51 protein-coding genes, 1 tRNA gene and 3 pseudogenes (2 of these 55 running past the window's edge) are annotated in these 57,671 nt (G+C 52.6%); 33 read left to right on the plus strand and 22 right to left on the minus strand.

Annotation, left to right across the window (positions count from 1 at the left end; all coding sequences use genetic code 11):
* The 17 genes from K355_RS0103850 to K355_RS0103935 form a co-directional block, all read left to right on the plus strand.
* A protein-coding gene (locus K355_RS0103850; RefSeq protein WP_022730791.1) for an N-acetylmuramic acid 6-phosphate etherase crosses the window boundary here: on the plus strand, nt 1–749 show its 3' portion. Its footprint begins 139 nt before the window's first position; only the last 749 of its 888 coding nucleotides appear in the window; its start codon lies beyond the left edge, outside the window; the stop codon is at nt 747–749.
* 46 nt (nt 750–795) lie between these two features.
* Nucleotides 796–2,058: an ABC transporter substrate-binding protein gene (locus tag K355_RS0103855; RefSeq protein WP_022730792.1), complete on the plus strand. Its 1,263-nt coding sequence runs from the start codon at nt 796–798 to the stop codon at nt 2,056–2,058.
* Nucleotides 2,059–2,235: 177 nt separating this feature from the next.
* On the plus strand, nt 2,236–3,174 hold the full coding sequence (locus tag K355_RS0103860; RefSeq protein ID WP_022730793.1) for a carbohydrate ABC transporter permease: 939 nt from the start codon (nt 2,236–2,238) through the stop codon (nt 3,172–3,174).
* A 12-nt stretch (nt 3,175–3,186) separates the two neighbouring features.
* Nucleotides 3,187–4,035, plus strand: a complete 849-nt coding sequence (locus tag K355_RS0103865) for a carbohydrate ABC transporter permease (RefSeq protein WP_022730794.1) — start codon at nt 3,187–3,189, stop codon at nt 4,033–4,035.
* A 27-nt stretch (nt 4,036–4,062) separates the two neighbouring features.
* A complete protein-coding gene (locus tag K355_RS0103870) occupies nt 4,063–5,181 on the plus strand; it encodes an ABC transporter ATP-binding protein (protein ID WP_022730795.1) in 1,119 nt (372 codons plus the stop codon).
* Nucleotides 5,182–5,491: 310 nt separating this feature from the next.
* On the plus strand, nt 5,492–6,583 hold the full coding sequence (locus K355_RS0103880; protein ID WP_022730796.1) for an extracellular solute-binding protein: 1,092 nt from the start codon (nt 5,492–5,494) through the stop codon (nt 6,581–6,583).
* Between the two features lie 124 nt (nt 6,584–6,707).
* Nucleotides 6,708–7,817 carry an ABC transporter ATP-binding protein gene (locus K355_RS23055; protein ID WP_033368386.1) on the plus strand — a complete coding sequence of 370 codons (1,110 nt, stop codon included), beginning with the start codon at nt 6,708–6,710 and terminating at the stop codon, nt 7,815–7,817.
* Nucleotides 7,814–8,695, plus strand: coding sequence for an ABC transporter permease (locus K355_RS0103890; protein WP_022730798.1), 882 nt, complete (start codon nt 7,814–7,816; stop codon nt 8,693–8,695). The genes K355_RS23055 and K355_RS0103890 overlap by 4 nt, the downstream gene beginning before the upstream one ends.
* Nucleotides 8,696–8,704: 9 nt before the next feature.
* Entirely contained in the window at nt 8,705–9,562 is an 858-nt protein-coding gene (locus K355_RS0103895; RefSeq protein ID WP_022730799.1) for an ABC transporter permease, read from the plus strand.
* A 437-nt stretch (nt 9,563–9,999) separates the two neighbouring features.
* Nucleotides 10,000–11,298 carry an extracellular solute-binding protein gene (locus K355_RS0103900; RefSeq protein WP_022730800.1) on the plus strand — a complete coding sequence of 433 codons (1,299 nt, stop codon included), beginning with the start codon at nt 10,000–10,002 and terminating at the stop codon, nt 11,296–11,298.
* Between the two features lie 82 nt (nt 11,299–11,380).
* A complete protein-coding gene (locus tag K355_RS0103905) occupies nt 11,381–12,259 on the plus strand; it encodes an ABC transporter permease subunit (RefSeq protein WP_022730801.1) in 879 nt (292 codons plus the stop codon).
* 9 nt (nt 12,260–12,268) lie between these two features.
* Nucleotides 12,269–13,123, plus strand: coding sequence for a sn-glycerol-3-phosphate ABC transporter permease UgpE (ugpE, locus tag K355_RS0103910; protein ID WP_022730802.1), 855 nt, complete (start codon nt 12,269–12,271; stop codon nt 13,121–13,123).
* Nucleotides 13,124–13,182: 59 nt separating this feature from the next.
* On the plus strand, nt 13,183–14,253 hold the full coding sequence (locus tag K355_RS0103915; RefSeq protein WP_022730803.1) for a sn-glycerol-3-phosphate import ATP-binding protein UgpC: 1,071 nt from the start codon (nt 13,183–13,185) through the stop codon (nt 14,251–14,253).
* 142 nt (nt 14,254–14,395) lie between these two features.
* The gene (locus tag K355_RS0103920) at nt 14,396–14,869 is read left to right on the plus strand and encodes a GAF domain-containing protein (RefSeq protein ID WP_022730804.1); all 474 of its coding nucleotides are present in this window, start codon (nt 14,396–14,398) and stop codon (nt 14,867–14,869) included.
* Between the two features lie 60 nt (nt 14,870–14,929).
* Nucleotides 14,930–15,466 carry a single-stranded DNA-binding protein gene (gene ssb, locus K355_RS0103925; protein WP_022730805.1) on the plus strand — a complete coding sequence of 179 codons (537 nt, stop codon included), beginning with the start codon at nt 14,930–14,932 and terminating at the stop codon, nt 15,464–15,466.
* 122 nt (nt 15,467–15,588) lie between these two features.
* Nucleotides 15,589–16,461: a hypothetical protein gene (locus K355_RS23060; protein ID WP_022730806.1), complete on the plus strand. Its 873-nt coding sequence runs from the start codon at nt 15,589–15,591 to the stop codon at nt 16,459–16,461.
* A gap of 93 nt (nt 16,462–16,554) precedes the next feature.
* A complete protein-coding gene (locus tag K355_RS0103935) occupies nt 16,555–16,959 on the plus strand; it encodes an NUDIX domain-containing protein (protein ID WP_033368387.1) in 405 nt (134 codons plus the stop codon).
* Between the two features lie 30 nt (nt 16,960–16,989).
* On the opposite strand, the gene K355_RS0103940 is transcribed toward K355_RS0103935, so the two are convergent.
* Entirely contained in the window at nt 16,990–17,547 is a 558-nt protein-coding gene (locus K355_RS0103940) for a YchJ family metal-binding protein (RefSeq protein WP_022730808.1), read from the minus strand.
* A gap of 577 nt (nt 17,548–18,124) precedes the next feature.
* Between K355_RS0103940 and rpoH the strand changes: the two genes are divergently transcribed.
* Entirely contained in the window at nt 18,125–18,994 is an 870-nt protein-coding gene (rpoH, locus tag K355_RS0103950; protein ID WP_022730809.1) for an RNA polymerase sigma factor RpoH, read from the plus strand.
* A gap of 131 nt (nt 18,995–19,125) precedes the next feature.
* Here the strand turns inward: rpoH and K355_RS0103955 are convergent, their stop codons facing one another.
* Nucleotides 19,126–19,581: an NUDIX hydrolase gene (locus tag K355_RS0103955; protein WP_028791300.1), complete on the minus strand. Its 456-nt coding sequence runs from the start codon at nt 19,579–19,581 to the stop codon at nt 19,126–19,128.
* The gene (locus K355_RS0103960; protein WP_022730811.1) at nt 19,574–19,843 is read right to left on the minus strand and encodes a hypothetical protein; all 270 of its coding nucleotides are present in this window, start codon (nt 19,841–19,843) and stop codon (nt 19,574–19,576) included. Before K355_RS0103960 ends, K355_RS0103955 begins: the two co-directional genes overlap by 8 nt.
* Nucleotides 19,844–20,046: 203 nt before the next feature.
* Between K355_RS0103960 and K355_RS0103965 the strand changes: the two genes are divergently transcribed.
* The gene (locus K355_RS0103965; protein ID WP_022730812.1) at nt 20,047–20,925 is read left to right on the plus strand and encodes a DUF502 domain-containing protein; all 879 of its coding nucleotides are present in this window, start codon (nt 20,047–20,049) and stop codon (nt 20,923–20,925) included.
* A 105-nt stretch (nt 20,926–21,030) separates the two neighbouring features.
* Here K355_RS0103965 and recG read toward each other — a convergent pair whose 3' ends face one another.
* Nucleotides 21,031–23,118, minus strand: coding sequence for an ATP-dependent DNA helicase RecG (gene recG, locus K355_RS0103970; RefSeq protein WP_022730813.1), 2,088 nt, complete (start codon nt 23,116–23,118; stop codon nt 21,031–21,033).
* 228 nt (nt 23,119–23,346) lie between these two features.
* Here recG and K355_RS0103975 point away from each other — a divergent pair, with 228 nt between their 5' ends.
* Nucleotides 23,347–23,619: an FAD assembly factor SdhE gene (locus K355_RS0103975; protein ID WP_022730814.1), complete on the plus strand. Its 273-nt coding sequence runs from the start codon at nt 23,347–23,349 to the stop codon at nt 23,617–23,619.
* A 7-nt stretch (nt 23,620–23,626) separates the two neighbouring features.
* Nucleotides 23,627–27,124 (plus strand): transcription-repair coupling factor, encoded by a 3,498-nt coding sequence (gene mfd, locus K355_RS0103980; RefSeq protein WP_022730815.1) that lies wholly within the window; start codon nt 23,627–23,629, stop codon nt 27,122–27,124.
* A gap of 54 nt (nt 27,125–27,178) precedes the next feature.
* On the opposite strand, the gene K355_RS0103985 is transcribed toward mfd, so the two are convergent.
* From K355_RS0103985 to K355_RS0104020, 8 genes are all read right to left on the minus strand, one after another.
* Nucleotides 27,179–27,868 carry a DsbA family oxidoreductase gene (locus K355_RS0103985; RefSeq protein ID WP_022730816.1) on the minus strand — a complete coding sequence of 230 codons (690 nt, stop codon included), beginning with the start codon at nt 27,866–27,868 and terminating at the stop codon, nt 27,179–27,181.
* A 4-nt stretch (nt 27,869–27,872) separates the two neighbouring features.
* Nucleotides 27,873–29,096: a phosphopentomutase gene (locus K355_RS0103990; protein ID WP_022730817.1), complete on the minus strand. Its 1,224-nt coding sequence runs from the start codon at nt 29,094–29,096 to the stop codon at nt 27,873–27,875.
* Nucleotides 29,097–29,156: 60 nt separating this feature from the next.
* A complete protein-coding gene (gene deoC, locus K355_RS23065) occupies nt 29,157–29,990 on the minus strand; it encodes a deoxyribose-phosphate aldolase (protein ID WP_022730818.1) in 834 nt (277 codons plus the stop codon).
* Nucleotides 29,991–30,191: 201 nt separating this feature from the next.
* Complete coding sequence (locus K355_RS0104000; protein ID WP_022730819.1) at nt 30,192–31,331, minus strand: succinylglutamate desuccinylase/aspartoacylase family protein; 1,140 nt, start codon at nt 31,329–31,331, stop codon at nt 30,192–30,194.
* 103 nt (nt 31,332–31,434) lie between these two features.
* Nucleotides 31,435–32,178 carry an ABC transporter permease gene (locus tag K355_RS0104005; protein WP_022730820.1) on the minus strand — a complete coding sequence of 248 codons (744 nt, stop codon included), beginning with the start codon at nt 32,176–32,178 and terminating at the stop codon, nt 31,435–31,437.
* 3 nt (nt 32,179–32,181) lie between these two features.
* Nucleotides 32,182–32,874, minus strand: a complete 693-nt coding sequence (locus K355_RS0104010) for an ABC transporter permease (RefSeq protein WP_022730821.1) — start codon at nt 32,872–32,874, stop codon at nt 32,182–32,184.
* A gap of 110 nt (nt 32,875–32,984) precedes the next feature.
* Nucleotides 32,985–33,782 carry a lysine/arginine/ornithine ABC transporter substrate-binding protein gene (locus tag K355_RS0104015; protein ID WP_022730822.1) on the minus strand — a complete coding sequence of 266 codons (798 nt, stop codon included), beginning with the start codon at nt 33,780–33,782 and terminating at the stop codon, nt 32,985–32,987.
* A gap of 87 nt (nt 33,783–33,869) precedes the next feature.
* Complete coding sequence (locus K355_RS0104020; protein WP_022730823.1) at nt 33,870–34,643, minus strand: ABC transporter ATP-binding protein; 774 nt, start codon at nt 34,641–34,643, stop codon at nt 33,870–33,872.
* A 964-nt stretch (nt 34,644–35,607) separates the two neighbouring features.
* Here K355_RS0104020 and K355_RS0104030 point away from each other — a divergent pair.
* Together K355_RS0104030 and K355_RS0104035 are read left to right on the plus strand one after the other, a co-directional pair.
* Entirely contained in the window at nt 35,608–36,582 is a 975-nt protein-coding gene (locus K355_RS0104030; RefSeq protein WP_022730825.1) for a TAXI family TRAP transporter solute-binding subunit, read from the plus strand.
* Between the two features lie 113 nt (nt 36,583–36,695).
* A complete protein-coding gene (locus K355_RS0104035; protein WP_022730826.1) occupies nt 36,696–38,936 on the plus strand; it encodes a TRAP transporter permease in 2,241 nt (746 codons plus the stop codon).
* An 89-nt stretch (nt 38,937–39,025) separates the two neighbouring features.
* Here the strand turns inward: K355_RS0104035 and K355_RS0104040 are convergent, their stop codons facing one another.
* Entirely contained in the window at nt 39,026–39,364 is a 339-nt protein-coding gene (locus tag K355_RS0104040; protein ID WP_028791302.1) for a zinc ribbon domain-containing protein YjdM, read from the minus strand.
* A gap of 108 nt (nt 39,365–39,472) precedes the next feature.
* A tRNA-Ser gene (locus K355_RS0104045) sits at nt 39,473–39,562 on the minus strand.
* A gap of 160 nt (nt 39,563–39,722) precedes the next feature.
* On the opposite strand from K355_RS0104045, the gene K355_RS0104050 reads away from it, so the two are divergent.
* From K355_RS0104050 to K355_RS0104090, 9 genes are all read left to right on the plus strand, one after another.
* Nucleotides 39,723–40,547, plus strand: a complete 825-nt coding sequence (locus K355_RS0104050) for a YdcF family protein (RefSeq protein ID WP_022730828.1) — start codon at nt 39,723–39,725, stop codon at nt 40,545–40,547.
* Nucleotides 40,548–40,567: 20 nt separating this feature from the next.
* A complete protein-coding gene (locus K355_RS0104055) occupies nt 40,568–41,572 on the plus strand; it encodes a lytic murein transglycosylase (protein WP_022730829.1) in 1,005 nt (334 codons plus the stop codon).
* Nucleotides 41,573–41,647: 75 nt separating this feature from the next.
* On the plus strand, nt 41,648–42,715 hold the full coding sequence (locus K355_RS0104060) for a septal ring lytic transglycosylase RlpA family protein (RefSeq protein WP_028791303.1): 1,068 nt from the start codon (nt 41,648–41,650) through the stop codon (nt 42,713–42,715).
* Nucleotides 42,716–42,995: 280 nt separating this feature from the next.
* Nucleotides 42,996–44,078 (plus strand): D-alanyl-D-alanine carboxypeptidase family protein, encoded by a 1,083-nt coding sequence (locus K355_RS0104065; RefSeq protein ID WP_244271089.1) that lies wholly within the window; start codon nt 42,996–42,998, stop codon nt 44,076–44,078.
* Nucleotides 44,075–44,731 carry a dTMP kinase gene (gene tmk / locus K355_RS0104070; RefSeq protein WP_022730833.1) on the plus strand — a complete coding sequence of 219 codons (657 nt, stop codon included), beginning with the start codon at nt 44,075–44,077 and terminating at the stop codon, nt 44,729–44,731. Before K355_RS0104065 ends, tmk begins: the two co-directional genes overlap by 4 nt.
* Nucleotides 44,732–44,735: 4 nt before the next feature.
* On the plus strand, nt 44,736–45,845 hold the full coding sequence (locus K355_RS0104075) for a DNA polymerase III subunit delta' (RefSeq protein WP_028791305.1): 1,110 nt from the start codon (nt 44,736–44,738) through the stop codon (nt 45,843–45,845).
* 85 nt (nt 45,846–45,930) lie between these two features.
* On the plus strand, nt 45,931–47,496 hold the full coding sequence (gene metG / locus K355_RS0104080; protein ID WP_022730834.1) for a methionine--tRNA ligase: 1,566 nt from the start codon (nt 45,931–45,933) through the stop codon (nt 47,494–47,496).
* Entirely contained in the window at nt 47,493–48,311 is an 819-nt protein-coding gene (locus tag K355_RS0104085) for a TatD family hydrolase (RefSeq protein WP_022730835.1), read from the plus strand. Before metG ends, K355_RS0104085 begins: the two co-directional genes overlap by 4 nt.
* Nucleotides 48,312–48,409: 98 nt before the next feature.
* Complete coding sequence (locus K355_RS0104090) at nt 48,410–49,081, plus strand: MBL fold metallo-hydrolase (protein ID WP_245562901.1); 672 nt, start codon at nt 48,410–48,412, stop codon at nt 49,079–49,081.
* Between the two features lie 707 nt (nt 49,082–49,788).
* On the opposite strand, the pseudogene K355_RS26025 reads toward K355_RS0104090, so the two are convergent.
* From K355_RS26025 to K355_RS0104120, 7 genes and pseudogenes are all read right to left on the minus strand, one after another.
* Nucleotides 49,789–50,073: pseudogene (locus K355_RS26025) on the minus strand (DDE-type integrase/transposase/recombinase); the annotation flags it as partial.
* Nucleotides 50,074–50,136: 63 nt separating this feature from the next.
* Nucleotides 50,137–50,385 (minus strand): annotated as a pseudogene (locus tag K355_RS26030) (helix-turn-helix domain-containing protein); the annotation flags it as partial.
* Nucleotides 50,386–50,518: 133 nt separating this feature from the next.
* Nucleotides 50,519–51,556, minus strand: a complete 1,038-nt coding sequence (locus tag K355_RS0104100) for an Ldh family oxidoreductase (RefSeq protein ID WP_022730838.1) — start codon at nt 51,554–51,556, stop codon at nt 50,519–50,521.
* 16 nt (nt 51,557–51,572) lie between these two features.
* The gene (locus K355_RS0104105) at nt 51,573–52,451 is read right to left on the minus strand and encodes an alpha/beta hydrolase (RefSeq protein ID WP_022730839.1); all 879 of its coding nucleotides are present in this window, start codon (nt 52,449–52,451) and stop codon (nt 51,573–51,575) included.
* Between the two features lie 27 nt (nt 52,452–52,478).
* Nucleotides 52,479–53,906, minus strand: a complete 1,428-nt coding sequence (locus K355_RS0104110) for an aldehyde dehydrogenase family protein (RefSeq protein WP_022730840.1) — start codon at nt 53,904–53,906, stop codon at nt 52,479–52,481.
* A 16-nt stretch (nt 53,907–53,922) separates the two neighbouring features.
* Nucleotides 53,923–54,828 (minus strand): VOC family protein, encoded by a 906-nt coding sequence (locus K355_RS0104115; RefSeq protein WP_022730841.1) that lies wholly within the window; start codon nt 54,826–54,828, stop codon nt 53,923–53,925.
* Nucleotides 54,829–54,920: 92 nt separating this feature from the next.
* Entirely contained in the window at nt 54,921–55,775 is an 855-nt protein-coding gene (locus tag K355_RS0104120; protein ID WP_022730842.1) for a fumarylacetoacetate hydrolase family protein, read from the minus strand.
* Between the two features lie 255 nt (nt 55,776–56,030).
* Between K355_RS0104120 and K355_RS0104125 the strand changes: the two genes are divergently transcribed.
* The gene (locus K355_RS0104125; RefSeq protein WP_022730843.1) at nt 56,031–56,726 is read left to right on the plus strand and encodes a GntR family transcriptional regulator; all 696 of its coding nucleotides are present in this window, start codon (nt 56,031–56,033) and stop codon (nt 56,724–56,726) included.
* Nucleotides 56,727–57,199: 473 nt separating this feature from the next.
* Here the strand turns inward: K355_RS0104125 and K355_RS26275 are convergent.
* A pseudogene (locus K355_RS26275) lies at nt 57,200–57,671 on the minus strand (IS5 family transposase); its annotated part runs 238 nt beyond the window's last position; the annotation flags it as partial.

Genomic DNA, 57,671 nt, shown 5'->3' on the forward strand with positions numbered 1-57,671 from the left:
CAGCCGCAAACGGGATAGCGCGTCGCCTGGGGGGCGGCGGGCGTCTCGTTTATGTCGGGGCAGGCACATCTGGTACTGTTGCATGGCAGGACGCCAAGGAGCTTGGCGGAACATTTGGCTGGCCCGAAGAGCATACCATTGTGATGCTGGCAGGTGGGTTGCAAAGCGCGCCGAATGAATTTAACGGTGCGGAAGACGACGTCGATCTTGCCGCGCGCGAAATCCATCAACATGAAATCGGCGAAAACGATGCCGTGATCGCCATCGCAGCCAGTGGATCGACGCCCTATACCGTGCGTGCGATTGAACTGGCGCGCCAACGCGGCGCCTTCACCGTTGCCATTTGCAATAATCCGGATGGCAAATTGATCGACATCGCCGACAGTGGCATTTTCCTTGATAGCGCGCCTGAAGTTGTTGCCGGTTCAACCCGCATGGGGGCAGGGACAGCACAAAAGGCCGCGCTTAATATCCTTTCGACCCTTGTGATGAACAAGCTTGGTCGATTGTTTGATAACCTGATGGTTGGCATGCGCGCAGAAAACATCAAACTGCACGAACGCGCCATCCGCATTGTTGCGCACATCGCATCTTGTGATGGTGCGCGCGCCAAAGACGCGCTGACACAATCAGATTTTGATATTCGCACCGCCGTTCTGGTGGCCAAGGGCCATAGTATCGTGCGGGCAAAAGAAATTCTTGGACTGTCTAATGGAAATCTCCGGGCAGCACTTGAGTATCGGGACTAACATCTTTTGGGTGCTGGTCCGCCGACATTGATCAGAGGAGGCATAAATGTCGAATAAAGTCTTAGCAAAAGGCCTGGCCGGGGCCCTGGCGGCAAGTGTCGCCCTGGTTCCGATGATGGCATCGGCTGGCGAGCTTGTTATTGAAAGCTGGCGTAACGATGATATTGATATCTGGAACGACAAGATCATTCCGGCATTCAATGAGCAACACCCGGACATTAAAGTGTCCTTCACACCGACCCCGCCGACTGAATACAACGCTTCGGTCAATGCCAAATTGGCCGGTGGTACTGCGGGTGATCTGATTACCTGCCGTCCGTTTGATGCGTCGCTTGAGCTATACAAGCAGGGTAACCTTACTGCTCTTGACGATCTTAAGGGCATGGACAACTTCTCTGACGTTGCCAAATCGGCATGGCAGACGGATGACGGATCCGCGACCTTCTGCTTGCCGATGGCATCGGTTATTCATGGCTTTATCTATAACAAAGAAGCCTTTGAAGAAGTTGGCGTTGAAGTTCCGCAAACCAGCGAAGAATTCTATGCGGCCCTTGATAAAATCAAGGAAGAGGGCAGCTACATTCCAATGGCAATGGGAACGGCCGACCAGTGGGAATCTGCAACCATGGGCTTCCAAAACATTGGTCCGAACCACTGGAAAGGTGAAGCGGGTCGTAAAGCCCTGATCGACGGCAGCGCGAAATTCACCGACAAGCCATATGTCGATACCTTTACCGAGCTTGCGACCTGGAAGAACTATCTGCCGGATGGCTATGAAGCCATTTCATATCCGGATGCGCAGAACCTCTTCACGCTGGGTCGTGCGGCTGTTTATCCGGCAGGTTCGTGGGATATCTCGCTGTTTAACAATCAGGCTGATTTCGCATTCGGCGCATTCCCGCCGCCTGCACCGGCTGGTTCTGATACCTGCTACATCAGTGACCATACCGATATTGCGCTTGGCCTGAATGCCAAGTCCGACAATGCGGCTGAGGCTAAAATCTTCCTCGAGTGGATGACTGGTTCGGAATTTGCCGAACTCTATTCCAACGCGCTTCCGGGCTTCTTCTCGTTGTCGAAGCACAACGTTGAAATCACCGACCCGGTTGCAAACGAGTTTGTGAGCTGGCGTCAGGAATGCGAGTCAACCATTCGTAACTCGTATCAGATCCTGTCGCGTGGCGCGCCGAACCTTGAAAACGAACTGTGGAACCTGTCTGCTCAGGTTATCAACGGTACGATTTCTCCGACCGATGCCGGTGCCGGTGCCGAAGCTGGTCTGGCGAAGTGGTACGCTCCGCACCAGTAAGACTGTGATGGGATGGCGGAAACGTCTGGTTTCTGCCATCCTTCTTTGATTGCCCGTCAGACGCATCGGTCTTGTGATCTGCGTCATTCCGACCGCCGGGCATAAATGAGCGGTCACTAAGTTCCGAAGGCAACAGTCAGCCTTCAACCTTTTAATCTTGGAAATACAGGACAGGGTATGGCGCATTCCGGCCCCATGACCGATTGGCGCAAGGCAAGATTGCCTGTGATTGCCTTTCTGGCTCCGGCAACGATCATCTACACATTGTTCATGATCTATCCGCTGGTCGATTCCATCCGCCTTAGCTTCTATGCGACGCCAAGTGGCGGCGAGGCGGCTTTTGTTGGCCTGGACAATTATCGCACCGTTTTGGCTGACCCGGACTGGGCGGCGACCTTTTGGAACAGTTTCTGGAACAATATGAAGTTCTTTGCTGTTCACATGTTGATCCAAAACCCGATCGGGATTGCGCTTGCGGGTATTTTAAGTTTGCCGCGCCTGCGTTTTCGCAACAGCTATCGGACGATGATGATCATGCCAACAATGTTGTCCGTGGTGATTGTCGGTTTTATCTGGCAGTTGATCCTAAGCCCCGTTTGGGGTGTGGGTGCGGACCTGCTTGATATCATCGGGTTGAAATCGCTGTTTGGCCCATGGCTTGGCAAAGAAGGAAGTGCGCTGATTACCCTGTCATTCATTTCAGTCTGGCAGTGGGTCGGTATTCCCTTGATGCTGATTTATGCCGCCTTGCTTGCCATTCCCGATGATTTGGTTGATGCCGCCGTTGTCGATGGCGCGACCCATTTTGAAGTGTTCTGGCACATCAAGTTGCCGCTTGTTTTCCCAACGGTTGCCATGGTTTCGATCCTGACATTTGTTGGTAATTTCAATGCTTTCGACCTGATTTATGCCGTAAAAGGTGCGTTGGCGGGGCCAAACTTTGCAACCGATATCATGGGGACGTTGTTCTATCGCACGTTCTTTGGTTATCAGTTGCAGCTGGGTAATCCGCATCTTGGGGCAACAGTTGCATCACTGATGTTCCTGATCATTCTGGCGGGTGTTTTGTTCTATTTGTTCGCCGTACAGCGCCGTCTTTCGCGCTATCAGTTGTAATCGGGGGCGATCATGAGTTTCAAAAACATACGCAGAGAAGACGCAAGCCGCGCTGTCATCGTGCATGGTATTCTACTGACCTATACGCTGGTCGCGCTGTATCCGATTTTCCTGGTGGTGATTAACGCTTTCAAAACGCGAAAAGCCATTTTCCGCGACCCGATGGGATTTCCGAATGCGGAAACCTTCAGCCTTGAGGGCTTTACCAAGGTGTTGGCAAAGTCGAATTTCGAGGTGTTTTTCTACAACAGCTTCACCGTCACGGTTATCACCATCGCGATTGTCCTGTTGCTTGCTGCGATGGCAGCCTGGGCGTTGTCGGAATACAAATTCCCCGGCAATACGGTGCTTGCACTGTACCTTGCCATCGGGATCATGGTGCCCATCCGCCTTGGCTCGGTATCGATCCTTAATCTGATCGTTGATTTGGGTTTGATAAATACGCTGACAGCGCTTGTGCTGGTGTATGTCGCCCAAGGATTACCCTTGGCGATCTTTATCCTGACCGAGTTCATGCATCAAATTCCAAAGGATTTGAAAGAAGCCGCGCGCTGTGACGGGGTCGGGGAATTTAAGATCTTCTTCGCAGTTATCCTGCCGCTGATCCGTCCGGCTGTGGCGACGGTGGCTGTGTTTACGATGATCCCGATCTGGAATGATCTTTGGTTCCCGCTGATCTTAGCACCGGGTGATGGCAAACAGACCATTACGCTGGGTGTGCAGCAATTCATCGGGCAGTACGTGACGGACTGGAACGCAGTTCTGGCGTCATTGAGCCTCGCGATCATCCCGATCCTGATCCTTTATCTGATTTTCTCCCGACAACTCATTCGCGGCCTTACGTCTGGCGCGGTGAAATAAGTGTTGGCTGACAGGAGCTTTGAATAAATGGCTGACTTGAAACTTGACCAGATCCACAAAAGCTATGGCGCTGTTGATGTGCTTCACGGCATTGATCTGGATGTAAAAGATGGTGAGTTCGTTGTCTTTGTCGGGCCGTCAGGCTGCGGTAAATCAACCTTGCTGCGCATTATTGCCGGGCTTGAGGATATCACCAGTGGCGATCTTATGATCGACGGTGATCTGGTAAATACCAAAAGCCCGCGGGATCGTGGCATTGCCATGGTATTCCAGTCCTATGCGCTGTATCCGCATATGACGGTCTATAAAAACATGGCCTTTGGCCTGAAACTCGACAAACAGGACAAGGCGGCAATTGATGCGCGGGTGCGTGAAGCCGCCCGTATCCTGCAACTTGATCAGTTGCTTGACCGTCGTCCGTCGGAACTCTCGGGCGGGCAGCGTCAGCGCGTTGCCATTGGCCGCGCCATTGTGCGCCAGCCAAAGGTGTTCCTGTTTGATGAGCCGCTTTCAAACCTTGATGCAGCCCTGCGTGTTCAGACACGACTTGAAATCGCCAAGCTGCACCAGGAACTGAAATCAACCATTGTTTATGTCACCCACGATCAGGTCGAAGCCATGACCCTGGCTGACAAGATCGTTGTGATGAATGGTGGTAACGTCGAGCAAGTTGGCTCCCCGATGCAGCTTTATCATCATCCTCAGACCCGCTTTGTGGCGGGCTTTATCGGGTCACCCGCGATGAACTTTACCAAGGTTTCCATCGATAAGGTTGAGCCCGGCAAGGTAACAGTTTCAATCCCGGGCGGCACCCCATCCGTTCTGCCGTTTGATGTTGACCAGAATGAGCTTGGTAATCAGGTCGAGCTTGGCATTCGTCCCGAACATCTTTCTCTTGGCGATGGAGGTGAACTGACAGTCCATGGCGAGGTTGATGTTGTCGAAAAGCTGGGCGATTCGACCTATCTTTATCTGAAACTTGCCAATGGCGATCGTGTCACGGTGCGCGCACCGGGCCACAGCCGCGTCAAGATCGGTGAAACCGTCACAGCATCCGTATCCGCAGGGGCCGCACATCTGTTTAGTGGTGGCGGCAAGGCCTTTGCCAAGGTCGATTGCCCGGCGGAGTATAGCGCGGACGAATAACCGACCGCGTTCGGATGGTAAGAGCAAGAAGGGGTGTCGCATGCGGCACCCCTTTGCTTTTGGAAGGGCCTTAGAGTGCTCGAAATGTTGCGTTGCGGCGGAAAAACTGTTGCAGAACTTTAACTTGCCCTTGATGGACGCATGGCGCAAAAATGAATTCGAGGTGTTCAAAGGAAAGAAAAAAGTTCATTTTTCCTTTCGTATCAACAAATGAGTTTGCGATAATGCCCCCGCCTGGATGTCGCCAAGCCTAAAAAGGGTGTGCTCCGGGTTCAGGGAAATGCCATCACGTTCATTTAGAGGGTTCAAAATGTCTAAAAAACACGGCGCATTGCGTGGTTCCTTGCTCGGCCTTACGGCAATTGCAGGAATGGTTTCTCTTGTTTCGGCTGCACAGGCTGATGAACTTCGTCTTCTGACCTGGGGTGGCTATGCCCCCGATGAGGTCATCGAGGCATTTGAAAAAGAAACTGGCATCGATGTTGAAGTGACGTTGTCAAACAACGAAGACATGATTTCCAAACTTCGCGCCACGGGTGGCGGGGGCTTTGACCTTGCGCAGCCATCGCAGGACCGTATTACTGGCGCGCAGCTTGAATACGGCATCTATAAGCCAATGGACCTGTCGAAAGTCGACAGTGCAAAATTCATCCCGTCCATGCTTGCTGCGACCAAGGCCAACACAACGGTTGATGGGGAAGTCTACGGCGTGCCACACGTTTGGGGCACCAGCGGTTTGATTGTCGATAAAACCAAGGCTGCAAACGTTGCCGATTACACCGATCTTTGTGCGGATGATCTTGCGGGCAAAGTTTCCTATCGCCTGAAGCGTCCAACCTTAATCGGGTTCGCCTACGCGATGGGTCTTGATCCGTTTGCGGCCTATGGCGACGAAGCAAAGTATCAGGAAATCCTCGATGCGGTTGAAGCCAAACTGATCGATTGCAAATCAAACGTCAAAACCTATTGGGAAGGTGGCGATGCGCTGCTGAACCTTGTGCGTTCTGGTGAAGTTGTTGCCGCCATGGCCTGGGATACCGGCGGGTGGAAATTGAACAACGACAATGCCGATATCACCTTTGTTGCCCCGAAATCGGGTGCCCTTGGCTGGATCGATACCTTTGTTCTGCCGAGCAAAACCAAGAACGAAGATGCCGCTTATAAGTGGATCAACTTTGTGATGCAGCCTGAAATTGCCGCGATGATTACGGCGAATGCCGGTAACTTCACCGCGTCCAAGGGTGCAGACGAGTTTGCTGACGACAAGCTCAAAGCTCAGTTCCAGGGCAGCTTCCCGGCAAAAGACCTTGATAACATCAAGTGGTACCCGACCGTTCCGGCGGGTCTGGAAGTGCTTGAAGGCAAGACGCTTGATCGTGTGAAAGCCGCACAGTCGAACTAAAACCCGACACGACGCCAATGTTCTGGTCCCCGGCATGGGTTTATGCCGGGGACATTCTGCTTTTTACGATGGCAATTGCCGTCATGGTTATTTCATTAAAAAATATAACGAGAACAGGGCTCCCATGGCTGATCAGTTTGACCTTGAATGCCGCAATGTGGTCAAAAAATTTGACGACTTTACTGCTGTGGATGACATCTCGCTTGCCATTCCCAAGGGGTCGTTCTTTTCCATTCTTGGACCAAGTGGCTGTGGGAAAACCACGTTGCTTCGAATGCTTGCCGGTTTTCAGGCACCGACATCGGGCGATATTCTGATTAAGGGATCATCGGTTTTGGGCGTTCCGCCAAATCGTCGCCCGGTAAATATGGTTTTCCAGCATCTGGCTCTGTTTCCTATGATGAATGTCGCGGAGAACGTGGCATACGGTTTAAAGCGTCGCGGCGTAAACAAGGCCACCATCGCCCAAAAGGTCAATGAAACACTGGCACGCGTGGGGTTGCCCGATTCCGGTCCAAAACAGATCAGCCAGCTTTCAGGTGGACAGAAACAGCGCATTGCGATTGCGCGTTGTCTTGTGCTTGATCCTGCGGTGCTGTTGCTTGATGAGCCGCTTGGCGCGCTTGACTTAAAGCTGCGTGAACATATGAAGGTTGAACTCAAGCAGCTACAGCACGAAATCGGTACCACCTTTGTCTACATCACCCATGATCAGTCCGAAGCACTTGTGATGTCTGATCAGGTTGCCGTGATGAATGCTGGCCGGTTTGAGCAGGTCGGTGCGCCACAAGACCTTTATTACAAACCGCAAACGGCGTTCGTTGCCGGATTTGTCGGCGAAAGCAACCGATGGCACGGTGTTGTCGGTGGCGGGAATGACCATCAAGTCGAAATCAATCTGGCGGCTGGAGGCAAGGTTGTCGCCAAGCGCGATGCGAATGCGGCCCTGAAAGACGGGCAGGCGGTTGAGGTGTTTGTCCGCCCCGAGGCCATCGCCATTGACGGCGAAGGGGCGGTTGATAATACCCTGTCGGCCAAGGTTGAAAATGTGCTGTTTAATGGTGCGGCCAGCAGTCTTCAGGTACGCGAAGCCACCACAGGTCACGAGATGACCGTCGCATTGCCGCAAACCGGGACGTTCGCGTCTGTCAAGGCTGGCGATAACATCAATCTGTCATGGAGCTTTGAGCAGACCAGATGCTTTGCCGCGTCAGATGTCGGAGCAACGGCATGAGCAATGGCACTTCTGTAAAAGGAGGCGGCACATTTCGCTTTGGGTTGCTATTATTGGCATTCCCGTTGATGTTATGGCTGTTCCTGCTGGTGGTTCTGCCGCACATCGACTTGTTTCTGGTGTCGATGCGCGAACGCATTTCGTATGGAAAATACGAGTTCAGCCTGATCAATTATATTGAGTTCTTCTCAGAGCCGCTGTATTGGAATACCTACGTTCGCACCGCCGTCATGTCGATCTTTGCGACCTTTTTGACGTTGGTAATCGGCTTTCCAGTATCCTACTACATTGCAAAATTCATGCGCGGAAAGGGCAAGAACGTCTTGTTCCTGATGTGTTTGATCCCGTTCTGGGTGTCAGAACTTGTCCGGACATTCGGTTGGATGATCCTGCTGCGTGAAAGCGGTGTGGTCAGCAACTTCTTGCAGTGGTCCGGAATTGCCGATGGGCCGGTTGAAATGCTGTATAATGATGCGACGATTATGGTCGGTCTGGTTTACACATCCATGCTGTTTATGATCGTGCCGCTGGTATCGGTCCTCGACAGTCTCGATGATAGCCTGATCGAGGCGGGGTACGATCTTGGCGGCAATGGCTTTACGGTCACCCGCGACATCGTCATCCCGCATGCAATGCCTGGTATTGCATCGGGGTGTATCGTTGTCTTTATGTTGACGTTGGGCAATTACCTGACACCGAACCTTTTGGGCGGGAAAGACAGCCTTTGGTTTACCGAGCAGATTTACACCCAGTTCATCACGCGCTTTAACTGGGAATCGGGTTCTGCCTTTGGCTTCTTGTTGTTGGTGCTTTCATCGTTGATTGTCTGGGTCGGGTTGAAGCTCAGCAAACAGACACTTTCAGAAACCGTGGGCTAGGGGCGCATAATGATTCCAAGTATTCCGCAGCCCAAATTCTATAAGGGTCTTTATTCGGGCTATATCACCCTATTTTTCATCTATCTCAGTGCCCCGCTGATTGTTGTTGGCGTCTTTGCGTTCAACGACAGCCTGTTCCCATCGATGCCATGGGAAGGAGCCACACTGGCGTGGTTCTTTGGAACCGAAGGGCCGTATATCGGGATTTTCAACGACAGTAAGTTGCTTGAAAGCATTGGTGTCTCTGCTTTTGTGGCCTTTTGGGTGACGGTTCTGTCGGTCACGGTTGGTACATGTAATGCGTTTCTGTTTGAACGCAGCCAGTTTCCGGGCAAGAACCTGCTGTATATCGTGTCGCTGTCACCGCTGGTCATTCCCGGGGTTATTCTCGGCATCTCGATACTCGTCTTTTCCAATGCAATTGCCAATGGCGTAGAGGAGGCTATTGGATGGGATATTGAATTCCTTCGTCCGGGGCTGTTCCTTGTGATTATTGGCCAGTTTGCCTTTATCACAACGATCACGACCTTGGTGATCTCAGCCCGCTTACGTAAATTTGACATCAGCCTCGAAGAGGCGGCCTTAAATCTTGGCGCGTCCCGGCGTGCAGCCCTTTGGACAGTGACTATTCCGTTCCTGAAGCCCGCCTTGGTGGGGGCAGGTATCGTTGCGTTCTTAATGTCGTTTGAGAATTTCAACACGACCTTGATGCTGGTGGGGTCGGATGCCCCTCTGACAATCGCGATGTTTGACCGGTTAAAGCAAGGGTCGACGCCGGTGTTGAATGCATTGTCGCTATTGCTGATGGTGGTGTCTGGCGGGCTTGCGTTGCTGTCGGTGTTTGTGCAGCGCGACAAGACGTCATGATCGTTTAATGCACTTAATGTTCACAAATGAAATTATTGGAAGGGCGGCAGATTTGCCGCCCTTCTTTACGTTCAAGTTGTTATTTGCCGTCACTACGCGTGTTTCTGTAATATGGCAGAGTCATATTTTTTTAACATAAGTGTCAAATATCAAACGATAAAATAACTTCACCCATATTGGTTTCAAGGCAAAGTATTCGTGATCAAGGACACCTAAATGGCTCTGATGTCTGTTCACTTGAACATTTTAGTTTATGGATATCGTGCAAAATACCCCTGTTAAATAGTCATTATTGCGTATTTATAAGTTCAAAAAGTAAATTTCCGAAAACTGTCACTTGAGGAAATGCGGTTCTCGACAGAAAAAAGACGTGTTGCGCTCAACCGAACAACAGGCGGTTTGACGCAGACGTATTTTTACTTGGGAGCTAACAAATCATGTTTCGCAAAACTCTAATGGCAGCTGCCGCAGTGTTTGCCCTTGGCAACACCGCACAGGCCGCAACCGAGATCACCTGGTGGCACGCAATGGATGGGGCACTTGGTGGCGTGGTTGACCAGATCACCGCTGACTTCAACGCAAGCCAGGATGAATACCATCTAGTGGCTGTCAACAAGGGCGGTTACGAAGACACCATGACGGCTGGCATCGCAGCGTTCCGCGCGAAAAATCAGCCAAACATCATCCAGATATTTGATGCCGGTGCCGCTACCATCATCAATGCAAAGGGCGCGGTTAAGCCAGTTCAGGATCTGCTTGAAGCCAACAATGTCAAATTTGACATTAACGACTACATCCCGGGTGTGCGTTACTTCTTTGCCGATTCAGACGGCAAAATGATCGGCATGCCGTTCAACAGCTCGACCCCGCTTCTGTATTACAACAAAGATGCGTTGGCCAAAGCGGGCGTAGATGTTCCGAAAACCTGGCAGGAATTCGAAGCGGCTGCACCGAAGCTTAAAGAAGCTGGGTACACCGCCCTTGCGCAGTCGCACAGCCCATGGATTTTCTTTGAGAACTTCATGTCGCGTCATAACCTGCAGATGGCAACTGCCAACAACGGTTACGACAGCACCGATGCCAAAGTCCTTTACAACAATGACGCGCTCAAAGATCACTGGCAGCACGTCAAAGATTGGAAAGATGCAGGTTACTACGGCTACTACGGTCGTGCATGGGGTGCGAACCAGGATGCGTTCGTTCAGCAGCAGGTTGCAATGTGGATTGGTTCTTCCGGCTCATTTGGTGGTTTGCGCAAATCCGCACAGTTTGATTTTGGTACTTCGACCCTTCCATACTGGAAAGGTGTCGGCGACGCGCCGAAATCCACCTTTATCGGTGGTGCAGCACTGTTTGCCTTTGCCGGTCATAGTGCCGAACAGGATGCCGGCGTTGCTGAGTTCTTTAAATTCCTGACCAAACCGGAAACCCAGTACTACTGGCACAAAGAAACCGGTTACGTTCCGATCACCAACGCTGCTTATGAGTTGGCGAAAAAAGACGGCTACTACACGGAAAGCCCGGATGCAGAAGTTGGCATTCAGCAGCTTTCGGAAGAAGGTGGCGACTGGACCAAAGGCTATCGCCTTGGTTTCTATGTTCAGATCCGTGAAGTTATTTACCGCGAAGTCGACAAGATGATGAACGGTGAAGAAACCATCGATGCAGCCTTTGCAACGATTGAAGAAGAAGCAAACGGTCTTCTGAAGCGTTTCAACGACACCTATTCGAACTAATCTACTTTTCGCAAATGCGGGGCGGCCCTTGTTGGTCGCCCTGTTTTGCATTTTCCGGACTTGCTTGAAGGTGGCGTAGGCGATGAAGCGCGTACAATTTGAACATAGCGCGGTGCCCTATCTTTTTGTTGCACCCCAAATTCTGATTATTTCCATATTCTTCCTGTGGCCTGCGGCCCAGGCTGTGTATCAGTCATTCCTGCTTGAAGACGCGTTTGGCATGTCTTCGCAGTTTGTCTGGTTCAGAAATTTTGAAGACGTCCTGTCGAGCAGCTCATGGACGCGGTCGGCCATTTTTACGGTCGTCTTTTCCGTTCTTGTCTCGGTCTTATCAATCGCAATTTCCTTGTTTTTGGCGGTACGCGCCGACGAAGTTGTGCGCGGTGCCAAATCATACAAAACCCTTTTGATGTGGGGCTATGCGATTGCACCACCGGTGGCCGGCTTGCTGGGTAACATGCTGTTTAATCCCCTGATGGGGGACCTTTATATGGCGTTCAACAGCTTTGGCTTTGAGTTCAATCATATCGAGAATGCCAATGACGCAGCATTTGTCGTCATTCTGATTGCCGTCTGGAAACAGGTCAGCGTGAACTTCATCTTTTTCCTGTCCGGGCTTCAGGGCATTCCCAAATCTGTGCAGGAAGCAGCCACACTTGATTGCAAAAGCCCGGAACGCCGGTTCTGGACAATTACGTTCCCGTTACTGGCGCCAACCACTTTCTTCTTACTGGTGATCAATCTGACGTACGCCTTCTTTGAAACGTTCGGCATCATTGACGTATCGACCAAAGGATCGCCCGGCGGGTCGACCGCAACGCTTGTCTACAAGGTCTATGTCGACGGGTTCCTTGGTGCGGATTTGGGCGGCAGTTCGGCCCAGTCGGTCTTGCTGATGATCATGGTCAGTGTTTTGACCGTGTTCCAGTTCCGCTTCATCGAACGCAAAGTTCATTACTAGGGGGCCGTCATGTATCAGTCGAAATGGCGTATATTTACCAACCACGCAATTTTGATCCTCGGCGCGCTCTTTATGATCATGCCTGTCTGGATCGCGTTTGCGTCTTCCACCCACACCCGCGAATTTGTTTTTCAAAACGGATTACAGTTTTGGCCGGGGGAGCATTTTTTTGAAAACTATGGTGCGATCCTGTTTGATGCCTCGGCAACAAAGGGCAGGGTGACCGCCCTTGAGATGCTGTTTAACAGCATGGTGCTTGGCCTTGGCTTTGCCATTGGCAAGGTCATCATCTCGATGATGGCGGCTTATGCCATTGTTTACTTCCGCTTTAAGCTGGCTGTGCCGCTGTTTTGGGTGGTTTTCTCAACCCTTTTATTGCCGCTCGAAGTGCGTATCGTGCCGTCATATGAAGTCGTCGCAAGCCTTGGTTTGCTGAACACCTATACGGGATTGATATTGCCGTTGATTGCGTCAGCAACCGGGACATTTTTCTTCCGGCAGTTTTATCGTTCGGTGCCAGATGAGTTACTTGAAGCGGCCCGTTTGGATGGAGCAGGGCCCATTCGATTTTTCATCGATATTCTTGTGCCGTTATCGGTCACGATGATTGCGGCGATCTTTATCATCATGTTTGTCGTAGGCTGGAACCAGTACCTCTGGCCGCTTTTGATGACCACCGATGATCAGCTCTATACGATCGTGATCGGGATCAAGCAGGTCTATAACTCGCTTTATGAAGGCGGGCAGATACCGCAATTCCCCAAAGCATTCGCACTGACAATCATGGCAACCATTCCGCCGGTTTTGGTGGTGGTGGTCTTTCAACGCATGTTCGTCAAAGGTCTGGTCGAGACAGAAAAATAAGCTCTGTCTCCCTTGATCCGCAGAATTGAAAATAACTTGTCCGCATACAGGATACTACGATGGCAACTGTTACACTTAATCAGGCCGAAAAAACTTACGCGAATGGCTACAAGGCGATCCACGGGATTAATCTTGAGATTCAGCACGGTGAATTTACCGTACTTGTCGGGCCGTCAGGATGTGGCAAGTCCACCTTGCTGCGCATGATTGCCGGTCTTGAAAGCATTTCAGACGGCGAGATCAGCATTGATGACAAGGTCGTCAACAAGGTTGCGCCAGCGGATCGCGACATTGCGATGGTTTTCCAGAACTATGCGCTCTATCCGCACATGAGTAATTACAACAACATGGCCTATGGTCTTCGCAACCACGGCCACAGCAAATCAGAAATCGACAGCAAAGTGCGTGAAGCTGCGCGCATCTTGCAACTTGAAGACCATCTTGAGCGCAAACCAAGCCAGCTTTCGGGGGGGCAGCGCCAGCGTGTGGCCATGGGACGTGCCATTGTTCGGCAACCAAAGGTTTTCCTGTTTGACGAACCATTGTCCAACCTTGATGCCAAACTGCGCGTTGATATGCGCCTTGAAATCAAAAATCTTCAGCAACGCCTTGGGATTACATCGGTTTACGTCACCCACGATCAGGTCGAGGCCATGACACTGGCCGACCGTCTGATCGTCATGAATGGGGGTGTTGCCGAACAGATCGGAAGCCCGATCGATATTTACGAAAAGCCCGAAACCCTGTTTGTTGCGGGCTTCATCGGGTCACCGGCGATGAATTTCCTGCCCGGCAAAGTATCAGATGATCGCACGCATGTTGTTGTCGGGGATAAGGTCAAACTTGACCTTGATCACGATGTCGAGGCCGGACGCAATGTGACGGTTGGCATTCGTCCCGAGCATTTCCGCCTGTGTGGCGATGATGCCGGGCCGGTAAGCGCCTCTGTGCGGATGGTCGAATCGCTTGGTGCGGAAACGCTTGTGTATCTTGATTTTGGCATCGGGAATGAAAACGTGACATTGCGTGTTCAGGGAACCCATCAGTTCGCCAAGGGCACGGTGCTTAAGTTGTCCATTACCCCAGACATGATCCATCTGTTTGACACCGAAACTGGCAAGCGTATTTGAACATATCTAATTTGTGCCTAGCGAACCCCCGGCGATGATCTGTCGTCGGGGGTGCTTTTGTTTTGGGATATGGATCAATTTAACCTTGTCTCAAGCCTGACGAGCGGGTAGTTCGTAGTCTCTCAGAATTCAGGAGACCATCATGCAGGCAGATCAGAAAAAGGCGCTTTATGAAGAAGCGACAAAAGAACTGGTTAGCATCACCGAAGGCGAAACAAACGTCACTGCGTTGATGGCAACAGTGTCTTGCATCTTGTCCGAAAAGTTCGACTATTACTTTTGGACGGGATTTTATGTTGTTGATCCCAATAAACAAAATGAACTGGTTGTTGGGCCGTATCAAGGCACACTTGGCTGTTTGCGCATCCCGATTGGGCGCGGTGTCTGCGGGACGGCCGCGTCAACGCGCGAAACGCAATTGGTTGCCGATGTGCATGCCTTTCCGGGACACATCGCGTGCGACAGCCGGTCCAATTCGGAAATCGTCGTGCCGGTTGTTAATGCTGATGGGCAGTTGATTGCTGTGCTCGACGTCGATAGTGTCGAACTCAATTCATTTGATGAAATAGACCGCGTCGAACTTGAAACTTTAATGCAGCGCATTTTTGCGCAATGATAACTCACAAGTCCTGTGCATACAGGGCCACGGACAAACACAAACTTTGGAAGATAACCCATGGCTGGCAGTGTCAATAAAGTCATTCTCGTCGGAAACCTCGGCCGCGACCCTGAAATCCGGTTCACCCAGGCTGGCAAGAAAATCGCCAATTTCAGTATTGCGACCTCCGAACAGTGGCGGGACCGTCAGTCTGGTGAGCGCCGCGAGCGTACCGAATGGCACCGTATTGTTGTGTTCAACGAAGGTCTTGCAGATGTCGTGGAGCGCTTTGTTAAAAAAGGCAGCAAGCTTTACATCGAAGGCGTGCTTCGGACCCGCAAATGGCAGGGGCAGGACGGCAAAGACAATTACACCACTGAAATTGTCCTGGAAGGCTTCAACTCCAACCTGACCATGCTTGATAGTCGTGGCGGAGAAGGCGGCGGAATGGGTGGTGGATCGTCGTCTGGCGGCGGCTACGGCGGCGGTCAGGACAATGGCGGCAACTTCGGTGGCGGCGGTTCTGACGCAGGCTGGGGCAACGGTGGTTCGTCCTCTGGTGGTGGTTCCGCTCCGTCAGGCGCCCCGGACCTTGATGACGAAATTCCGTTCTAAGTCAGACTCCAAAGTTATTTTTCAGGCACCCCAAAACGCGATCTGTGTTTTGGGGTGTTTTCTTTATACCTATCCAATGCCATTTTAATGCGATCCAACGTTGGAACTAAGCAGATCATATAATGACGACACCTCAAAAGTTTACGCTTGAAGACATCACAGCACGGGCAGAAGACGAACAGATCGCCCCCGTCAATTTCAAGCAGGTCAAATTAACCAAGAAATACCTTCTGCCGCGGATCAAGGAATTGCATAACGATATGCTTTTGCTGCGCCAGCAGTATGACCAAAGTTTTGATGTGTCGCTCAACAAGGGGGGCAAATCCTACCCGGAAGGGTTTTGTCAGGAAATCACGCTTGGGGTTAAAAGCCTTCTTGAGCAAAAGGTTGGTTCTGCAACAAGTCCCGGACTAGTTGCACTCCGTGATTTTGTACGCAACGGTGGCTTGGCAAAACGTGTCTGGGGTAATCTGCGAAATCAGTATTTTCAGAACGCTTTTCAGTTTGGCAGTCTATATGTCGATGTCTCAAATGACACGGTCGACATCCGCAAGGATAAAGTGGAAATATTGCCGCTTTCCAAAGCCAGAATGTTTCCGATTAACAATTATGATGGTTACGCAGATTTGGCTGAAAAGTATTGGAAAGGGCAGGTTTACCCCAATCGCGTATTGCTGGATCTTGCCGTGATGTTTCCGTTGTTTCTGATTACGCCGGACGGGAATATCGGCCTGCATGCGAACTACCAGACAATTTTGTACCGCAACATGCAGCATGATTTTGCATTATCCGAGAAATTCCTGTTCAGGAACAAACGCAAGACGCTTGATCTGCCGACGCCATACCATGAAAAACTTGTTGCTGAATGTGGGGCAAGCGTGACCCCGGCAAGCGACGCGGAATTACATTCGTATTTCGACAATGCACGAGAAACGTCGTTGCGATTTGACGTCACACGTTGCCAAGGAATGCTTGATCGCGCTATTGCGGTATAAAACAATCATACGATCCTGCGCAGCAGGGGTTGCACTCACAGGTCGAAGGCAAGGTTGCCCATTTTGGTCGCTCCGATATTTGGAACCCCGCGCATGGGGCAAAGTTACACAGTCCAGGATTGTTCCTATGCGGTCATCAAGGATGATCAGGGCAGGGTTGCCGTGGCCAAAACGCCAAAGGGTGTGGTCCTGATTGGCGGCGGGGTTGAGACGGGTGAAAGCGAACGTGATGCCCTTCACCGTGAAGCCTATGAAGAATCGGGCTATCGGGTTCGGATCCTGTCCCGGATCGGATTTGCATCCCAGTATATTAATAATCCGGGCAAGGGCCGTTACCGATTAAAGCGCGCGACGTTCTTTCAATGTGAAATGGTCGAACGTATTGGGCCGCCACTTGAAGATGATCATGAACTGATTTGGCTGTCCTATGACGACGCGCACAACCAGCTTATAAGGCTGTTTCACCAATGGGCACTCGAAGTCGTCGGGAAAGGCTGACGAACCCTCAGTTTCTCAGCAAGTTTATATTTATTCACAGCATTTTTTAAATTTCTTGCCAGATCCACACGGGCAGGGATCATTACGTCCGACCCGATGGGGCGCTGCGCCCGGTTTGATACCATTCGCATTTGGGAAATCACCATCGACATACACCCATTTACCGGCACGGCGTTCAAAGTTTGACCGTTCATGGAGGTGATGGTGCTGCCCGTTTTCATTAAATCGGGCAATGAATTCGACCTGTCCCGTCTGATCGAATAATCCACCTGCTTTGCGGTCAATGATCTCAAGCCCGATCCAGTCGGTTTGATCGTGTTCAATGCCTTTTGCGTCGAACGCACCGCGCTTTTCAGCGGCGATGGTATCGGACAGATAGGCGCCATTGCGCAGAACAAAGGCGCAATAGCGTGATCGCATCAATTCTTCCGCTGTGCTCGTATAATCTGCGCCGGATAGAAACCGACCGCAGCAGTGATCAAATCTGCGTGAGCTGCCGCACGGGCAAAGGTCTGTTTCTGAGGAATCGGGCATGGTTTGGCTTCCGGTCTTGATCGTTTGCGGGCGAACATAATGGTATCGCGCCATCGTAGTGATTTCCAGCTCGGGGGGAACATTTTCTGTGTCAGGATCGTTGGAAACCCTAGTACGTGACTGATGGTCAACTCTGCTGCGCAATTTGGGTCGTTTGCCTTTGTTTCGCCTTATATCGTTTATACCGTGAACTATTGGCGCTTTTAATTCCCGACAGGAAAAGTCGGGTATAGAAATTAAAACGCTGATATCGAGTGATTAATATAACTGAAACGCTGGTCAGAAGTTCTTGACGGATTTGGTCGGGTTTAGATATATTAATTGTGCGGGTGGGGGCCCAAAGGCACCGCCGGATCGAAGTCCGGCCTATTGGCGGACAATGAAATTGTCGATTTGCTTCAAGTAAGGATGAGACACCATGAATACAGACTCTTTTCGCATAAGCTGTCCTCTCCCATAGACCTTTCAATGGGATGAAAATGCGACCGGACGACTTTGACCTTCTTGGTCTTAATCCGGTCATCCACGTGAATGAGTTCACAAACGACAGTGTTCGCGCGTCATCTAAATTCTGACTGGCCCCGTATGCATATACAGGTGTCGACGCGTTAACCTCTCAGGAGGACAGAAAATGAGCGCCATTAAATTACCAGCTGTTTCCCAGGAAGATGGTTTCTCGGGATATCTCCGCGAAGTTTGGAAGTTTCCAATGCTGACCGTGGACGAAGAATACATGCTTGCGCACCGTTATCAGGATCATGACGATACTGCTGCTGCGCACAAGCTTGTCACCAGTCACTTACGCCTTGTTGCCAAAATCGCATTCGGGTATCGCGGCTATGGCCTGCCGATGGCTGATCTTGTGGCAGAGGGCAATACCGGCCTGATGCGTGCGGTTCAGAAATTTGACCCGGAACGTGGTTTCCGCCTGTCGACTTATGCGATGTGGTGGATTCGTGCTGCCGTAACTGAATACGTCCTGCAAAGCTGGTCGATGGTTAAGCTCGGCACGATGGCTGCACAGAAAAAGCTGTTCTTCAGCCTGCGCAAAGCCAAACGTCAGCTTAACATCTATGACAATGGTGAATTGTCGCCAGAACAGGCATCGCAGGTTGCCGAAAGACTTGGCGTTACGGATCGTGAAGCGCTTGATATGAACCGCCGTCTTGCGGCGCGTGATTTCTCGCTCAATACGCCGATGCCCAAAGACGAAGGCATGGAGTATCTCGATACCCTGTCATCGGATGCGCCAAGTCCAGAGGCACTGGTCGGGAACGAAGAAGAACGCGTGCTTAATAATGGTATGCTGAAAAACGCGATGGGTGAACTCCCGGAACGTGAACAGGAAATCATCAAGGCCCGTTTCCTCAGCGACGACCCGATCACGCTTGAGAAACTCGGCGAACGTTTCGGTGTGAGCCGTGAACGTGTCCGTCAGCTTGAGGCCCGTGCCTTTAAGAAAATTCAGGAAAGCGTTCTGAGCCAACACGCAGCAGCGTAATCAGTTCAATCATCCGACGAAATCAGGCGACATCCAATGGGTGTCGCCTTTTTGTATGAGGAATAGGGGCGTTGCTGGTATCAGCGCAGGTCGCTTTGGTCGGGCGCATTGTGGTCTCATGACGTGAGCCTTTAGCGCGACGGCACATCGCCACGCACACGTCTTGCCTTTTCGATCATTTCAATCGTCTTGTTCCAAAGCTTATAGGGGGCAAGTTTGGTTGCATCGACCCATTGCGCATCGGCGACATCTCCGCCGGCACATAAACCCTCACCAATTGCCTCGGCAGTAAAATCAATCAGGGTATAATGATACTGGATGATGCCATTCGGTGCAGGTGAAATCAGGTCCACCGTATCGACAAGGATCGGGGGGGATATTTCGATGCCAGTTTCTTCAAGAATTTCGCGTCTGACCGCTTGTTCAAGCGTTTCGCCAAGTTCCTGAGCCCCGCCAGGAAGGCTCCAGCTACCAATGTTGGGTTCTTTACCTCGTTTGATCAGCAAGACCTGATCGTCATGCCAAACCACAGCCCCGACGCCGATGATGGGGCGCGGTAGGAATGTACGGACATCGGCGTCAGACATCGTCTTCGTCGTCTTCAAGGTCATCATCGGGGTCAGGGACCTCGTGAACGATTTTCCCGGTCATTTCGCGGGCGCGAATGGTCGGGGTTCCCAAAAACTGTTCTTCTGATTCAGGACGCAACGACATGACAAAATCAATCGCCGGGGCATCTCCAACCGCAAATTGACGCGCCGTGTCATAGTCAGGTGCGCGTACCTTGGATGTTTTGATGCCGACTGACCCGTTGTCGTCGTATATATATTCGACAATCCAGACCTTCAAAATAACTCCATCGGGCTGCTATTTGATGATTTGCTGTTTGTTTGGTTGCACCGCAATCTTGAATACTGGTATCACTTGAAAATAGGGAGTTATCCCTGATCCAATGTCGCAGTAGTACCATATTCATACTGATAAATGGTGAATGCCAAAAGCTATTCTTACGGTTTGGGTATTCTAATGCGGCTTATCAGTACAGGTGACCAATGAACGCCAAGCGCGACGATAAACATGACGCGGACAAGCACGGCTCCGCACTGCCGAGCCCGGGTTTCTTTGCGCGTGTGCGCGCCTACTTCCTGACCGGTGTTCTGATCAGTACACCGCTTGCGATTACCTTTGGACTAGCTTGGTGGTTTATCGAGTTTGTCGACAGCAAGGTGATGCCGCTGATCCCGGCACATTACAATCCCGAAGCATATCTTCCTGACGGCTACCAGGAATACGGCATTCCGGGATTTGGTCTTCTGGTTATGCTGGTGTTCATCACCATGGTTGGCTGGTTCACTACCAACTTTGCCGGTCGTGCTTTGATTAAGCTGTATGAGCGCATTCTGGGCCGTATTCCGGCAGTGCGCAGCATCTATGGTGCGATCAAACAAATTCTCGAAACGGTTCTGGCCAATCAGTCCAATGCATTCCGCCAGGCAGTGTTGCTTGAGTATCCACGCCGCGGCATGTGGGCGATTGGGTTCATTACTGGTGAAACCAAGGGTGAGGTTCAACACCTTACCGAAGATACGGTCATCAACATCTTTTTGCCGACAACACCAAACCCGACATCGGGTTTCCTGTTGTTTGTGCCGCGTCAGGATGTCGTCATTCTTGATATGTCCGTCGAAGAGGCCATCAAGATGGTGATGTCTGGCGGTATTGTAACCCCACCGGATCGCCGTTCTCCCGAAGAACAGAATCAGCCGCGGGTTTCGTCGAAAACCTACGAAGACCTTGATGTGTTGCGCGAAAAAGAAAACAGCCCCATTTTGGTTTCGCGTGACATTGCCCCCCGTCAAAAGCCCGGTAGTACCGAAGATACCGGGAAGGCCGGGCAGGGCGAAGATGACAAACATCGCGAAGACGCGTGATCACTTGGCCGTTGCCGGTGACTAACAGTTAAAACAAGGGCGCATGCCAAGTCGGCTGCGCCCTTTGTTGTGTCTGTTTATGCGGTTTTTTATCGCGGCGTCTTTTTATCCGGATCGGAAGTATCGCACGGCCTCATCGCGTTCGAACAGGTACAGCAACAAACGCAACGCTTCACTACGCGTTTTTTGTAAATCTGGATCACGATCCACAATCAAACGGGCATCATCGCGGGCAATGGCCAATAAATCGCCGTGTAGCTCCAGATTGGCCAAACGATATTCCTGAATCCCGCTTTGACGCGTACCAAGAACTTCACCCGCACCGCGAAGTTTCAAGTCTTCTTCGGCGATGATAAAGCCGTCCTCTGTTTCGCGCATGATCTTAAGGCGCGCCTTGGAAACCTGTCCCAACGGGCTGCCATAAAGCAGCAGGCAGGTGGACGCCGCATCCCCACGACCAATACGCCCGCGCAACTGATGAAGCTGGGCCAGGCCAAGTCGTTCGGAGTGCTCAATCACCATGATGGTGGCATCAGGTACATTGACGCCGACTTCAATAACGGTGGTCGCAACAAGGATCGATGTATCGCCATGGGCAAAGCGCTCCATGACTTCATCTTTTTCCTTAGCCTTCATTTTGCCATGCACAAGCCCAACGCGGGCGTCACCGAACAACTCAACCAAGATGCGATAGCGTTCCTCGGCAGCCTGAAGGTCGAGAATTTCTGAATCTTCGACCAACGGGCAGACCCAATAGATTTTGGTGCCTGTGCGCATTGCGCGCCCAATGCCCGAAATGACGTCATCGACCTTATCAATCGGCAAAACGCGGGTATCGACCGGTTTTCGTCCCGGCGGCTTTTCATCAAGCCGTGATACTTCCATATCGCCAAATGCGGTCAAGGTCAGGGTGCGCGGGATCGGGGTCGCGGTCATAACCAGAACATCGACAGCTTGACCTTTGCCAGCCAACATCAAACGTTGATGAACGCCAAATCGGTGCTGTTCATCTACAACGGCAAATGCAAGGTCAGAAAAAACAACATCATCCTGAAATAGCGCGTGGGTACCGACGGCAATCTGCACATCACCATTGGCAAACCCTTCAAGAGTTGCCTTGCGGGCTTTACCCTTGTCGCGCCCGGTTAGGATCGCACATTTAATCCCGATTTGTTCGAGTAATGGACCTATCGTTTCAAAGTGCTGACGGGCCAGAATTTCGGTCGGTGCCATTATGGCTGCTTGGCGGCCGCATTCCACAGCATTGAGCATGGCCATCAGCGCAACAACGGTCTTGCCCGAACCAACATCGCCTTGCAAAAGGCGCAACATCCGGCCTTCACTGGCCATATCGTCATAGATATCGGCCAGTGCACGTTGTTGTGCGCCTGTCATGGCAAAGGGCAGGTTCGCGGCAAGCTTTTGTCGCAAATCACCCGCACCATTGGTCACGCGCCCACCAAGCTTGCGCATTTTTGCCCGGATCAGCGACAAGGCCAGTTGATTGGCGAGCAATTCGTCATAGGCAAGCCGTTGGCGGGCCGGATGATCAGGCGATAGATCAGCGGCGTCTTCGGGGTTATGAATTGTGCGAAGCGCACTGGCGAGATCAGGCCATTTATGACGCGCAACCAATGCCGGGTCGTGCCATTCCGGAAGTTCTGGAACCAATTGAAGGGCGGCACGCATTGCCTTGGTCAGGGTTTTGCCCGTCACACCGGCAGACATCGGATAGACCGGCTCGACGGTTTGAATTTCCGCGCGCTCGGCTTCTGTGCCAATCCGATCGGGGTGGGTGATCTGATATTCGTTACGATAATGATCGACCTTGCCCGACACGATGCGCTTTTCCCCGACGGGAAGCACATCATTGAGGTATTTGGCCCGCGCATTAAAAAATGACAGGACCAGAGTGCCGCTGAGTGTTTTGCAGATCACGCGATAGGGGCGGCGCCGGTTTGGGGATGGCTCGTGGCGTTCTACCCAAACATCCATTGTCACAACCGAACCATCGATTGTTTCATCAAGTGGTGGCGAAAAACGACGGTCAATGATCCCCGATGGCAGATGCCAGAGTAAATCGGCAACATGTTCGCCACCGATCAAGCGCACGACCAGTGGCTTTAACCGCGGCCCAATCCCGGGCAGGGTTTCGATTTCGGCAAAAAGCGGGAATAAAATTTCCGGGCGCATGTCGGTTTTCGTTGCAACTTTCGACGAGAACGTTAATAGAACAAATAGGTTTACCGGACGGGTATACAACAAAATTATCGCGCAACAACCATCAAGTCACCCTTTGATGCAAAATCACCTGATCACGGCATGGACCAAAAGCGTATTTTACCGTACAAACCATGCCACAGAATATCATATAGCGCCGTGCAAAAGGCTGCTGTGCAGAAGTAAGTCAGGAGATCAATTATGACAGATAACATTTCGGAACTTGAAATGCGGCGCAAGAAGCTGCTGTTCCGTGGTGGTCATCGTGGTACCAAGGAAAACGATATCCTGATCGGTCGCTTTATGGACGAACATCTTGCGACGTTGACCGCAGAACAGCTTGATACGTTTGAAGCCCTGATTGTGGACGTTCCCGATGCAGATTTCTTCAAATGGGCGACGCGTAAGGAAGCAGCACCGGCGGAGTATGATACCGATGTGCTGCATATGATTCAGGATTTGAGCAACGCCTGATAAAACATTGAAAAAAATCAAAGAAATCTTATCATCCAAAGGCCGAAAACGCGTCGGCGGTGTCCCCGAAGGTGCGGACGCACTGGTTTTGCGTGAACTGCTTGATGCCAAGGCGTCGAACAGCACGATCTTGCATGTTGTCAGCGATGACAAACGCATGGCGCAGCTGGCAGAAGCATTACGCTTTTTCGCTGGTGAAGTTGAAGTCCTGACACTGCCGGCGTGGGATTGCCTGCCGTATGACCGTGTCTCGCCGATTTCGGAAGTCACCGCACGTCGCGTGGAAACGCTAACCATTTTGGCCGAAGGGGACGCACCCAAAGCCGGACACGGGCGCATTGTCCTGACAACAGCGGCTGCGATCCTGCAGCGCGTACCGCGCGTTGATGTGATGCGTGCCGGAAAACTGGCCTTTAAGGCGGGGGCGGAATATGATCGCGCGGAACTGACGGCTTATTTCGAACGGATGGGCTACAACCGTTCAGAACAGGTGATGGAGCCGGGCGACTATGCCGTGCGTGGCGATATCGTCGATATTTTCGCACCGGGCATGAATGAACCAGTGCGTCTTGATTTCTTTGGCGATGAGATCGAAAGCATCCGGCGTTTTGATGTTGAAAGTCAGCGCACGATTGGCAAGGTCAAGGAAATCGCACTTATGCCGGTTGGTGAAGTGTTTCTCGACCCCGAAAGCATTTCACGGTTTCGCAGCAATTATCGCGAATTGTTTGGCGCGGTTTCGCAAACCGATCCGCTGTATGAATCGATCAGTAACGGCCTGAAATATGGCGGCATGGAACATTGGTTGCCGCTGTTTCATGATGGGCTTGATACGATTTTCGCCTATCTGCCCGGTACTGTCATTAGCCTTGATTACCAATACGGCGAAGTCCTTGAAAACCGTCTTGAAATGATCGATGACTACTATCAGGCGCGCTTGAACATCAAGGGTGGTGGGCTTTCGGGCGACAACGTCTATAAACCGGTGCCAACCGAACGGCTGTATCTGGATCAGGCCGAATTTGATCGGATGCTGTCGGACCGGGTCGTCCTTGAATTTTCCCCATATTACGAGGCCGAAGATCCCGAACGCGGGATTTACGACATTGGCGCGCGTGCCGGGCGTGATTTTGGCGATGTGCGCGCACGGGCCGATACCAACCTTTATGAAGCGTTGCGGGACTTCATCACCGAACAACGTGGCAAGGAAAACCAGATCGCCATTGCGGCCTATTCTGATGGATCACGCGATCGTATGGTTTCGCTTTTGCGTGAACACGGCGTTGGCAAGGTCGTTACCGCAGAATGCTGGGAAGACATTACCGATGATCTGACATTTGAGCAGGTTGTGGTTGTTATCCTTGATATGGAACGCGGTTTTCGCCGCGAAGGTTTTTGGTTCGTCACCGAGCAGGATATTCTTGGCGACCGGATGAGCCGCCCGGGTGGGCGCCGTCGCAAGGCTGATAATTTCCTGCGCGAGGCCTCCGAGATTTCCGAAGGCGATCTTGTGGTTCATCTTGAACATGGGATCGGGCGGTATCTGGGCCTAAAGACCGTTACGGCTGGTGGTGCACCGCATGACTGTCTGGAGCTGGAATATGACGGCGGTGACAAGCTGTTCGTTCCGGTGGAAAATATCGAAGTCCTGTCGCGCTATGGCTCGGACGAGGGACTTTCAATCCTTGATAAGCTGGGCGGCGTTGCCTGGCAGGCGCGTAAGGCCAAGCTGCGCGAACGTATTCGCGATATGGCGGCCAAACTGATTAAAGTCGCGGCTGAACGTCATTTGCGCAAAAGTGCCGTACTCAGCGCGCCTGAAGGCAGCTATGACGAATTCTGTGCTGGGTTCCCGTTTGCCGAAACCGAAGATCAGGCACGTGCAATTGTCGATACGCTCGACGACCTTGCGGCAGGAAAGCCGATGGATCGTCTTGTCTGTGGCGATGTTGGCTTTGGCAAGACCGAGGTCGCCATGCGCGCCGCCTTTACGGCCGTGATGTCAGGCAAACAAGTTGCCATCGTCGCCCCGACAACACTGTTGTGTCGTCAACATTACCTGAACTTCAAGGAACGCTTTGACGGGCTCCCTGTGCGTGTTGAGCAACTGTCGCGTCTTGTGACCGGTAAAAACGCCAAGCTGGTCAAGGACAACCTTGAAAGCGGGCATGTTGATATCGTCTGCGGCACGCATGCTTTGCTTGGCAATGGTGTTCATTTCAAAGACCTTGGTCTTTTGATCGTCGATGAAGAACAGCACTTTGGCGTTAAACATAAAGAGCGTCTGAAAGAGCTTAAATCTGACGTCCACGTTCTGACCTTGACGGCTACACCTATCCCGCGCACCCTGCAACTCGCTCTGACCGGGGTTAAGGAACTGTCGATCATTGCGACACCCCCGGTAGACCGTCTTGCCGTGCGGACATACATCACACCTTACGATCCGGTGGTTGTCCGAGAGGCAATTTTGCGCGAGCGCCATCGTGGCGGGCAGGTGTTTTATGTTTGCCCACGGGTCAATGAGCTTTCGCGTGTTGCCAAGGAACTCGAAGCGCTTGTTCCGGAAATCAAGTTTGACGTTGCCCATGGTCAAATGGGGGCACGTGACCTTGAACAGGTGATGACCGACTTTACCGATCGCAAGTTTGATTTGTTGCTGGCGACCAACATTATTGAATCGGGCATTGATGTGCCCAACGCCAACACCATGATCATCCACCGTGCGGATATGTTCGGTCTGGCTCAGCTTTATCAGCTGCGCGGTCGTATTGGGCGGTCAAAACAACGTGCGTATGCCTACCTAACACTGCCAAATGGCAAGAAACTGACCGCAACCGCGCTTAAGCGGCTTGAGGTCATGCAGACCCTTGATAGCTTGGGTGCCGGATTTAACCTTGCCAGCCATGATCTTGATATTCGCGGGGCAGGGAACCTGTTGGGCGAAGAACAATCAGGCCATATCAAAGAAGTCGGGATCGAACTTTATCAGCAAATGATCGAAGAAGCTGTGGCCGAAGCCAAGGGCGAGATCGAGGCATCTGACGAGGCAAGCTTCATCCCACAGATCAATATCGGCATGCCGGTTCTGATCCCGGATCGCTATGTGCCCGATTTGGGCGTGCGTCTGGGGCTGTATCGGCGGATTTCTGAATTGCGATCACGCGAAGAAGTCGATCAGTTTGCAGCAGAAATGATTGACCGGTTTGGCAAACTCCCCAAAGAGGTCGAGAATCTTCTGGATGTTGTGACCATTAAACAATGGTGTCGCGTTGCCAATATTGAAAAGCTTGATGCCGGGCCAAAAGGGGCATTGATTACCCTGCGTAACAATGAATTCCCAAATCCGGGCGGATTGGTCGGCTTTATTCAGCAACAGGTCGGTGTTGCCCGATTGCGTCCCGACCATAAGATCGTCTATGCCGCGGGCTGGGATGGTCCGACAGATCGCTTGGAAGGTCTGAAACGCTTAATGAAACGACTTTCGGATATCGCAGAAAAAACATAAAGAAAAGGCGGGTAACAAATTGTTATCCCGCCTTTTTTCTTTATCGATCCACCTTTATGATGCGGGTGTTTCTTCTTGTCGGGCAAGCCGCACCATGCGCTGAAGAATTTCAGGTTCCTGTGCGCCCGACAGTGCATGACGACCGTTAAAGACAAAGCACGGAACACCGGTCACACCCATCTGATGTGCAACCCGGTTTTCCTGTCCAACGAAATCACGGTCCATATCGCAGGCAAGGTAATCTAGGATTTCATTTCGGTCTTCGCCGTGTGTTACGGCAATTTCAGCCAGAATATCAAGGTCGCCGATATTTTGACCTTCAAGGAAATAGGCCACAAACAGGTCCTCGACCAAGGCATTGCCAACGGCAGGGCGTTCTGAGCACACCTTGAAAATCAGGCGATGTGAGTCTGTGGAATCTGGCGTGATTTTGATGTCGTCGAACTTAAATTCAATACCAACAGCCGCCCCGGCCGTTTCGATGGCCTTGTAAACGCGTGTGGCACTTTCAGTCCCGCCAAACTTGGCCGACAGATAAAGTTTCCGGTCAATACCACCATTTGGCATGTCAGGATTAAGCAGGAAGGGCCGCCAGTTGATAATCAGGTTATCAAGCTGTTCACGCGACAATGCCTTTTCAAGGCGCTTTTTACCGATGTAGCACCATGGACAAATCGTATCGACGATTGCCTCAATACGGATCGGCATCAGTGATGTTTCGTTTTGTCCAGCATGCCAATTCATTGCGTTATCCGTTTAAAAAAGACGTGCCTGTTGCAAGCGGCGCAATGCCTAAATGATCGGCGACCGTTTGGCCAATATCCGCAAAGGTTTCGCGCATTCCAAACGGGCCGGGCGCAATCGCAGGGCCAAAGGCCAGTACCGGCACAAATTCACGCGTGTGATCATTCCCACGCCAAGTCGGGTCACAGCCATGATCGGCGGTTACAATCACCAGGTCACCCGGTTTCAGGGCGTTGCGCAATTCCGGAATACGGACATCGAACTCTTCAAGTGCATTGGCATAGCCCGGCACATCGCGACGATGGCCGAATTCCATGTCAAAGTCGACAAGGTTGGTAAACACAATGCTGTTATCAGGCGCTTCGGCGATTTCTGTCATCATGGCGTCAAACAGGGCCATATTGCCCGATGCCTTGACCTTTTTTGCAATCCCGCGATGGGCATAGATGTCGGCGATCTTGCCAACCGAAATGACCTTGCCGCCCGCATCGCTGAACAGATCAAGCAAAGTGGGTTTGTGCGGCGGGATGGCCAAATCACGACGGTTTGCAGTACGTTTGAAATCCGCGGGGCTTTCGCCAACGAACGGGCGGGCAATCACGCGGCCAATATTATACGGTTCGACCAGTTTGAATGCGATTTCGCAGATATCATAAAGCCGATCAAGACCGAAATGTTCTTCGTGTGCGGCAATTTGGAACACGCTGTCGGCCGATGTATAGCAAATCGGCATGCCGGTTTTGATATGTTCCTGACCAAGGTCGGCGATAATGTTTGTGCCAGATGCATGGCAATTACCAAGAATCCCGGGCAGCTTTGCCTGTTTGATAAAGGCATCGGTCAATTCCGCTGGAAACGTCGGAACCGTTTGCGGGAAATAGCCCCAATCGAAATCGACGGGCACACCGGCAATTTCCCAATGACCACTTGGGGTGTCTTTGCCGCGTGACAGTTCCTTGGCATGGCCAAACGCACCAAGGATCGCACCGCCATGATCCAATCCCGGTGGAACGCGACCAGTGGCGTCCTTTGCGGCTTCGCCCAGACCAAGTGCGACCATGTTTGGAATATGCAATGGCCCGCTGCGTTGATCGTTATTAGCAAGGCCCTGAGCACAATGTTCTGCAATATGACCCAGAGTGTCAGAACCCTGATCACCGAATTTGGCCGCATCCGGTGCGCTGCCAATGCCAAAGCTGTCTGCCACGATGATGATGGCACGTGCCATTAATGTCTTCCTTCAACCATGTTCTGCCGTCTTATGCTGTCTGGCAGATAGTAATTTTTTCTAGTAGTTACCAGTCGCCGCAGGTGCATTGTTCTGATCAATGCCGCAGGTTTCCAGCAGAGCGGTTAAAACGCCACTGGCCCCAAACCGGAAGGTTTGCGGTGTTGCCCAGCCGTCGCCCATGATCTCATCCGCAATTGCAAGATAAAGGGCGGCGTCACCAGTGGTCTTTACTCCGCCAGATGCCTTGAAACCAGCAACAGCAGCGTCTTCATCGCGCGCATCACGGATGGCTGTCAGCATAGCAACAGCTGTTTCCGGCGTCGCACCAACTGGGACTTTCCCGGTTGAGGTTTTGACAAAATTCGCACCGTGTTTGATCGCAAGGCGTGCGGCGTCATAAATCTTTGACAGGTCATCAAATTCACCGGTTTCAAGGATGACTTTCATGGTGGTCATGGGGCCACAGGCCGTGCGTGTTGCGTTAAGAACATCAACCACACTTGCCAAGTCACCCGACAGAAACGCCTTATAGGGAAGAACCAGATCAACTTCATCGGCACCCTTGGCAACGCAGTCGGCTGTTTCATCGCCAACACGCTGGGCATTGGTACCGCCCTCGGGGAAGTTAACAACTGTCGCGGTTTTAACCCCGCTTTGGCCCAGCGCCCGCCATGACGTTTCAACGAACGGTGCGAACACACAAACCGCAGCTGTATTGCCCGCAGGCGTTTGCGCGCGTTTGCACAGGGCCTCGATTACCTCGGGCGTATCGTCATCGTTCAAGCTGGTCAGATCCAGAACGGAAATGGCGCGACGCGCGGTTTCGGCGTCAGAAACGGCCTTTTTCGCGGCCATTTTAATAACGTCGGGAACGGTTTTCGGGTCGAACATCAGGTCATCCTTGCAACGCGTAGAACGCAAATTATTCTGGTGTGCATCACCATTTAACGATGATGACGAAAGACGGTTTCAATCACGGTCTGATCGAGACTGAATACCGGCGACAAAGGTATCCAACCTTGGCCAAGCAATCAATCAATCCGTCCCAAAACACAGTTTGAATCAGAACCTGCCAATGGCCTATCTGATGGATTATTTTGACAGTAAAAGTTGCCCTTCGCGGCCCGGTAATGGTTCTGCGCCAGCGACAGAACACAAATACCCACCCGGAACGATCAGGCGAATGCCAATGCGCGAATAAAGAACGCCGTTGGTCCGGCTTGAAAAGTCGGTTCTCTGCCCGGTTTCACAGTCAAGAACATATCCAAGTTCCTGACCTGCTTCGACTTTTTCCCCGGCTTCAACATGAAACACCACCATACCGCCATGCGGCGCCATTACCCGGTCAACACCTGAAAGCGGGGTGGCATCACATTTGGCATCAGGAAGGGCCCCCGGATCACCTTTGATCAGGCCGCGACGCTGCAGGAATTTAAACAGATTGTTCGCATCCTTAATCGCATAGTCATCATACACATCGCGATCGCCGCGAAGCTCAATCGTTGTGGCAAGGGTCGCCATTGGAATGGGGAATTCATCGCGATAGACCCGGCGCAACTCGACCCAGGGACGGCTGAATGTTTCGTCAAACGGATTGTCACCGCTGATCTCTGCAATCAGACTGCATTCCGAGCCAATCTGGGCTGAGAGGTCAGCCGCATCTGGCCAGTTGTGATCGCTGATGTAAAGATGCATCGGGGCTTCCCAGTCACAATGCAAATCCATCACATAGTCAGCATCAATCGCCAGTTCCGCAAGGGTCAGACGCAAATCAACAAGATCGGTTAGCGGTGCGCTGTCTTTACGATGTTGGGCAATCAGGCGTCGTAATTCAGCTCGAATGATTGCAACATTCTGATCGGCATCCTGCGTCAGCTTGGATGCCACCGCCTCAATCAGGGCTGCGCTTAAATCAGGATAGTGGCGGTTAAAGTTCTGACCGCTGCGCATCTCAAACCGGCCAAGCGGTTTCATATCAACATACTGGGTGAAGCCGATTGGGTTGGCGAACGGAACAATAACGATTTCGCCGGTGATTTCAGCTTTGGCCTCGGCTTCTGTAAGCAAGGCTTCCAGGTGATGAAGGGTAATGACACCGGGAAGTTCATCGGCATGCAAGGCAGCCTGAAAATAGGCCTTCGGCCCGCTGCCTACTTTGCCATAGCGGCGCACGGTCAGTGCTCTGGATGTCCCCATCTGCGGACGCACAAGGTTAATGCGGTCTTCTTGCATTTTCTGGTCCTGCGTTGGCAACGATATGACGTGATGAAGCTATACAATTTTTTGATATCAATACTGCGTTCTCGACACACATATTGACCAAAAAATATTCAAATCAGACCCCCATGGGTTTGATTTTACCGGGCAGTTTATCCTTACGTTTTTCGCTTCGCCGTAAGTACCGCTCGATCATCTTAAAGCCAAGTGTCAGGACATACACAATGATCAGATAAATCAGACCAGCGGAAATAAATGCCTCATAGGGCAGGGCGGTGCGGGCGACAATCTTGCGGGCGGCACCGGTTAATTCAATCAAGGTCACCGTCGATGCCAGCGATGTGGCTTTAAGGGTAAAAATGACGTCATTGGTATAGGCAGGCCAGATCATCTGCCACATACGCGGGAAAATAATGCGGCGGTAGGTGGTGAACGGAGTCATCCCGCATGCGCGTGCTGCTTCGATTTCACCGCCCGGAACGTTTTGAATGCCACCGCGCATGATTTCGGCGACGTAGGCTGCAGTATTAAGAACAAATGTCAGAAGACAGTACCAATATGGGTCGCGCAGATATGTCCACGTCCAATGGTCCTGAATGCCATCAATGTTGGCAACCAGCTGGCCGACCCCATAATACATCATGAACAATTGCCCGATCAGGGGGGTGCCGCGGAACATATAGATGAAAGCAAAGGGAACGGCCTGTATCCAGACTTTCTTGGACACACGGGCCACCGCAAGTGGAATGGCCAGAACTGTGCCAAAGGCAACTGAAATTACCAGAAGTTGCGCTGTCAGCAAGAAACCCCGCCACAGCCAGACATCATATTTTGTCAGAACGTAGATAAAATCTTCAAACATTTATCAGGCCCTCGCGATCCCGCGGGCAGCCCGCTTTTCAAGTCGGTTGAAAACGAAAAGAGAAATCGTCGTAAAGGCCAGGAACATCAACATCGCAACAAGATAGAAGGTAAAGGGGGCTTTTTCGGTTCCGGCCCCGATGGCGGCCTTGCGCATGATTTCCTCAACACCGACCACAGAAATAAGGGCCGTATCCTTGATCAAAACCTGAAACAGATTATTCAAACCGGGCAGGGCAAACCGCCATAGTTGTGGAAGCTTGATACGCAGGAATATTTGGCGAGGCGTCATGCCACATGCGGTTGCCGCTTCAATCTGACCGACCGGGATGGATTGCATGGCTGCGCGGAAGACTTCAGACGCAAACGCCCCCTGAACCAGGGCAAGGGCGGCGACACCTGACCAGAATGCTGGAATATCAACGCGGGTTTCTTCGCCCGACATCCATTCGGCCAAGTTCTGAATGGCAATGGTACCACCGAAATAAATCAACAAAATAACAAGAAGCTCGGGAATTCCGCGAATAATTACCGTGTAACTTTCACCTATAATACGCAGCAGGCGGAACGACGACAATTTCGCCGATGCCCCCAGCAACCCGATAATGATCATAAAAGGCAAGACAGACAGGCAAAGCTGAATCGTGACAAATCCCCCTTCAAGCATTTGCCAGCCGCGGCCGTATAAATCAAACATGGTGTCTCCAGCAAACCTTGATGCCCATCGATATCATTCGTGTGCGATGATCTGAACCAACAGAAACGGAAAGGGGCGGCAACTATGTGCCGCCCCGAAATATCCGTTGATCAACGCGAATGCAGGTTGACGGATGTGAAGTATTTTTTGTTGATTTCTTCATAGGTGCCGTCGGCAAGAATGTCCTCCAGCGCCTTGTTGAAGATTTCTTTCAAATCCTGGTCTTCCTTACGGATACCAATACCTTCGCCAGCACCAAACCACTCTTCCGGTGCAAATGCATCCGATACGAACGCATATCCGGCGGCGTCATCAGACTCGACCCATTTCAAAAGTACGCCGGAATCAGCCAGGGTCACGTCGATACGACCAGCAACCAGATCGAGCAACGCGTTGTCTTGGGTGTCATAAAGACGGATTTCAACGCCCGGGAAGTTGTCTTCGAGGAACGAAGAATGCGTGGTCGAACGCTGGACACCAACGACCATGCCATCGAGTGCATCTTCAACAACTTCGCCATCGGCATAGGCATTGACTTCCATGCCTTCCTTACCAACGAAAACGGCCGGGCTGGCACTATAATAGTTGGTGAAATCGATCGAACGTTTCCGTTCTTCGGTGATCGACATCTGGGCGATAATGGCATCATACTTTTTAGCCAATAGGCCAGGAATCATGCCGTCCCAATCTTGGGTGACAATTTCGCAGGTTAAGCCAGCTGATTCACAAAGAGCATTTGCAATATCAACATCAAAACCGATTGCCTTGCCGTTGGCATCAATCTCGTTGAACGGGGGGTACGCACCCTCGGTCGCAATAACAACTTTTTCCCATGCAGCATTTGCCGCAGAAGCACTCATTGCCACGCCAAGCGCAGCAGCGGTTGCAACCTTGATCCATTTTTTCATTCATAGTCTCCCTTGTTGATTGGAACAGCACGCAATTCTTACGGCTATTCTTGGACGGCTGCATATCAATGCAGCTGTCACCCCAGATCAGAAATCACGCTGAAGAAATTGTTTCATGCGGTCTGATTTTGGATTCTCGAAAACTTCTTTCGGGTCGCCGAACTCTTCGACGCATCCTTGATGCAGATACATCACGTGGCTCGATACCCCTTTGGCAAATCCCATTTCGTGGGTCACCACAAGCATTGTGCGACCCTCTTCGGCAAGATCTGTCATGACACGTAAAACTTCGCCAACCAGTTCCGGATCCAGTGCCGATGTCGGCTCATCAAACAGAAGAACTTCGGGCTCAATGGCAAGTGCGCGTGCAATTGCCGCGCGCTGTTGTTGCCCGCCAGAAACATGGCCCGGATAGTAATCGCGACGTTCGTACATGCCGACTTTATGCAACAGCGCATCCGCGCGTTCGATGGCTTCCTTTTTCGGAATGCCCAGAACATGTACCGGCGCTTCGATCACGTTTTCCAGAATGGTCAAATGGCTCCAGAGGTTAAAGCTCTGAAACACCATCGCCAATTTGGTGCGAATACGTTGGAGTTGTTTTTTGTCGGCTGCATCCTGACTGCCGTCCTTGAGGGTGCGCATGCGGATCAATTCCCCATGAACATGGACGTTCCCCGCGTTCGGGGTCTCAAGAAGGTTGATGCAGCGCAAAAATGTACTTTTGCCAGAGCCTGAAGAACCAATGATGGAAATTACATCGCCGGTGTTGGCTGTCAAATCAATGCCCTTGAGAACTTCGTGGTCCCCAAAACTTTTGAACATCCCTTCAACCTGCAAGGCGGGTATGTTTTTGCTCATATCGAGTTAAAAATTCCCCTGTTGAAAGTTCTGAAATTCGAATTCGTCTTTAACATCCGCAAACGGATGTCCCCCTACAATTCACGCAGTAGCGTTCCTTGTGGGTAAATAATTGCCTGTCGGTCGCAGGTATTTCCACAGGTTTTTGCAGTTTTATGAAGAAATCTACGACTTTGCCTGCTTTATAAGCACTTTGCGAAATCTTCCCGCAAAAATCGTGCATCAGTACGTGTTTTTACGCAATAAAAAACCACTTAAAAATATTGGATTATTTGACAGGGGGCTAAATATTACGGGTATTTTCCGTTCTCGAAACGTCCTTACCGTGCAATTCCTCTTCGTTATCTCAAACCCGGCACTATATAAAGGTGAGCAGAGCTTGATGAACTCTGACCTGTTATGACTTTAAACATATCACTGATTGCGACGTACCGATTGCAAGAAGCGAAGAACTTCATCATGCAATAGATGGGGCTGCTCGCGCATTTCGTTTGATGACGGCAATAGGGAATTGGCTTCTTCACTGACCGTCGTCGATGCATCCGATGCGGCGGCAACATTTTGCGAGACTTCCTGCGTTCCCGATGCCGCACGCGATACACTACTGGCGATTTCCTAGGGCGCGGCCCCTTGTTGTTCGACGGCGGCAACAATATTCAACCCTATCGCCCAAACCTTTTGAAAATGCCAATTCTTCTTCAGGCTGGGTCGATTACTGGGCTTTGCAAGCCATTAATTGGCTGATTTGAAAGCTACATAAGAAAAAAATTAGGTATGTGTGTGCCCCAAGAAACACGAGACGTACGACCAAAGTATCAGGGGCGCAGAGATCGACATCACTTTTCAAATGAGGCGTTTTACCTATTGATAATATAGCGCATTGCCTTCAACCTTTGGTTTCCCCATATGAGGAAATGGCTTTGGGGGCAAAGTCTTAAAAATTACCGTCAATCGGAGGAAATAAATGAAACGCGCATTATTTGCAGGGATGGCAGTCGCGTTCGCGTTCGGGAGCACCGCAGCCGTGGCACAGGATCGTGCAGGTTGGCCTGACAGCTTTACTGTCGGCACCGCTTCACAGGGCGGAACGTATTTCGCATATGGTTCTGGCTGGGCAAACCTTGTTGCCGAAGAGCTTGGCATTTCCGGTGGTGGTGAAGTCACCGGTGGGCCAATGCAGAACATGGCACTGGTTCACACCGGCGAAGCGGCTTTTGGTATGACCACAATGGGCCCAGCGGCAGAATCACTTGCCGGGACCAATCCGATTGCACCGGGCGTTCAGATGACCAACGCATGTGCAATGTTCCCGATGTACCAGACACCGTTCTCGATCACCGCACTTTCGTCTTCGGGGATTAAGTCCGTTGCCGAAATTCCGGCTGGTGCAAAAATTGGTTTTGGTCCAGCAGGCTCGACCTCGGACACCTATTTCCCACGGATGCTGGAAGAACTCGGTGTTGATTTCGAACGCCGCAATGGGGGCTGGTCAGATCTTGGCGGTCAGCTTCAGGATGGGTTGCTTGACGTGATCGCGTTCGCAGCCGGTGTCCCGGTTCCGGCCGTGAGCCAGCTTGAAGTTCAGACTGATGTAAACATCATCGAGTTCACTGCTGATGAGCAGCAAAAGATCATGGATGCATTCCCGGTATCTGAGTTTGATATTGCAGCCGACACCTATACCACGCTGACGGCACCGGCACGTTCAGTGTCGATGTGGAACTTCGCAATTGCCAATTGTGATCTTCCGGAAAGCTTTGTCTATGCCGCAACCGACGTTGTGATGTCGGACAATGATCGCATGGTGTCAATTCACCGTGCGGCACGTTCGACTGTTCCTGCCAACTGGAACAAAAACAAAGTCATGAAGTGGCATCCGGGTGCTGCGAAGTGGTTTAACGAAAATGGTGCGAACATTCCCGCAGACATGATCAAATAAATCACGCCTGAGAATGTCGATAAAGCGGGCCGTCCAAGGATGGCGGCCCGCTTTTTTTCAATTGCCGCATGAAGTGGCCAAAAAATAATGAACCAAGAGTGTGGGGAAACCTGATGACCGAAAACAGCCAGGTTGAAGACGAACCTCTCATCGCTGAAGGCGTGGATGACGAACCGGTTGAAAGCAATCGCCGTCTTTTTGAGGGCAGGGGACTAACCTTCATCACCCTGGCCGCTGCGATCTATGCGGCCTTTCATATGCTTGCCCTGAATGGGGTGTCTTTGTCAGGCATGACAGGCGGCTTGGTTGATCTTGCATTCTTGCCCGATTTCCCACTTGAAACGTGGAATTTCCGCATAGTCCATGTGGCTGGTGCGTTAGCACTTGGTTTTCTGTGGTATTCGGCAAACAGCTTTGTCGAAGATAGTACCAGTGAGACACCGCTCCTGGGGTATCTTTCCTATGTCTTGCTGGTACCCGCCTTTGTTGCCGTTGGAACCGCCGTCAGTTTTGCCTTTGAAATTGACAATGGGGTCATGTGGAATGGCATTGATGCAGGCATTAAATTCAATGAAACATGGCTGTTTGGCGCGCCATTGATGGTAGCGACCATTGGGGGTATTGTCCTTTCATGGTTCCATAAAACCAGTCGCGAGAAATATTCCCCACCAGATTTCGTGCTGACCGTCTGTGGTCTGGCTGTTGCGCTCTATTTGATTACGATTTACGGCACATTGATGCGCAACTCGACCGGCACGCCGTTTGCTCCGATCGGCATATCGATTGCGGCGGTATCGGGAACGCTTTTGATCATGGAGCTCACCCGCCGGGTTGCGGGTCTTGCACTTGTGATCATTGCGACGATCTTTTTGTGCTACGTCTTCGTTGGTGAATTTCTACCGGGGTTCCTGCAATCACCTGCCATCACGTGGCAGCGTTTCTTTAGTCAGGTTTACACCGATGCCGGCATCCTTGGCCCAACAACGGCCGTTTCATCGACTTACATCATTCTGTTCATCATCTTTGCAGCCTTCCTTCAGGCATCAAAGGTAGGCGATTATTTCGTCAACTTTGCTTTCTCAGTTGCGGGGCGGGCGCGGGGTGGCCCGGCAAAGGTTGCGATTTTCGCTTCGGGTTTGATGGGCATGATCAACGGTACGTCGGCTGGCAACGTTGTTGCGACCGGGTCGCTGACCATTCCTTTGATGAAAAAGGTGGGTTACCACAAGAAAACAGCTGGTGCGATTGAAGCTGCGGCCTCGACCGGCGGGCAGATCATGCCGCCGATCATGGGGGCAGGTGCCTTCATCATGGCAGAGATCACCGGCATTCCCTATACCGAGATCGCGATTGCCGCAATTATTCCGGCCATCCTTTATTTCGTCTCGATCTATTTCATGGTCGATTTCGAAGCCGCCAAGCTTGGTATGCGCGGCATGAGAGAAGACGAGCTGCCGCGCTTTAACCAAATGATCAAAAAGGTATTTCTTTTCCTTCCGATCATCATCCTGATCATCGCCCTTTTCATGGGCTATTCGGTCATTCGTGCGGGTACTTTGGCCACCGTGGCAGCGGTCGTTGTCAGTTGGCTGACCCCCCACAGGGTTGGTATTAAATCGGTTGCCAAGGCATTCGAACTGGCTGGGGCAATGTCGATCCAGATCATCGCAGTTTGTGCCTGTGCCGGTATCATTGTCGGGGTTATCGCCCTGACAGGTGTTGGCGCGCGGTTCTCCAACCTTCTGCTTGGTTTGGCCGAAGCATCTCAGCTGTTGGCGCTAGTGTTTGCGATGATGATTGCCATTCTTTTAGGCATGGGGATGCCAACAACGGCGGCGTATGCGGTTGCGGCATCTGTGGTTGCGCCAGGGTTAATTGAACTTGGAATTGAACCGCTTACAGCACATTTCTTCGTGTTTTACTTTGCGGTTGTTTCGGCAATTACTCCGCCCGTGGCACTCGCGTCTTATGCGGCGGCCGGTATATCCGGTGCCAATCCGATGGAAACATCGATGGCATCTTTCAAGATCGGCATTGCTGCCTTTATCGTGCCGTTCATGTTCTTCTATAACTCCGCCATTTTGATGGACGGTACCTATCTGCAGATCGGCCAGGCGCTGGTAACGGCCATTGTTGGCGTGTTCTTATTGTCTTCTGGCGTGCAGGGCTGGTTCCTTGGTAGAACCGCGGTCTGGTTCCTGCGTATTGCGTTGGTGGCTGCTGCCCTGTTCATGATCGAAGGCGGCATTCTGACCGATCTGATCGGTATCGGGATTGCCATTGCGACCTTCTTCATCCAACGGATCGTTAACCCAAAACCGGGAACGACGTTCCGAACAGGTGGTGCGGACTAACCTCCAGCACACCACCCTAAACGACAAAAGCGCACCAGAATCTGGTGCGCTTTTTCTTTGGAGATCAAGGCTGTAATGATCAAGCGGTGTTATTCCACGACCTTTTTTACAAACTCTGATTTCAGTCCCATTTGCCCAATGCCCGGTATTTTGCAATCGATATCGTGATCGCCACCGACAAGGCGGATATTCTTCACCTTGGTGCCAACTTTGACAACGGACGAAGATCCCTTGACCTTGAGGTCCTTGATCACAGAAACGGTATCGCCATCCGCAAGGGGAGTGCCGTTGGAATCGCGAATGACATTTTCTGATGCCGCATCACCGCTTGCTGACCATTCATGTGCGCATTCTGGACAAATCAACAATTCACCATCTTCATAGGTGTAAGCTGACTGGCATTTAGGGCAGGGTGGTAGTTCGCTCATGTCTTGGGCCTTTGTGATGTGGTTTGCGTTGCTACGAACACAGCCCGGCATCTTTCAGGCTGTTTGGCCTGTAAGGCATTATAGATGTTTGATCTGAGTCGGAAGGAATGGCGGAGAGGGTGGGATTCGAACCCACGGTACCCGTAAAGGCACGACGGTTTTCAAGACCGTTGCATTCAACCGCTCTGCCACCTCTCCGCAAAATCGGTTGGAGCATATCGCTCTGGGCGCTTTCAATAAATTGGCAGTGCCTTACTGTCAATAGGGCAATCGCGTATTGTATCAAAAGCTGGTCAAAAAGCACCGATACAGTATGGTGGCCGCAACTCTGGATCGACGTTCATCAGGCTGATTTCTCGTGTTTTATTTTTTTTCCAAAACCGTTGGCTATCTGATCAATATTGGATTGGTCCATGGGGTTATTCTTTTACTGCTTGTGCTGTTGATATGCCTGAAGCGAACCCGCCGATTTGCCGTTATGTCGTTGATTGGCGTTACCGTCATGACGGTGTTGATCACAATCATCCCCGTTGGGGGATTTCTGTCACACACGCTTGAAACACGGTTTGCCAAGCCAGATCTGGATCATACCGAGTTTGCCGGCGTTATTACCTTGTCTGGTACTATTGATCCCGCAAGTTACCTAAATCGCGGCGATGTGCAGTTTTTAAGCGCCCCGGACCGGGTGTTTACGATGTTGCGCCTTGCCAATCGCCATCCTGACAAACCGGTGATTTTTACGGGTAAGGACGGCGTCTTGGTCGATCGTGGGTTTAGTGAAGCGGAAGTCTTGCAAAAATGGCTAAGCGATTCGCGCCTGCGAACCCCGAACATGTATTTTGAGACCGAAGCACGTAACACACATGAGAATGCTGTGAACACGCGCACATTGGTCTTTGGCCGTTGGCCGGAAAAATCACAAAAGCCTTGGGTCTTGGTGACTTCAGCTGATCATATGCCACGCGCTGTTGGTGTTTTCCGCCAAGCAGGATGGAAAATTATTGCCTATCCGGTCGGAAGATTCACTTCTGATGACCTTCATTTAGCAAGTCTTAACGTCTCAGGCGCTATCAAATCCCTAAGCCGTGGTCTGCGTGAATGGGCTGGATTGACCGCCTATTACTGGACCGGGCGAACAGATGAATGGTTTCCTGGGCCTAAGCCTAAGGATGCTGGTAACTGATATCTTGGATGAGGCTTTTGATGAAATTCTGGAAACTCCTGACTGCCGCTTCCGCACTTGCCGTAATCACCGCAAGCGCGCCTGCCTTTGCGCAGACTGACGAAAAGCTTCCGGAATTCACCACTGAAGGGTTCGAAGACTGGCTTGTCGCCTTTAAAAAAGAAGCTGCTGCCAAGGGCATTTCAGAACCGACGCTTGAAATCGCGTTTGCCAACACCAAACCAATCCCGAAGGTCATCGAATATGACCGCAGCCAACCTGAATTCAAACTGACGTTCGAGCAATACATTCAGCGAGTTGTTCCGCAATCGCGCATCAACGAAGGTCGCGCGAAATATGCAGAGAACCGCGCCGTCATTGATGCCGCCGCCAAGAAATATGGGGTGCCTGGTCAATATTTGACGGCGTTCTGGGGAATTGAAACCGGGTTTGGTCGACATACGGGTGGTTACTCGGTGGTCGATTCACTTGCCACACTGGCGTTCGAAGGTCGGCGGGCGGAATACTTCCGCAAAGAGCTTATGAATGCGCTGACGATCATTGATGCCGGACATATTGCGGCTGAGGACATGACCGGATCATGGGCCGGTGCAATGGGGCAAGCCCAATTCATGCCATCGACCTTCCTGAACTATGCCCGTGACGGGAACGACGACGGAAAGATTGACCTCTGGGGCGCAAAGGAAGATGTCTTTGCATCCGCAGCGAACTATCTTTCAACGGTTGGTTGGAATGCTGATGAGCGCTGGGGTCGTGAAATTACGCTTCCCAAGGATTTCGACAAGGAACTCGAAGGACGTGATATTCGCAAACCGATCAGCGAATGGCAAAAAGTTGGCGTTAGAATGCCAAATGGCGGTGATCTTCCCAAAGCAGATATGGATGCATCGATTGTCATCGTAAATGACGGTGAAGGTCCCGCATATATGGTTTATAACAATTTCCACACCATCATGCATTGGAACCGGTCGACATACTTTGCCATTGCTGTTGGCACCTTGGCCGATGCAATCGCCGGGTACTAAGATTAAGCATACGCCATGTGATATTCAGTGACGGATGTTACAAAGAACAGAGCATCTTTAAGCGGGGACACCTTGATGCCAGATACGAATAACAGTGCGTTTAGACGGATGTTTACCAAAGGACGCATTGGTATCACTGCTGTTGCCTTGGGGGTGCTGCTTTCAGGTTGTGCCGAAACCCAGCTCGCAGTTCACGGGGCAAAACGCCTCGGGGGTGGTCAGTCTCAGCCAACCCAGGTTGGACACTATAAAATTGGTAACCCGTATGAGATTGCAGGGCAGTGGTACTATCCAGCCGTCGATTATGAATATAGCGAGACCGGCATTGCTTCTTGGTATGGGCCAAAATTCCATGGCAAGAAAACCGCGAACGGTGAAACTTTCGACCAGTACGAAATTTCAGCGGCCCACAGAACCCTACCTTTGCCAAGTGTCGTGCGTGTTACCAACCTTGAAAACGGACGTTCGCTAAAAGTGCGTGTCAATGATCGAGGTCCATTTGCTCATAGCCGGATCATCGACATGTCGCGCCGTGCAGCCCAATTGCTCGGGTTTGAGAAAAAGGGTACGGCCAAAGTCCTTGTGGAAGTAGTCGAACTCGACAGCAAACAGATGGCCGCCATTGCAAAAGGCGAAGCCGCGCCAACAGTTGCAGTATCAGCCGCCGAACAGAAAACTGTCACGGCAGCACCGCGTGATACCGTGGAAACGGTGCGTCTTGATGATGGTCCAATCACGGATAGTGGCGAGCCAACCACGTCTAAAATTATCCTGACACCACCACCAAGCACGCAGGCCAGTGTCGAACAAAACTCCCTTGAAGGTACAATCGAAGAAGCGGCCGTCATCAGCGTAGAGCCGGTGACGACATCGGCGATCTATGTTCAGGCAGGTGCCTTTTCGATCTATGACAATGCGCTTAATCTGCGCAATCGTCTGTATGACATGGGCCCAAGCAAGATAGAACCGATTGAGGTTAAAGGGACGACATTTTACCGTGTTCGACTAGGTCCGCTTAATACCGTTCCCGAAGCAGACATTTTGCTCGAACGGGTGATTGCGACAGGCCAGAACGGTGCAAAAGTTGTGGTCGAATGTGCAGAAAACGTGGGAGGGGCGCCGAAATCAAGTTCGGTTTGCTAAACATCGTTTATGGTTTTTGATCTGTTTGAGAATGGCACAGGCTCAGAAGTCTATGCGGCAAACAGATTTTTGTTTTATGAGAAAACTCTCAGGCTGTTGCACAATTTTGCCGGATTTGCGACATAAGCAACAGCTTGAAGACGCCGGTCGCCCGGTACAACTGAATTCTAGTTTACAAGGTTAGGACGCTATGACTTTGATGCCGCCAATTCCGTTCAAGAAACGTCTGAACCGAGTAGTGGCAGGTGCCGCGATACTTGGGTCTATTATGGCGATGTCAATGACCAGCGCCCATGCTCTTGAGACGAATGCGCGCGAAGCCTTTATCATGGACTTTGATACCGGCACTGTTCTGTTGGACAAGGAAGGCGATACGCTGACTGAACCGGCCTCCATGACCAAAATGATGACTGTCCATATGCTGTTTAAGCATATTAAGGACGGCAGTGTATCTATGGATGATACGTTCCACGTCAGCGAAAAAGCCTGGCGCAAGGGCGGTTCCAAGATGTTTGTTGAGGTAAACTCCGACGTCTCTGTTTCTGACCTGCTGCACGGAATTATCGTACAATCGGGAAATGACGCCGCCATCGTCGTTGCAGAGGGGCTGGCCGGGACAGAAGATGCCTTTGCCACGGAAATGACCGAAGAAGCCCGCAACATCGGCATGACCAAGTCGGTGTTTAAAAATGCGACAGGCTGGCCGGCAGAAGGGCATCTTGTCACCGTTCATGACCTTGCCACACTGGCGCGCGATACAATTCGCGATTTCCCGGAACTCTACAAACTCTATTCAGTTAAAGAATTTACCTATAACGGCATCCGTCAACCCAACCGTAACCCGCTTTTGGGGACCAGCGCCGGTGTAGATGGACTTAAAACCGGTCATACTGAAACGGCTGGTTATGGCCTAACGGCGTCAGCTGAGCGCGATGGTCGTCGTTTGATCCTTGTCGTGAATGGTCTTGGGTCGGTGCGTGAACGTCGTACCGAATCACAGAAACTTCTTGATTGGGGTTTCCGTGAGTTTGACAATTACGATCTGTTTGCCAAGGACGAAACAGTTGGTTCGGCCAATGTCTGGCTTGGTGCGGAAACAAAGGTTGACCTTGTTTCGGATAAGGACATTCTTCTGACCTTGCCACGCAGTGCGCGTAATGACATGAAAGTTTCCGTTGTTTACGAGGGACCGATCCCCGCACCGATTACCAAGGGCGCACAAGTCGCGTCGTTGAAAGTCGAAATGGCTGATCAGGAAACCCGTGAATTCCCGCTCTATGCCGCACATGATGTCGGCCGCCTTGGGTTCATTGGCCGCATTGGGGCTGCGATCAAATATCTGCTGTGGGGAGCAAACGGGTGAGTGAAAAGCCCGGCCTTTTCATCAGTTTTGAAGGCGGCGAAGGCAGCGGAAAAACCACTCAAATTCGACGTCTTGAAGAATGGTTCCGCCATCAGGGACGCGACGTTGTCGTCACCCGCGAACCGGGTGGGTCACCTGGTGCTGAGGAAATCCGTAACCTGTTGCTCACCGGAGATCCCGGTCGCTGGGATGCCGTGACAGAGGCTTTCTTGATGTTTGCTTCACGCCGTGATCATGTTGAACGCACCATTCGACCGGCCTTGGCCGATGGTAAAATTGTTCTGTGTGACCGGTTTGCCGACTCATCGGTTGCCTATCAGGGTTATGGCCATGGATTGGGGGCCGAGTACATCCGCAATCTCTGGGCTTTGGCGATTGGCGATTTCAAACCGGACCTTACCTTGATCTTTGATCTGCCAATTGAAGTCGGTCTTGACCGGGCAGGGGCACGGTTTGCCAATGTCAGTGCGGCAGAAGATCGGTTTGAGCGCATGGGCGTGGAATTTCATCAGCGTCTGCGTGACGGGTTCAAGGAAATTTCGCAAGCGGATGCGGATCGCTGCCGCATGATTGATGCCAACAGTGACATAGATACTGTCGCCGAACGAATGATTTTCGCGGTGAAAGACGGTCTAACCGGGCAGGGGAGCTAACCTTATGGCCCGTGCTGACGAGACGGAAACCGACGACGACATTTTTTCCCCACGTAAAAACGATGCCTTTCTGGGCCACGAAGAGGCCGAGAAAACCATTCTGGATGCCTGGAACAGCAAACGCATGCATCATGCGTGGCTGTTGTGTGGCCCGCGTGGGGTTGGCAAAGCGACACTTGCTTACCGAATGGCGCGCTTTATCCTTTCGGGCGGCGAGGCTGACGGTGGTGCAGGTTTATTTGGTGACAGCCCAAATGGTCTTTACGTCGACCCTGAAAATCCGGTTTTTCGCCGTATTGCCGGTGGTGGGCACGGTGACCTCAAAGTCATTGAACGCAAATATGATGAAAAGAAAAAGCGTCTACAGGGCGAAATTACGGTCGATAGTGTGCGGACGGTTGGCAATTTCATGTCTAAAACCTCGGCCGAGGGCGGGTGGCGTGTTGTCATTGTCGATGCGGCAGACGAGCTTAACCGAAATGCTGCCAATGCGATTCTGAAGGTTCTGGAAGAACCGCCTGCCAACGCCCTGATGATCCTGGTTGCGCATCATCCGGGCCGGTTGTTGCCGACAATCCGGTCACGCTGTCGCCGTCTTAATCTTGGGGTACTTGAAGAACATCAGGTTGTTGATCTTTTGGGGCGTTGTTGCCCGGACATGGATCTTGGCGATCGCGATGCATTGTCTGGTTTAGCCGAAGGCAGTGTCGGCCGCGCCTTACAGCTTCACAAAGTTGGCGGGCTTGAGCTTTATACCGAGTTGGTCACCCTTATTGCTGCACTCCCCAATGCGGATGTCGCCGGACAACACAAGTTTGCCGAACGTTTTTCCGCCGCCGATAAGGATGCATCGTTCGCGACAATCACCGAACTTTTGCATTGGTGGCTGGCACGGATGATCCGTTTTGCCGCTACTGGCCAAGCACCACGCGAGATTGTGGACGGTGAATTACCAGCCATGCAGCGTATGGCAGCATCGCAACCGCTTGATCAATGGCTAGAGGTATGGGAAAAGATCAACGAATTGATGGGCGCGACCCGTGGTTTGCATCTTGATCGTAAACAAGCCTTGCTGAATGCGTTCTTCATGCTTGAAGAAACCATGCGAAACTGACATCAACGCCTAACAACCGAAATTTCGATCATCACGGCCCAATCGGGCCGTTTTGTTTCACGACTTGCGCGAAGGATTTGCGGCCATGACCGGGCACAAACAGCCCTATTACATCACGACACCGATCTATTACGTCAATGACAAGCCACATATTGGCCATGCCTATACCACCTTGGCATGTGACGTATTGGCCCGCTTTAAGCGCCTTGACGGTTTTGATGTGATGTTCCTGACCGGTACGGATGAACACGGTCAGAAAGTCGATAAATCTGCTGCGGCCAAAGGCATTGATCCGCAGACCTTTACCGATCAAGTGTCGCAGAACTTTCGCGATCTGGCCGGACACATGAATTTTTCCAATGACGATTTCATCCGCACCACGGAAGAACGTCATAAGAAAGCATGTCAGGCATTGTGGAAGACGTTGCTTGAAAAGGGCGAGATATATCTTGGATCCTATGACGGTTGGTATTCGGTCCGCGACGAAGCATTCTACGCCGAAAAAGAACTGATCGAAAAAGACGGTGAAAAAATCGCACCGACGGGAGCTCCCGTCGAGTGGGTGTCGGAACCGAGCTATTTCTTCAAGCTGTCGGCTTGGGGTGATCGTCTTTTGAAATTCTATGACGACAACCCCGATTTCATCGCACCACCGTCACGTCGTAACGAAGTCATCAGCTTTGTTAAGGGTGGCATGCACGATCTTTCGGTATCACGCACAAGCTTTAAATGGGGTGTGCCGGTACCGAATGATGAAGATCACGTCATGTATGTCTGGCTTGATGCGCTGACCAACTATTTGACCGCCATTGGCTATCCAGACGTCGATCCGGCCAAACTTGAAAAATTCTGGCCGGCGGACCTGCATATGGTTGGAAAAGACATCTTGCGCTTCCACGCTGTGTATTGGCCGACATTCCTGCTTGCAGCAGGCATCGCGCCGCCCAAACGTGTGTTTGCGCACGGCTGGTGGACCAACGAAGGTCAGAAGATTTCCAAGTCAATCGGCAACGTCATTGATCCTTATGATCTGACGGAACGCTATGGCCTTGATCAAACCCGTTATTTCCTGCTGCGCGAAGTCCCGTTTGGCAATGATGGTGATTTTGGCCATCGCGCCATGGTCAGCCGGATGAACAGTGAATTGGCCAACGACCTTGGCAATATGTGCCAGCGCGTGTTGTCGATGATCCATAAAAACTGCAGTGCAGCGGTTCCGACGCCGGGTGAATTCACAGATGCCGACAAGGATATTCTTGGTAAAGCATACGTCATGCTCGATACCGTGCGTCCGCTGTTTGACGAGCAGGCCTTCCACAAGGCACTTGAAGCAATCTGGAGCTTGGTGGGCGATGCCAATCGCTATGTCGACGAAATGGCGCCTTGGGGCTTAAAGAAAACCGATCCGGCACGTATGGAAACAGTTCTTTATGTTCTGGCCGAAGTTATCCGCCATGTCGGGATCCTTGTTCAACCCATCATGCCAGATTCCGCAGCAAAGATTCTTGATCTTCTGGTTCTTGCCGATGACAAACGCGGCTTTGAAACCCTTGGTCCTGATCACGCATTGGCAGTTGGCACCGAGTTGCCCAAACCCGAAGGCGTCTTCCCACGCTTTGTTGACCCGGAAGCCGAAGGAGAGAAGGCATGAATGTCGCTCTTGTCGACAGCCACTGCCATCTGGACTACCCGCAATTTGCCGATGATTTTGCCGGAACCGTCGCGCGTGCGAAAAATGCCGGTGTTGGCATGATGGTCAGCATCGGCGTGAAACTGACAACGTTCGATCAGGTTCGTGCGGTTGCCGCGCAGGCAGACCATATTTATTGCACGATCGGGGTTCATCCGCACGAGGCGGGCGAGGAGGGGATATCAACCCCCGATGCCCTGATCGAAAAGGCGTCTGATCCCAAAATCATTGGTATCGGTGAAAGCGGCCTTGATTATTTCTATGATAATGCCCCGCGCGATGCACAGCAGGAAAGCTTCCGTGCGCATATCGCGGCCTGTCGTGAAACCGGGTTGCCCTTGATCGTTCACACCCGGGACGCGGATGATGACACGATGGATATTCTTGAAGAAGAATATGAAAAGGGGCCGTTTCCCGGCCTTATCCATTGTTTTTCAAGTTCTGCGGCCTTGGCGCAGCGAGCCTTGAAAATCGGATTTTACATTTCGTGTTCGGGCATCATCACGTTTAACTCCGCCAAGGAAATTCGTGCCGCTCTTGAAGATGTGCCGCTGGATCGGTTGCTGGTTGAGACAGATGCGCCATATCTGGCACCTGTACCAAAACGTGGCAAACCCAATGAACCCAGTTATGTCGCCCATACGGCGGCAAAATTGGCGGAAATTAAAGGTGTCAGCGTCGAAGAAATCGCCCGGGTCACGACGGACAATTTCTTTAATCTGTTTACCAAGGCCGATCGCAACAACCTTCTGGCGCTGGGGGATGGCGCACAGTGACGAAAATAACCATTCTGGGCTGTGGATCATCAAATGGTGTGCCATCTGTTGGCCTGGGATGGGGGCAGTGCGACCCGAAAAACCCGAAAAACCGACGCTTGCGCAGCTCAATCCTGATAGAGGAAGCCGGCAAGAAGATACTGGTCGATGTGACTCCTGACTTTCGTCAGCAAGCATTGTCTCACGATATCAATCATCTTGACGCAATCCTGTTTACACATGCGCATGCCGATCACGTCCACGGTATTGACGATGTGCGTTGGCTCAATGTTGCAATGGGACAACCGATCGACATTTACGCATCGGCGCAGACAATCTCGGACATTGATCATCGGTTTGCTTATGTCTTTACGCCGCTTCCTGACGGCGTTGAGTTCTTTTTTAAACCGGTACTGGTGCCGCATGTGATCTCTGGACCGTTTGAGGCAGCAGGGGTCCCAATAACAGTTTTCTCGCAGGATCACGGCTACTGCGAGACGTTAGGCTTTAAGATCGGGAAGTTTGCCTATTCGACCGACGTGGTTGATTTCCCCGAGGCGTCCAAACAACACCTCTATGATCTTGATGTCTGGGTCGTCGATTGCCTGCACCATAAACCGCACAACACACATGCCCATGTTGAAAAGCTGTTGGGCTGGGTTGAGGAGTTCAAACCCAAGCAGGTCTATATGACCCACATGAGCATCCAGTTTGATTACGCGAAGGCGATGGCGGATACACCGTACAATGTTGAACCTGCGTATGACGGGCTTGTTATTAACGTGAACTGATCAGAACGAGCGTTTCACGGAGCCGGATTGTTAGAGGAAAAAGGGCTCCGTTCTCCTATGCCGATTAGGGTCAAATAGTGCCATTTCGGGTTCTGTTGCTATTCATTTTGGGCGCTTTGACAGTGAAGAAGTGTAAGCCATAGGCTCACTTCTTCACTGTCAAAGTGCAACCAGCCTATCCACTTCGTGTTGCCTTTCACATTTTTCCAAAATGTTGCGTTGAGAAATTTGCTCCGCACGTGAGAATGAACTCTTCAGCCCCATATCAGTGTCCGCGTTGTGACGAATACGCTAGAATCCCCCAACAAGCCTTAAGGGTGGTCCAGTCATTACAATCGTATCCGTATGTGCCGCAGTCGCTTCTTTCAACTGGTCACGTGCCAGAGTTAAAAGGCCATTGCGGGGGCTTCGGTGAATTAACTTGACCCGTCTGTGTGAACAGCCCCTGGAATTGTAGACACCAGACCCTTCGCACTCATCAGAAGAACCATAAACAAGTGGAACATCCAAAATGGTGGCGCCTCGACAATACAAGTGATCAGGAAAACGCCCGCGATGCCGGTTAAGGCGAACAATCCGCCGGTCAGAATTCGCGCAGACCCAAATAACATGACCAAACGGGCATTCGCGAAAGCGGACAGCGCGATTCCGGCGCCGAGAGTTGCAAAATAGCCGGCGAACCCCGTCGTGATGCCGTACCCCTCCGACCGGTTGCGCATGGCCTGTTTCAAGGCCCTGACGACTTCAGATGCCGCCATGCTGTGGCTCAGCATATGCCCCATGATCTTGCGCGAGAAGGCGTCTGTGACCAAGGATAGATAATGCACACCTTCATCACTCTCGACATAGGTAATGTCGCTGACAAAGACTTGCTCTGGGCGGCTGGGTTTGCGTCCAACCAAAAGATTTGGATGCTTTCTAATCCAGTGCTTGCTGAAGGTGGTTTTGGTATAATTCTTCTTTGGGCGGATCAGGAGGCGATGCGCGCGCAGTTCGGATAAGTACTTTTTTGGCAGACCCGCTCCATATTCCTGACCCATGATGGTGATCATGCCATGGCGTGTCAGATGAGGTGTTTGCTTGATCTGCTCATGGATGAAATCTCGATGTTCAACCAGCACACGTTTGCGATGACCGCCCATTTTTCCCGGCGCAACACTCCCTGTAGAGCGGTAACGTTGATGCCATTTGACCACAGATGAAACTGCGATTTCAAAACGAGCGGCGACCGCCCGGCAGCTCTCTCCTGCCAGAACTGCAGCGACAACACGGTCTCGAAGATCACTCGAATAAGGTCGGGGCATGGATGCTGACCTCCTCATCCAGCATCCATCTTGAATCACAAATCTGCTACTTTGGGAATCCCCTATCGATTCTGATAAGGTGTGAAACGCTCTAGCCAGGCCCTTTTCAATCCGCCATCAAACGACAGAGCCGTCATTCCAGGCCGTCTGGAATAGACACGCCCAATTTGGAGGCGAACGCGCACAGACGTGTCACGGTACCAGCGGGCAGGGGTATTCCATCACTCGATCTCATGCGGGCAGTCGTGGCTCCCCGCTCACCGGGCAAAAGGACTGCGTCGTTACCTGCCACAGGCTCTAGCCGGTGAATTGCGTCGGCGAGGCGTGCAACTTCGTCGCCAAATGTGTCTTGCTCCCCGAACGCGACAGGGTTGATGGCCATCACGAGACCATTGAAGCCGCCCTTTTTTATCCCGGTAAGCACCGGCCCGATAACGGCATTCCCGGCAAGTACACTGGCCAGCATCTCGATCATCAAGGACAGACCAGATCCCTTCGCACCAGCCATAGGCAGAAGCGCCGCGACAGTGTTCGGATCGGTGGCTGGATTGCCGTCTGCGTCGATGGCCCAACCTTCCGGAATGCTCCGTCCCGCGTCCTTGGCTGCCATGATCTTACCCAGTGCGACCGATGCGGTAGACATGTCCAGAACAATCGGATCCTTGCCGTCGGCGACCGGAAACGCGATCGAAAGGGGGTTGGTCGAAAGGGCTTCCCCCTTGGCGCCGAAATAGCTCATCAGCGGTTTGGACGCCGTCATTGCGATGCCGACCAAGCCCCTTTCTGCCAACGCTGTGGTGAAATAGCCAATGGCCCCTGCATGGCTGATAGCGCGGGCTGCGCACCAGCCGATGCCGAACTTGTCCGCGCTCCGGGCGGCCCTTTCGACGGCCTCATTCATTCCGACAGCGCCTGGGCATTTGCCACCATCCAGAACGGTCACTGCTCCGAATTCCCGGACCGTCGTGATCGACCCGCCCGATCTCATCAGACCAAGCTCGATCATTTCGATGTAGCGCGGAATTCGAAGCACACCGTGGCTGTCCACGCCGCGTAGATTCGCCCAGACTAGGAGTTCGGCAGTCTGCGCGGCATCCGCGGGAGAGAAACCGCCCGCGGTGAGGATATCATTGGCAAAGCTGCGCAAAGCGCCGGCTTGAATCGTCGGCATTTGTTAACCCTCCGGATCAGGTTGTCAGCGGCGTAGGGAAGAACTTGTCGAGCCACCCCTTCATCATCGCCTTTGTGCGGGGCGCATCGTTGGGTGCGAGCGGAAAGTGTGCAGTCGTGTCGATAAGCATCAGCTCTTTCGGGTGACCAGCCTTTTCCCACATGCGCACCGACTCGATGGTCGGCGTGATGGTGTCGTTGGCGGTGTGGAACAGCAGCAGCGGGCGCGGCGCGATGTTGGCGACGACGTCGTCAGCGCGGAAGTTGCGCATCGACCAGGCGGTCTCGGTCGGAATCTCCATGATCGCCTTGGGGGACAGGTTCTTGCGCAGGGCGGGCGGAATCGGCACGGCATCAAAGCGGCTCATCCAGGCGCTTTCACCGGTGTCGTGCTTATGGGCGCGGCCCTCGTCGAGGATGTCCACGAACTTGTTCCAGCTTTCCTCGGTCGGATGCTGGCCACGGAACTTGCGTTCGCCATCGCCCCAACCGCAGGAAGACAGGCAGCAGGCGACGCGTTCGTCGACACCGGCGGTATAGACCGAAACGGCGGCACCAAAGCTGTGCCCGGTGATGCCGATGCGCTTGGGATCGACTTCCGGCCGCTTGGCCAGGAAGGTCAGCGCGTTTTTGGCGTCGGCAACCTGATCCATGCAGCGGACCTGCGCCCGTTCACCTTCACTCTCGCCGCAACAACGGAAATCAAAGCGCAACGCTACATAGCCGAACTGCTCCATCATCTCGGCCTGGATCTGCGCATGGCTTTCGTCCTTGGAGCCGACGAAGCCATGGCAGACGATGAAGGCTGGTAGCCGCGTGCCGTCGAAGCCGTCGGGAATGTGGATTACGCCGGACAGTTTCAGCCCGTCGGATTCGAATGTCACCTGTTCCTGCATGGGAATTTTCCTTTCGCGATGACCGGATTAACCGGCGTTGATGTATGCTGTTTTGACGGTCGAGTAGAACTCACGGGCATAGGCACCCTGTTCACGTGGTCCAAAGCTCGACCCTTTGCGCCCACCAAAGGGCGTGTGGAAATCGACACCCGCCGTGGGCAGGTTGACGGTGACCATGCCCGCTTGCGACTTGCGGCGGAAATCGCTGGCGTGTTTGAGGCTGGCCGTGCAGATGCCCGAGGTGAGGCCGAATGGCGTGTCGTTCGCGACTCTCAGCGCCTCGTCATAGTCACGGACGCGGATCACCGCCGCGACCGGACCAAAGATTTCCTCGCGTGCGATGGTCATGTCGTTGGTGCAGCCGGTGAACAGGGCAGGGCGCTGGAAGAACCCCGCCGTCTCGCGGCTCAACACCTCGCCCCCGATTTCGCGCGCGGCGCCTTCGGCCTCGCCCTTGGCGATGTACTCCAGATTGCTGTCAAGTTGGCTCTGGTCGACGACGGGACCGATCTGCGTGCCGTCGTTGAGGGCATGACCAACATTCAATCCCGCAATGGCGTCCCTCAGGGCGGCGACGAAGCGGTCGTGAATGCCCTCGGTGACGATCAGCCGCGACGAGGCGGTGCAACGCTGGCCGGTCGAGAAATACGCGCCGTCCAGACAAGCACGGACGGCGGTGTCCAGATCGGCGTCGTCGAGAACCACCATCGGATTCTTGCCGCCCATCTCAAGCTGGAAGCGGCGCTGCCTCTTGGCTGATTCCATGGCGATCATCGCGCCGGTTCCGGTCGAACCCGTAAAGGAAATCGCGTCCAGATCGCCCTCGATCATGGTTTGGCCGACGCTGCGGCCGGGCCCCATCACAAGATTGACGACCCCGGCTGGGGCGCCCGCGCGGTGAATGATGTCGACAAGAGCATGGGCCGAGGCAGGCACAAGGCTCGCCGGTTTGAATACCACGGTGTTGCCATGCGCGAGCGCGGGCGCGATTTTCCACGCGGGGATTGCGATGGGGAAGTTCCACGGCGTGATAAGACCGACGACACCGGCGGGTTCGCGCGTGACGGCGACCTCGATGCCAGGCCTGGTGGAAGCGCCGGCTTCGCCGGTCAGGCGCAGCGCTTCGCCCGCGAAGAAATCGAAAATCTGGGCGGCCCGTCCGACTTCGGCGGTGGCTTCCGCCCGGGTCTTGCCTTCTTCCCGGGCAAGCAGTGCGCCAAGCTCGTCGCGACGCGCCATGAGTTCAGCGGCGGTTTTGGAAAGGATCGCGTGACGCTCCAGCGGGGCCGAAAACTGCCAAGTGTCGAAAGCCGCGCGTGCGGCGGCGATTGCATCAGTTGCGTCCTGCGCTGTGCCGGACGCGAAGTCGCCGATCACGTCGGACGTATCGGACGGGTTGATGTTCGGCACAGCCGTGCCGTTCACCCATTCCCCTGCGATCAGATTGCCATGCATCGCCGCCGCCTTTCGCTTAGCCGAGTTTCATGAACGGGTGGGCATGTTCGCGCCATTCAAGCGGTGCGGGCGTACCCCACACGTTCATGTCGCGCACGTTGCCGGGGCGTTCGAGATTGGTGATGACGCGCGGCTCGAAATTCGCGTCATCGGCGACGGTCGCCATCGGCCCGGAAATCTCGACTATGCAGTTCGAGCTGTCGACGTAATAGGCATAGGTATTGTCGCCGGGACGGTGGCGGCCCGGACCCCAGAGGTACTGACGGTCATGACGGTCAAGGATATCGCCCAGACGGCAGTACATGTTGAATTCGGTGAATTCGAACGAGTAGTGGTGCAGCCCCGGCGCGGTGCCTTTGACAAGGCCGAAAATGTGGTGCTGGCGGTTGCCGCCATAGTACCAACTCAGCGCGTAGTTCACCATGCGCTCGGACTGGCGCACGTCGCCAATGGCCATGAGCTGCGCGGCCGTCGCCTCGGGGTCAGGCGTCAGGATGTTCATGTGGTCCAGCCGACGCGGGCCGACACCATGAGTGTCGTAGCGCGGAACGTACATGTCATCGCGGGTGGGGGTGTGGATCTCGAAGCGAAGCCCCTCGGGCGTGTCGAAGGTGACACCGGCCTGCACGCAGTCCATCGACGGCTCTTGCGACACCAGTTTGCAGCCCGCTGCCTCGACTCGCGATGCAGCCTCGCGCACGTCCTCGACACTTAGAGCCTCAAGCCCGATCGTGTTGACCGAGTTCTCTTCTGCTTCGACCAAGACAAGCTCGGCTGCGCGCCCGTTCGAGCTGAGCCAGACTTGGTTGTCGACCTCTCGGGTGACGCGCAGACCAAGGATGTCCGTGGAATCGCGCACCATGTCTTCGATGCGGTTGGTGTTGAGTTTTACATGTCCGGCGGCATGAACGATCTGGGCCATCTGGCTCCTCCCATTGATGTCTGCGTTTTCGCGCTTCGAAAGTCTGCATACAGGCAGAGTCGCTTGAAATCAACAATTTTCGAAAAAAATAATTATTGCGAAAATAAAGGGGCGCGCGGGTCTGTGTCTTGCCGAACCACATTGCGCAGTGTGCCGAGACCCGAAATCTCGACCTCGATGACGTCACCATCGCTCAGGAATTCCTTGGGATCGCGTGACGACCCAAAGCCCGAAGGTGTGCCGGTCACGATCACATCGCCCACGTGCAGCGGCGCGAAGGTGGAGATATAGGAAATGAGCCAAGGGATATCGAAGATCATTTGATCCATCGCAATGGCCTGTTTCACGACACCGTTGACCCGCGTTTCGAGGGCGAGTGCGGTCGGGTCGGGGACTTCGTCGGTGGTGACCAGCCAAGGGCCGAAACCCGCGCTTTGATAGAAGTTCTTGCCGGGTGTGAATTGCGTGGAATGTTTTTGCCAATCGCGGACGCTGCCATCATTAAAACAGCTGTAGCCGGCGACGTGTCGCATCGCTTCCGCGCGTTCGATCTTGTGACCCGGCGCCCCGATGATGACGGCAAGTTCCCCTTCGAAATCATATTGTTCCGAGTGCGCTGGCTTGATAACGGGCCGGTCGTGGCCGGTTTGAGCGTCGGCGCAGCGGGTGAACATCAATGGAAAGGTCGGGTCGGGCTTGCCCGCCCGCGACGGCTCGTGAAAATTGGTCGCTACGCAGAAGATCTTGGATGGATCGGTGATCGGAGGGAGCAATTTGACAGCACTGAGCGGAATCGGTTTTCGCGAGTCGGACGTGGGCGTTTCATCCTTCATAACGGCAGGAAGGTAGGCGCGCAGGTCTGCGGCTGCGTCGATGGGCTGGATCATGTCCTCGCGAACCTGTCCGAAACCTCGGCTGCCCAGATATTCGAATGTTACAAATTTCACGGTCCCTCCTAAAGGGTCGCGTCCAGGCGGACAGCATTTGAGTTTAATTATCTGATGATGTCATAAATTTACGAAAAAACAAGCATGTTTCGCATAAGCAGGTGTGCTAGTCTGGATGCAAGGTAGGGAAAATCCAGTAGATTTGCGAAATTTTTCCTGTCGTTTTGTGTTTGCTAGCGCTACTTTGTGCTGACAAGCCATGTTCCGTTCGCGTCATGCGTGCGGTTCCAAGTCGGATAAACGGAGGCAGCTGAGATGAAGACGAAAGGCGAAACCCGCGCCAGTGATGTACACACTCGCATGCGTGCTGACATCTTGAGCTGTGAACTCAAACCTGGCGACAAGCTGAGATTCGAAGCCTTGAAAGACCGGTACGATGTGAGCTTCTCAACGCTGAGGGAGGCTTTGGCCCGGCTCTCGGCAGAGAGCCTCGTTGTCTCGGAAGGTCAGCGCGGCTTTGTCGTCGCCCCGGTATCCATTGCTGATCTCAAAGATCTAACCAATGCCAGAGTTCTGCTTGAACGCGAAGTGCTGCGGCTGTCGATGGAATATGGTGACGATAAGTGGGAGGCCGATATACTGGCGAGCTATCATCGCATGGACAGGCTCCAGACCCGCCTCGGCGCTCACTACTATTTCGACGAGGAGTGGGCCCGTCTTCACGGTGCGTTCCACAGGTCGTTGGTTTGTGCCTGCAAGTCGCCTGTATTGCTTGATATGCGTCTCCATCTGTTTGATCGCGCAAACCGATATCGCCGCATGTCCTCCCAGTTCAGAACAAAATGGCGCCCCAAAGACGTGGAGCACAAAGCAATCATGGACGCCACGCTCGACCGCGAACCCGAAGCGCTGGACCTGATCGGACGTCATATCCGTGAAACGACCGAAAACGTCATCGAGTTTGCCGGACATCTTTTTGTGCAGGATGAAGTCACGGCTTCAGTCGTATAGCGAAGACTTCGGCGCGTTAGGTCAGTCCGACGCTTGTACCCTAATACTGTTTAGTTATTTGATAGCGCTCCCGGGTTGCTGGGTTGGTGCGTGATCCTCATGCCGGTGACCTGTTCGTGTTCGGGGGGAGGCTCGCTTCCGAATACCCTCTGGCACGATGGCGTCGGCATGTCCCTCTATGCCAAGCGGCTCCAGAAGGGAGCTTCATCTGGCCGGTTCCGAAGGACGGAGTGGTTGCGATCTCGACGGCTCAACTGGCCTATATGCTCGATCACTCATGTCGATGCCTCTCCTTGTCAGGCTGACTGATTCTCAGATCCAGGTTGGAAATGGTGTGGTTTCGAAGACAGTGCGCCGCATCGAGCACAGATGAGGCGTTGGGAAACAGGTAAGCCTGCTTGTCTTCCCCCTGGAACTGGGCCGCGCACAGCCACGCGAAGCAGGTCGCCTAGGGTCTGGACTCAATTTGCCCATCATCTGATTGCAAAAATCCTGACCATATTGAGGAAGTTTTCTGCACACTTTTCGTATCGTGTAGTGAGCCGCCTCATATCCTTCATGCGACAGAAAAAGCGTTCAACCAGATTGCGTTTGGCGTAAAGGCCAGCATCATGGGGGATCGGCTTTTGGGTATTTACCTTGGCGGGGATCACCGGCAAAGCCCCTTCATCCACTATCTCTTGACGGATACGTGCACTGCCGTAGGCCTTGTCGGCGACAATGGCCAATGGTGGTTTTGACCAATTCAGGAAGCAGTCGATCATCTTGCTGTCGTGGAGTTGTCCGCCACTGACCGCAAGGCGTAACGGGCGGCTGAGTACATCTACAGCGGCGTGAACTTTACTTGTCCTGCCGCCGCGTGAGCGTCCAATACCTTCTGCCAGTTCCCCTTTTTTGACCCAGCCGTTGCGCGGTGAGCCTTCACAGTCGAACTGTCGATAAAGA

Origin of the sequence: Thalassospira lucentensis MCCC 1A00383 = DSM 14000, assembly GCF_000421265.1 — a bacterium.
Taxonomy (GTDB): Bacteria; Pseudomonadota; Alphaproteobacteria; order Rhodospirillales; family Thalassospiraceae; genus Thalassospira; species Thalassospira lucentensis.

Coding starts and splice junctions, on each gene's coding strand:
- K355_RS0103855 (WP_022730792.1), top strand. CDS start 796: ATGTCGAATAAAGTCTTAGCAAAAGGCCTGGCCGGGGCCCTGGCGGCA.
- K355_RS0103860 (WP_022730793.1), top strand. CDS start 2,236: ATGGCGCATTCCGGCCCCATGACCGATTGGCGCAAGGCAAGATTGCCT.
- K355_RS0103865 (WP_022730794.1), top strand. CDS start 3,187: ATGAGTTTCAAAAACATACGCAGAGAAGACGCAAGCCGCGCTGTCATC.
- K355_RS0103870 (WP_022730795.1), top strand. CDS start 4,063: ATGGCTGACTTGAAACTTGACCAGATCCACAAAAGCTATGGCGCTGTT.
- K355_RS0103880 (WP_022730796.1), top strand. CDS start 5,492: ATGTCTAAAAAACACGGCGCATTGCGTGGTTCCTTGCTCGGCCTTACG.
- K355_RS23055 (WP_033368386.1), top strand. CDS start 6,708: ATGGCTGATCAGTTTGACCTTGAATGCCGCAATGTGGTCAAAAAATTT.
- K355_RS0103890 (WP_022730798.1), top strand. CDS start 7,814: ATGAGCAATGGCACTTCTGTAAAAGGAGGCGGCACATTTCGCTTTGGG.
- K355_RS0103895 (WP_022730799.1), top strand. CDS start 8,705: ATGATTCCAAGTATTCCGCAGCCCAAATTCTATAAGGGTCTTTATTCG.
- K355_RS0103900 (WP_022730800.1), top strand. CDS start 10,000: ATGTTTCGCAAAACTCTAATGGCAGCTGCCGCAGTGTTTGCCCTTGGC.
- K355_RS0103905 (WP_022730801.1), top strand. CDS start 11,381: ATGAAGCGCGTACAATTTGAACATAGCGCGGTGCCCTATCTTTTTGTT.
- ugpE (WP_022730802.1), top strand. CDS start 12,269: ATGTATCAGTCGAAATGGCGTATATTTACCAACCACGCAATTTTGATC.
- K355_RS0103915 (WP_022730803.1), top strand. CDS start 13,183: ATGGCAACTGTTACACTTAATCAGGCCGAAAAAACTTACGCGAATGGC.
- K355_RS0103920 (WP_022730804.1), top strand. CDS start 14,396: ATGCAGGCAGATCAGAAAAAGGCGCTTTATGAAGAAGCGACAAAAGAA.
- ssb (WP_022730805.1), top strand. CDS start 14,930: ATGGCTGGCAGTGTCAATAAAGTCATTCTCGTCGGAAACCTCGGCCGC.
- K355_RS23060 (WP_022730806.1), top strand. CDS start 15,589: ATGACGACACCTCAAAAGTTTACGCTTGAAGACATCACAGCACGGGCA.
- K355_RS0103935 (WP_033368387.1), top strand. CDS start 16,555: ATGGGGCAAAGTTACACAGTCCAGGATTGTTCCTATGCGGTCATCAAG.
- K355_RS0103940 (WP_022730808.1), bottom strand. CDS start 17,547: ATGGCGCGATACCATTATGTTCGCCCGCAAACGATCAAGACCGGAAGC.
- rpoH (WP_022730809.1), top strand. CDS start 18,125: ATGAGCGCCATTAAATTACCAGCTGTTTCCCAGGAAGATGGTTTCTCG.
- K355_RS0103955 (WP_028791300.1), bottom strand. CDS start 19,581: ATGTCTGACGCCGATGTCCGTACATTCCTACCGCGCCCCATCATCGGC.
- K355_RS0103965 (WP_022730812.1), top strand. CDS start 20,047: ATGAACGCCAAGCGCGACGATAAACATGACGCGGACAAGCACGGCTCC.
- recG (WP_022730813.1), bottom strand. CDS start 23,118: ATGCGCCCGGAAATTTTATTCCCGCTTTTTGCCGAAATCGAAACCCTG.
- K355_RS0103975 (WP_022730814.1), top strand. CDS start 23,347: ATGACAGATAACATTTCGGAACTTGAAATGCGGCGCAAGAAGCTGCTG.
- K355_RS0103985 (WP_022730816.1), bottom strand. CDS start 27,868: ATGAATTGGCATGCTGGACAAAACGAAACATCACTGATGCCGATCCGT.
- K355_RS0103990 (WP_022730817.1), bottom strand. CDS start 29,096: ATGGCACGTGCCATCATCATCGTGGCAGACAGCTTTGGCATTGGCAGC.
- deoC (WP_022730818.1), bottom strand. CDS start 29,990: ATGTTCGACCCGAAAACCGTTCCCGACGTTATTAAAATGGCCGCGAAA.
- K355_RS0104000 (WP_022730819.1), bottom strand. CDS start 31,331: ATGCAAGAAGACCGCATTAACCTTGTGCGTCCGCAGATGGGGACATCC.
- K355_RS0104005 (WP_022730820.1), bottom strand. CDS start 32,178: ATGTTTGAAGATTTTATCTACGTTCTGACAAAATATGATGTCTGGCTG.
- K355_RS0104010 (WP_022730821.1), bottom strand. CDS start 32,874: ATGTTTGATTTATACGGCCGCGGCTGGCAAATGCTTGAAGGGGGATTT.
- K355_RS0104015 (WP_022730822.1), bottom strand. CDS start 33,782: ATGAAAAAATGGATCAAGGTTGCAACCGCTGCTGCGCTTGGCGTGGCA.
- K355_RS0104020 (WP_022730823.1), bottom strand. CDS start 34,643: ATGAGCAAAAACATACCCGCCTTGCAGGTTGAAGGGATGTTCAAAAGT.
- K355_RS0104030 (WP_022730825.1), top strand. CDS start 35,608: ATGAAACGCGCATTATTTGCAGGGATGGCAGTCGCGTTCGCGTTCGGG.
- K355_RS0104035 (WP_022730826.1), top strand. CDS start 36,696: ATGACCGAAAACAGCCAGGTTGAAGACGAACCTCTCATCGCTGAAGGC.
- K355_RS0104040 (WP_028791302.1), bottom strand. CDS start 39,364: ATGAGCGAACTACCACCCTGCCCTAAATGCCAGTCAGCTTACACCTAT.
- K355_RS0104055 (WP_022730829.1), top strand. CDS start 40,568: ATGAAATTCTGGAAACTCCTGACTGCCGCTTCCGCACTTGCCGTAATC.
- K355_RS0104060 (WP_028791303.1), top strand. CDS start 41,648: ATGCCAGATACGAATAACAGTGCGTTTAGACGGATGTTTACCAAAGGA.
- K355_RS0104065 (WP_244271089.1), top strand. CDS start 42,996: ATGACCAGCGCCCATGCTCTTGAGACGAATGCGCGCGAAGCCTTTATC.
- K355_RS0104075 (WP_028791305.1), top strand. CDS start 44,736: ATGGCCCGTGCTGACGAGACGGAAACCGACGACGACATTTTTTCCCCA.
- metG (WP_022730834.1), top strand. CDS start 45,931: ATGACCGGGCACAAACAGCCCTATTACATCACGACACCGATCTATTAC.
- K355_RS0104085 (WP_022730835.1), top strand. CDS start 47,493: ATGAATGTCGCTCTTGTCGACAGCCACTGCCATCTGGACTACCCGCAA.
- K355_RS0104100 (WP_022730838.1), bottom strand. CDS start 51,556: ATGCCGACGATTCAAGCCGGCGCTTTGCGCAGCTTTGCCAATGATATC.
- K355_RS0104105 (WP_022730839.1), bottom strand. CDS start 52,451: ATGCAGGAACAGGTGACATTCGAATCCGACGGGCTGAAACTGTCCGGC.
- K355_RS0104110 (WP_022730840.1), bottom strand. CDS start 53,906: ATGCATGGCAATCTGATCGCAGGGGAATGGGTGAACGGCACGGCTGTG.
- K355_RS0104115 (WP_022730841.1), bottom strand. CDS start 54,828: ATGGCCCAGATCGTTCATGCCGCCGGACATGTAAAACTCAACACCAAC.
- K355_RS0104125 (WP_022730843.1), top strand. CDS start 56,031: ATGAAGACGAAAGGCGAAACCCGCGCCAGTGATGTACACACTCGCATG.